Source organism: Amorphoplanes digitatis (assembly GCF_014205335.1).
Taxonomy (GTDB): Bacteria; Actinomycetota; Actinomycetes; order Mycobacteriales; family Micromonosporaceae; genus Actinoplanes; species Actinoplanes digitatus.
This window is the reverse complement of the sequence record NZ_JACHNH010000001.1, coordinates 572,064-629,734: the sequence shown is the minus strand read 5'-3', so window position 1 is coordinate 629,734 and position 57,671 is coordinate 572,064. Positions and strand designations below refer to the sequence as shown.

The 57,671-nt window shown below is 71.9% G+C and carries 46 protein-coding genes, 2 tRNA genes and 1 pseudogene (2 of these 49 cut by a window edge); 24 read left to right on the top strand and 25 right to left on the bottom strand.

Annotation, left to right across the window (positions count from 1 at the left end; all coding sequences use genetic code 11):
• Nucleotides 1-1,975: the 3' portion of a transglycosylase domain-containing protein gene (locus tag BJ971_RS02940; protein ID WP_184989555.1), read on the top strand. Its footprint begins 386 nt before the window's first position; the window shows 1,975 of its 2,361 coding nt (coding positions 387-2,361); its start codon lies off the left edge, out of view; it ends in the stop codon at nucleotides 1,973-1,975.
• Here BJ971_RS02940 and BJ971_RS02935 read toward each other — a convergent pair whose 3' ends face one another.
• Nucleotides 1,976-3,223, bottom strand: coding sequence for a chitosanase (locus tag BJ971_RS02935; protein ID WP_275411383.1), 1,248 nt, complete (start codon nucleotides 3,221-3,223; stop codon nucleotides 1,976-1,978).
• 23 nt (nucleotides 3,224-3,246) lie between these two features.
• On the bottom strand, nucleotides 3,247-3,498 hold the full coding sequence (locus tag BJ971_RS02930) for a hypothetical protein (protein WP_184989553.1): 252 nt from the start codon (nucleotides 3,496-3,498) through the stop codon (nucleotides 3,247-3,249).
• 96 nt (nucleotides 3,499-3,594) lie between these two features.
• Here BJ971_RS02930 and malQ point away from each other — a divergent pair, with 96 nt between their 5' ends.
• A complete protein-coding gene (gene malQ, locus BJ971_RS02925; protein ID WP_184989551.1) occupies nucleotides 3,595-5,541 on the top strand; it encodes a 4-alpha-glucanotransferase in 1,947 nt (648 codons plus the stop codon).
• Between the two features lie 15 nt (nucleotides 5,542-5,556).
• On the opposite strand, the gene BJ971_RS02920 is transcribed toward malQ, so the two are convergent.
• Nucleotides 5,557-5,946: a hypothetical protein gene (locus tag BJ971_RS02920; RefSeq protein ID WP_239087603.1), complete on the bottom strand. Its 390-nt coding sequence runs from the start codon at nucleotides 5,944-5,946 to the stop codon at nucleotides 5,557-5,559.
• A gap of 206 nt (nucleotides 5,947-6,152) precedes the next feature.
• Here BJ971_RS02920 and BJ971_RS41940 point away from each other — a divergent pair, with 206 nt between their 5' ends.
• From BJ971_RS41940 to BJ971_RS02905, 3 genes are all read left to right on the top strand, one after another.
• Nucleotides 6,153-8,576 carry a polyketide synthase dehydratase domain-containing protein gene (locus tag BJ971_RS41940; protein WP_184989549.1) on the top strand — a complete coding sequence of 808 codons (2,424 nt, stop codon included), beginning with the start codon at nucleotides 6,153-6,155 and terminating at the stop codon, nucleotides 8,574-8,576.
• Between the two features lie 61 nt (nucleotides 8,577-8,637).
• Nucleotides 8,638-9,489 (top strand): spermidine synthase, encoded by an 852-nt coding sequence (locus BJ971_RS02910; protein WP_184989547.1) that lies wholly within the window; start codon nucleotides 8,638-8,640, stop codon nucleotides 9,487-9,489.
• Nucleotides 9,490-9,620: 131 nt separating this feature from the next.
• Nucleotides 9,621-10,601: a translation initiation factor 2 gene (locus tag BJ971_RS02905; protein ID WP_184989545.1), complete on the top strand. Its 981-nt coding sequence runs from the start codon at nucleotides 9,621-9,623 to the stop codon at nucleotides 10,599-10,601.
• 232 nt (nucleotides 10,602-10,833) lie between these two features.
• On the opposite strand, the pseudogene BJ971_RS02900 reads toward BJ971_RS02905, so the two are convergent.
• Together BJ971_RS02900 and BJ971_RS02895 are read right to left on the bottom strand one after the other, a co-directional pair.
• Nucleotides 10,834-11,820, bottom strand: a pseudogene (locus BJ971_RS02900) (TerC family protein); the annotation flags it as partial.
• A gap of 85 nt (nucleotides 11,821-11,905) precedes the next feature.
• Nucleotides 11,906-12,670 (bottom strand): pentapeptide repeat-containing protein, encoded by a 765-nt coding sequence (locus BJ971_RS02895; RefSeq protein WP_203709461.1) that lies wholly within the window; start codon nucleotides 12,668-12,670, stop codon nucleotides 11,906-11,908.
• Nucleotides 12,671-12,853: 183 nt separating this feature from the next.
• On the opposite strand from BJ971_RS02895, the gene BJ971_RS40865 reads away from it, so the two are divergent.
• The 4 genes from BJ971_RS40865 (at nucleotide 12,854) to BJ971_RS02875 (ending at nucleotide 17,057) form a co-directional block, all read left to right on the top strand.
• Nucleotides 12,854-14,110, top strand: a complete 1,257-nt coding sequence (locus BJ971_RS40865) for a lamin tail domain-containing protein (RefSeq protein ID WP_239087602.1) — start codon at nucleotides 12,854-12,856, stop codon at nucleotides 14,108-14,110.
• 66 nt (nucleotides 14,111-14,176) lie between these two features.
• Entirely contained in the window at nucleotides 14,177-15,067 is an 891-nt protein-coding gene (locus BJ971_RS02885; RefSeq protein WP_184989541.1) for a DUF2199 domain-containing protein, read from the top strand.
• A gap of 33 nt (nucleotides 15,068-15,100) precedes the next feature.
• Nucleotides 15,101-15,177, top strand: a tRNA-Met gene (locus BJ971_RS02880).
• Nucleotides 15,178-15,299: 122 nt separating this feature from the next.
• Complete coding sequence (locus BJ971_RS02875) at nucleotides 15,300-17,057, top strand: ATP-binding protein (protein ID WP_184989539.1); 1,758 nt, start codon at nucleotides 15,300-15,302, stop codon at nucleotides 17,055-17,057.
• Nucleotides 17,058-17,121: 64 nt separating this feature from the next.
• Here BJ971_RS02875 and BJ971_RS02870 read toward each other — a convergent pair whose 3' ends face one another.
• The 4 genes from BJ971_RS02870 to BJ971_RS02855 all read right to left on the bottom strand — a co-directional run bounded on the left by BJ971_RS02870 (nucleotide 17,122) and on the right by BJ971_RS02855 (nucleotide 23,197).
• Nucleotides 17,122-18,363: a PxKF domain-containing protein gene (locus tag BJ971_RS02870; RefSeq protein WP_184989536.1), complete on the bottom strand. Its 1,242-nt coding sequence runs from the start codon at nucleotides 18,361-18,363 to the stop codon at nucleotides 17,122-17,124.
• Nucleotides 18,364-18,899: 536 nt separating this feature from the next.
• Nucleotides 18,900-18,973: transfer RNA gene (locus BJ971_RS02865), tRNA-Met, on the bottom strand.
• 120 nt (nucleotides 18,974-19,093) lie between these two features.
• Nucleotides 19,094-22,060 carry a UPF0182 family membrane protein gene (locus BJ971_RS02860; RefSeq protein WP_239087601.1) on the bottom strand — a complete coding sequence of 989 codons (2,967 nt, stop codon included), beginning with the start codon at nucleotides 22,058-22,060 and terminating at the stop codon, nucleotides 19,094-19,096.
• Between the two features lie 108 nt (nucleotides 22,061-22,168).
• The gene (locus BJ971_RS02855; protein ID WP_184989532.1) at nucleotides 22,169-23,197 is read right to left on the bottom strand and encodes a YlbL family protein; all 1,029 of its coding nucleotides are present in this window, start codon (nucleotides 23,195-23,197) and stop codon (nucleotides 22,169-22,171) included.
• A 90-nt stretch (nucleotides 23,198-23,287) separates the two neighbouring features.
• Here BJ971_RS02855 and BJ971_RS02850 point away from each other — a divergent pair, with 90 nt between their 5' ends.
• Nucleotides 23,288-24,517: a zinc-dependent metalloprotease gene (locus BJ971_RS02850; protein ID WP_184989530.1), complete on the top strand. Its 1,230-nt coding sequence runs from the start codon at nucleotides 23,288-23,290 to the stop codon at nucleotides 24,515-24,517.
• 248 nt (nucleotides 24,518-24,765) lie between these two features.
• On the opposite strand, the gene BJ971_RS02845 is transcribed toward BJ971_RS02850, so the two are convergent.
• Complete coding sequence (locus BJ971_RS02845; protein WP_184989529.1) at nucleotides 24,766-25,359, bottom strand: hypothetical protein; 594 nt, start codon at nucleotides 25,357-25,359, stop codon at nucleotides 24,766-24,768.
• Nucleotides 25,356-25,907: a M48 metallopeptidase family protein gene (locus BJ971_RS02840; protein WP_184989527.1), complete on the bottom strand. Its 552-nt coding sequence runs from the start codon at nucleotides 25,905-25,907 to the stop codon at nucleotides 25,356-25,358. The genes BJ971_RS02845 and BJ971_RS02840 overlap by 4 nt, the downstream gene beginning before the upstream one ends.
• Nucleotides 25,908-26,371: 464 nt before the next feature.
• Between BJ971_RS02840 and BJ971_RS02835 the strand changes: the two genes are divergently transcribed.
• The 3 genes from BJ971_RS02835 to BJ971_RS02825 all read left to right on the top strand — a co-directional run bounded on the left by BJ971_RS02835 (nucleotide 26,372) and on the right by BJ971_RS02825 (nucleotide 29,245).
• Nucleotides 26,372-26,533 (top strand): DUF5679 domain-containing protein, encoded by a 162-nt coding sequence (locus BJ971_RS02835; RefSeq protein ID WP_015625326.1) that lies wholly within the window; start codon nucleotides 26,372-26,374, stop codon nucleotides 26,531-26,533.
• Nucleotides 26,534-26,767: 234 nt separating this feature from the next.
• Nucleotides 26,768-27,820: a hypothetical protein gene (locus BJ971_RS02830; protein WP_184989525.1), complete on the top strand. Its 1,053-nt coding sequence runs from the start codon at nucleotides 26,768-26,770 to the stop codon at nucleotides 27,818-27,820.
• 78 nt (nucleotides 27,821-27,898) lie between these two features.
• Entirely contained in the window at nucleotides 27,899-29,245 is a 1,347-nt protein-coding gene (locus BJ971_RS02825) for an ABC1 kinase family protein (protein ID WP_184989523.1), read from the top strand.
• Between the two features lie 609 nt (nucleotides 29,246-29,854).
• On the opposite strand, the gene BJ971_RS02820 is transcribed toward BJ971_RS02825, so the two are convergent.
• From BJ971_RS02820 to BJ971_RS02810, 3 genes are all read right to left on the bottom strand, one after another.
• The gene (locus tag BJ971_RS02820) at nucleotides 29,855-30,217 is read right to left on the bottom strand and encodes a WhiB family transcriptional regulator (protein WP_184989521.1); all 363 of its coding nucleotides are present in this window, start codon (nucleotides 30,215-30,217) and stop codon (nucleotides 29,855-29,857) included.
• A gap of 140 nt (nucleotides 30,218-30,357) precedes the next feature.
• The gene (locus BJ971_RS02815) at nucleotides 30,358-30,639 is read right to left on the bottom strand and encodes a hypothetical protein (RefSeq protein WP_184989519.1); all 282 of its coding nucleotides are present in this window, start codon (nucleotides 30,637-30,639) and stop codon (nucleotides 30,358-30,360) included.
• Between the two features lie 131 nt (nucleotides 30,640-30,770).
• Nucleotides 30,771-32,915: an ATP-dependent DNA helicase UvrD2 gene (locus tag BJ971_RS02810; protein WP_184989517.1), complete on the bottom strand. Its 2,145-nt coding sequence runs from the start codon at nucleotides 32,913-32,915 to the stop codon at nucleotides 30,771-30,773.
• An 81-nt stretch (nucleotides 32,916-32,996) separates the two neighbouring features.
• Between BJ971_RS02810 and BJ971_RS02805 the strand changes: the two genes are divergently transcribed.
• Nucleotides 32,997-33,260 carry a mycoredoxin gene (locus BJ971_RS02805; protein WP_184989515.1) on the top strand — a complete coding sequence of 88 codons (264 nt, stop codon included), beginning with the start codon at nucleotides 32,997-32,999 and terminating at the stop codon, nucleotides 33,258-33,260.
• 58 nt (nucleotides 33,261-33,318) lie between these two features.
• Here the strand turns inward: BJ971_RS02805 and BJ971_RS02800 are convergent, their stop codons facing one another.
• From BJ971_RS02800 to BJ971_RS02780, 5 genes are all read right to left on the bottom strand, one after another.
• Entirely contained in the window at nucleotides 33,319-33,672 is a 354-nt protein-coding gene (locus BJ971_RS02800; RefSeq protein WP_184989513.1) for a VOC family protein, read from the bottom strand.
• 71 nt (nucleotides 33,673-33,743) lie between these two features.
• The gene (locus tag BJ971_RS02795; RefSeq protein ID WP_184989511.1) at nucleotides 33,744-34,625 is read right to left on the bottom strand and encodes a phytanoyl-CoA dioxygenase family protein; all 882 of its coding nucleotides are present in this window, start codon (nucleotides 34,623-34,625) and stop codon (nucleotides 33,744-33,746) included.
• 102 nt (nucleotides 34,626-34,727) lie between these two features.
• The gene (gene nudC, locus BJ971_RS02790; RefSeq protein ID WP_184989508.1) at nucleotides 34,728-35,708 is read right to left on the bottom strand and encodes an NAD(+) diphosphatase; all 981 of its coding nucleotides are present in this window, start codon (nucleotides 35,706-35,708) and stop codon (nucleotides 34,728-34,730) included.
• Nucleotides 35,705-37,021, bottom strand: coding sequence for a M16 family metallopeptidase (locus tag BJ971_RS02785; RefSeq protein ID WP_184989506.1), 1,317 nt, complete (start codon nucleotides 37,019-37,021; stop codon nucleotides 35,705-35,707). Before BJ971_RS02785 ends, nudC begins: the two co-directional genes overlap by 4 nt.
• Entirely contained in the window at nucleotides 37,018-38,313 is a 1,296-nt protein-coding gene (locus BJ971_RS02780; protein ID WP_184998595.1) for a M16 family metallopeptidase, read from the bottom strand. The genes BJ971_RS02785 and BJ971_RS02780 overlap by 4 nt, the downstream gene beginning before the upstream one ends.
• Nucleotides 38,314-38,486: 173 nt before the next feature.
• Between BJ971_RS02780 and BJ971_RS02775 the strand changes: the two genes are divergently transcribed.
• The 8 genes from BJ971_RS02775 to BJ971_RS02740 all read left to right on the top strand — a co-directional run bounded on the left by BJ971_RS02775 (nucleotide 38,487) and on the right by BJ971_RS02740 (nucleotide 46,144).
• Complete coding sequence (locus tag BJ971_RS02775) at nucleotides 38,487-38,840, top strand: effector-associated constant component EACC1 (RefSeq protein WP_184989504.1); 354 nt, start codon at nucleotides 38,487-38,489, stop codon at nucleotides 38,838-38,840.
• A 6-nt stretch (nucleotides 38,841-38,846) separates the two neighbouring features.
• Nucleotides 38,847-40,118, top strand: coding sequence for a YqgE/AlgH family protein (locus BJ971_RS02770; RefSeq protein ID WP_184989502.1), 1,272 nt, complete (start codon nucleotides 38,847-38,849; stop codon nucleotides 40,116-40,118).
• Entirely contained in the window at nucleotides 40,115-42,223 is a 2,109-nt protein-coding gene (locus BJ971_RS02765; RefSeq protein WP_184989500.1) for an SIR2 family protein, read from the top strand. Before BJ971_RS02770 ends, BJ971_RS02765 begins: the two co-directional genes overlap by 4 nt.
• Nucleotides 42,224-42,279: 56 nt before the next feature.
• Nucleotides 42,280-42,657 (top strand): hypothetical protein, encoded by a 378-nt coding sequence (locus tag BJ971_RS02760; protein WP_184989498.1) that lies wholly within the window; start codon nucleotides 42,280-42,282, stop codon nucleotides 42,655-42,657.
• 228 nt (nucleotides 42,658-42,885) lie between these two features.
• Complete coding sequence (locus BJ971_RS02755) at nucleotides 42,886-43,314, top strand: RrF2 family transcriptional regulator (protein WP_184989495.1); 429 nt, start codon at nucleotides 42,886-42,888, stop codon at nucleotides 43,312-43,314.
• Between the two features lie 8 nt (nucleotides 43,315-43,322).
• Nucleotides 43,323-44,387 carry an ABC transporter substrate-binding protein gene (locus BJ971_RS02750; RefSeq protein ID WP_184989492.1) on the top strand — a complete coding sequence of 355 codons (1,065 nt, stop codon included), beginning with the start codon at nucleotides 43,323-43,325 and terminating at the stop codon, nucleotides 44,385-44,387.
• Nucleotides 44,388-44,442: 55 nt separating this feature from the next.
• On the top strand, nucleotides 44,443-45,225 hold the full coding sequence (locus tag BJ971_RS02745) for an ABC transporter ATP-binding protein (protein ID WP_184989489.1): 783 nt from the start codon (nucleotides 44,443-44,445) through the stop codon (nucleotides 45,223-45,225).
• Nucleotides 45,215-46,144: an ABC transporter permease gene (locus BJ971_RS02740; protein WP_184989486.1), complete on the top strand. Its 930-nt coding sequence runs from the start codon at nucleotides 45,215-45,217 to the stop codon at nucleotides 46,142-46,144. Before BJ971_RS02745 ends, BJ971_RS02740 begins: the two co-directional genes overlap by 11 nt.
• A gap of 6 nt (nucleotides 46,145-46,150) precedes the next feature.
• Here the strand turns inward: BJ971_RS02740 and BJ971_RS02735 are convergent, their stop codons facing one another.
• Complete coding sequence (locus BJ971_RS02735; RefSeq protein WP_184989483.1) at nucleotides 46,151-47,041, bottom strand: hypothetical protein; 891 nt, start codon at nucleotides 47,039-47,041, stop codon at nucleotides 46,151-46,153.
• Nucleotides 47,042-47,075: 34 nt separating this feature from the next.
• Complete coding sequence (locus BJ971_RS02730; protein WP_184989479.1) at nucleotides 47,076-47,255, bottom strand: hypothetical protein; 180 nt, start codon at nucleotides 47,253-47,255, stop codon at nucleotides 47,076-47,078.
• Between the two features lie 115 nt (nucleotides 47,256-47,370).
• Here BJ971_RS02730 and BJ971_RS02725 point away from each other — a divergent pair, with 115 nt between their 5' ends.
• Nucleotides 47,371-48,102, top strand: coding sequence for a lysophospholipid acyltransferase family protein (locus BJ971_RS02725; protein ID WP_184989477.1), 732 nt, complete (start codon nucleotides 47,371-47,373; stop codon nucleotides 48,100-48,102).
• A gap of 102 nt (nucleotides 48,103-48,204) precedes the next feature.
• Here BJ971_RS02725 and cspE read toward each other — a convergent pair whose 3' ends face one another.
• Nucleotides 48,205-48,408, bottom strand: coding sequence for a transcription antiterminator/RNA stability regulator CspE (cspE, locus tag BJ971_RS02720; protein ID WP_015625344.1), 204 nt, complete (start codon nucleotides 48,406-48,408; stop codon nucleotides 48,205-48,207).
• 238 nt (nucleotides 48,409-48,646) lie between these two features.
• Between cspE and BJ971_RS02715 the strand changes: the two genes are divergently transcribed.
• Complete coding sequence (locus tag BJ971_RS02715; RefSeq protein WP_239087600.1) at nucleotides 48,647-49,039, top strand: pilus assembly protein CpaE; 393 nt, start codon at nucleotides 48,647-48,649, stop codon at nucleotides 49,037-49,039.
• A gap of 184 nt (nucleotides 49,040-49,223) precedes the next feature.
• On the opposite strand, the gene BJ971_RS02710 is transcribed toward BJ971_RS02715, so the two are convergent.
• The 3 genes in view from BJ971_RS02710 to BJ971_RS02700 are tightly spaced (at most 37 nt apart) and all read right to left on the bottom strand, a layout consistent with a single transcriptional unit that may run on beyond the window.
• Complete coding sequence (locus BJ971_RS02710; protein ID WP_184989472.1) at nucleotides 49,224-52,964, bottom strand: ATP-dependent helicase; 3,741 nt, start codon at nucleotides 52,962-52,964, stop codon at nucleotides 49,224-49,226.
• Nucleotides 52,961-56,866 carry an ATP-dependent helicase gene (locus BJ971_RS02705; protein ID WP_184989469.1) on the bottom strand — a complete coding sequence of 1,302 codons (3,906 nt, stop codon included), beginning with the start codon at nucleotides 56,864-56,866 and terminating at the stop codon, nucleotides 52,961-52,963. The genes BJ971_RS02710 and BJ971_RS02705 overlap by 4 nt, the downstream gene beginning before the upstream one ends.
• A 37-nt stretch (nucleotides 56,867-56,903) precedes the next feature.
• Nucleotides 56,904-57,671: the 3' portion of a LacI family DNA-binding transcriptional regulator gene (locus tag BJ971_RS02700; RefSeq protein WP_184989466.1), read on the bottom strand. Its footprint extends 252 nt past the window's final position; 768 of the gene's 1,020 nt are visible here — the last part of the coding sequence; its start codon lies beyond the right edge, outside the window; the stop codon is at nucleotides 56,904-56,906.

Here is a 57,671-nt window from a genome sequence, read left to right as displayed (position 1 = left end):
GAACTCGAAGCAGGGCGCGTCGACGCTGACGATGCAGCTCGTCCGCATGTCCCTGTCGTACACGGCGACCTCACCGCAGGAGGTCGTCGACGCCACCAAGGACACGCCGGCGCGCAAGATCGCCGAGATGAAGTACGCGATGCAGATCGAGAAGAAGCTCACCAAGCAGCAGATCCTGGAGCGCTACCTCAACGCGGCACCCTTCGGAAACGGCGCGTACGGGGTCTACGCCGCCAGCCAGGTCTACTTCCGCAAGCCGCCCAAGGACCTCACCATCGCCGAGGCCGCGCTGCTCGCCGGCATGGTCAAGGCGCCGACGGGCTTCGACCCGACCACGACGATCGGCTATCCCAAGGCGCTGGACCGCCGCAACTGGGTCATCGGCAACATGCGCGACCTCGGCTACGCCACGCCGCAGGAGGCGACCGACGCCATCGCCGTCAAGCTCGGCCACACCACCCAGCGCACCGGAAACGGCTGCGCCGCCGTGAAGAACAACAGCTGGGGCTTCTTCTGCGACTACTTCTACCGCTGGTGGCTCAGCCGCCCGGAGTTCGGCCGGAACCCGTACGACCGCGAGCGGCGGCTGAAGAGCGGCGGCTACACGATCCAGAGCTCGCTCGACATCAAGGCACAGGCGGCGGCGCGGGAGAACATCGCGGACCGGATCGGTGTCAAGGACCGCGACGCGCTGCTGCTGGCCGCGGTCCAGCCGGGCACCGGCCGGGTCCGCGCCCTGGCCGCCAACCGCCGCTTCAAGCTGGACGACGGGCACAACAAGCTGTCCTCGGACCCGGCCAAGGCGGACAAGAACATCCGCGGTAGCTACCCGAACACGACGAACCCGCTGCTCACCGGCGGCGGCGACATCACCGGCTACCAGGCCGGGTCGGTCTTCAAGATGTTCACCATGGTCGCCGCGCTGGAGAACGGCTTCCCGCTGGCGTACCCGATCAACACGACGTACCGCTACAAGTCGAGCTACCGCGACTCACCCGGCTGCGGCGGCGGCTTCTACTGCCCGAGCAACGCCTCGAAGAGCGAGAAGGGCCCGTACAACATGTGGACGGGCTTCGGCAGCTCGGTCAACACCTACTTCGTCCCGCTGGAGGAGAAGGTCGGCGCCGAAAAGGTCGTCGACGTGGCGCAGCGCTTCGGCGTCCAGTTCCGGGCGCCGAACGACGAGGAGATGGCGACGAAGTACGCGGAGGACTGGGGCGCGTTCACCCTCGGCGTCTCGGCGTCGACCCCGTTGGACATGGCGAACGCGTACGCCACGCTGGCCGGTGACGGCAAGTACTGCACGCCGACGCCCGTTCAGCAGATCACCACGCTGACCGGCGAGAAGCTGGACGTCGGCAAGCCGAACTGCCGGCAGGTCACCAAGCCGGACGTGGCCCGGGCTGCCCTGGACGCGGCGCGCTGCCCGGTCGGCGACTCGGCACAGCTGGGCGGCTGCCACGGCTCGACCGCCGGCGGCGCGCGCGGCATCGTCGGCCACCCGATCTTCGGCAAGACCGGCACGACCGACAACGACAAGACGGCCTCGCTGATCGTCGGCACCAGCTCGATGGTCGTCGCCGGGTACCTGGTGAACCCGGACTACCAGAACCATCCGTACCGGCTGAGCCACGACGTGGTGAACCCGGCGGTCGAGTACACCCTGCGCGACATCATGAAGGGCAAGGCGCGGGTCCAGTTCAAGCGGCCGTCGGGCAACAAGATCGCCCAGGGTGAGCAGCGCTCGATTCCGGGCTTCGGCTGCATCAGCGTGGCGGACGCGATCGCCAAGGTGGAGGGCGCCGGCTTCACGGCGACGCCGGGCACCGAGGTCGAGTCGGACTGCCCGAAGGGTCAGGCGGCCGGCACGGAACCCTCCGGCCGGACCATCAAGAACGGCTTCGTCAGCATCCAGATCAGCAAGGGCAAGCCGGGGGCGAAACCGGGGCCGAGCACACCGGCCGCCCCGCGTTAGCTAGCGGATCGTGAAGGTCTCGCCGTAGACCTTCCAGGTCAGCGGGGTGTTCAGGTCGAGGTTGGTGGCGCGCAGGAAGGTGCGCTGCGCGGTCTCGACCCGGGAGACGTCGCGGTGCGCCGGCTCGGTGCGCATCTCGGCGACCCGCGCGTTCAGGAAGGCGTTCAGCCAGACGATCTCGTCGCCGGTCTGGTCCTTCGGGACCTGCGCCTTGCGCAGCGCGGCGGCCCGGATCTCCCGCAGGCCGGACATGCCGTGCATGACGGCCGCGTCGTAGTAGGCGAACTGCCCGAGCGCCCGCAGCCCGTCGGCCGTGGCCAGGGCGACCGAGGGATCGAAGTACATCCGGTCCCGCTCGTCCTCCTGCGTCTTGCGGAAGACCGGGTCCGCGGCGGCCGCCTTCCAGGCGGCCGGGTAGCCCGGGTCGAGGCCGGCGTGCGAGTCCGAGCCGTCGACCGCCCGCAGCGCCGGCAGGTACGGCGCCAGCCGGTTGCCCGGCGAACGCCGCGTGTACTCGGTCACCAGGGCCAGCATGTCCGAGGTGCCGGAGGTGAAGCCGACGATGCCGCCCGTGTAGCCGCGCCCGTCGTGCAGGTCCTCGAGGTAGTCGTACTCGCCGCGCCAGTCCAGCGTGGAGTTCTCCGCGCTGGAGACCAGCGCCAGCGCGGACGCCTTCTTCTTCGGATCATGCAGCCCCGCGGCGAGCTGTGCCGCGGCTGCGGATGCGCCGGCCGTCGTCTTGGTGGCCGGCGCGGCCGGGCCGGGGCCGTAGGTCTGCACCTCGTAGAGCGAGTAGCCCTGCGGGGTGCCCCGCTGGGTGCCGAGCACCCGCAGGTAGCGGCCGGCGCCGGCGAGCTTCTTGAGGTCGTCGGTGCCGCCGTCGCCGTCGGTGGTTGCGTAGAGATCCCGCCAGGCGGAGACGTCGTCGGAGACCTGGATCCGGTACGCCTTCGCGTACCCGCCCGCCCAGTGCAGCCTGACCCGGGTGACGTCCTGCGTCTGGCCCAGGTCGACGATCAGCCACTGGCTCGCGGGTCCGAGGGCGGCCGCCCATGACGTGTTCGCGAAGCCGTCGACGGCCTTCGCGGCGTCGTGCGCGGCATCGGTCACGGTCGACGCGACGACCGGGCGTCCCTTCGAGAGCAACACATCGGGGGCCGCGTCGGCGGTGACCGAGATGACCAGCGGCACCGTGCACACCGCGGCGATCCCGGTGCCCAGCGCGATCGCCTTGGCACGAAAGCTCACCCTACAAACCTATGCGGGTGCGCTCAGCGACGTTTACGGTTCCGTGAAATCAGGACGATGGCCAGGATTATGCCGCCGACGACCAGCAGGCAGCACAGGCCGCCGAGGAAGCCGAAGAAGCCGACGCCGCCGCGCCGCCGGGACCGCGCCGCCTCGACGGCCAGGTCCGAGACGCCGTTGCTCGCCGCCCAGGCGTGCACGGGCACCACCAGGGTCAGGACGACTCCCGTCACCGCCGCGCTGAGCCGGGACCACCACTTCACTGCTGAGGACATGCCGTCCATCTTGGCGGATCCCCGCAAGACCCGCTTGACCTTCAAACCCCCCTACAGGGCAGGGTATGAGCAGCGGAGTCGAGCGAAGGGGCCGATATGGACGCAGATCTCACTGCTCTTGCCGAGGCGCACGGGGTGGCCACCTGGTACGAGGACTGGCACCGCGAACGGCGCGAGGTGGCGGCGGAGTCGGTGATCGGCGTGCTGGGCCTGCTCGGCGTCGACGCGACCTCGCCGGCGGCGATCGCCGAGGAACTGGCCGCGATCCGCACCGCCAAGGAGCGGCACCTGCTGCCCGGCACGGTGATCGTCCGGCAGGGCGGCACCCGGCCGCTGACCGGCACGATCCACCTGGAGGACGGCTCGCTGGTGGAGGCCGCCGGCGCGTTGCCGGCCGACCTGCCGCTCGGCTGGCACCGGCTGGTCACCGGCGACCAGGACGTGGCGCTGGTCGTGGTGCCCACCGAACTGCCCGAGCCGCCGGACACCTGGGGGTGGATGCTCCAGCTCTACGCCCTGCACTCGGCCGCGTCCTGGGGCGTCGGCGACCTCGGCGACCTGCGCGCCTTCGTCGAGGGCGGCCGGGGCGCCGGGCTCGTCCTGCTGAACCCGCTGCACGCCATCACCCCGACGCTGCCGGTGCCACCGTCGCCGTACTCGCCGTCGAGTCGGCGCTTCGCGAACCCGGTCTACCTGCGGGTTGCCGACACGTCCGCGTACCGGCGGGCGGATCCGCCGCTGCGGGAGCAGATCGACGCGCTGCGCCCGGCGCCCGCCGCCGACGGGCTCATCGACTACACCGCCGCCTGGCAGGCCAAGCGCGCCGCCCTGCGGCTGCTCTGGCCGCTCGCCGGCGAGGTGGACCTGGACGCCGATCCCGGCCTCACCGCCTTCGCGACGTTCTGCGCCCTCGCCGAGGTGCACGGGCCGAACTGGCGGGAGTGGCCGGCCGAGCTCCGGCGCCCGGACTCGCCGGCGGTGCTCGCGGCCCGCGGCGGTGACCAGGTCGCCTTCCACGTCTGGTTGCAGCGGCTGCTCGACGAGCAGCTCGACGCCGCCAACCGGGCCGCCCGGGACGCGGGTATGCCGGTCGGCATCGTGCATGACCTCGCCGTCGGCATCGACCCGAACGGCGCGGACGGCTGGCTGCTACAGGACGTGCTCGCCGCCGGGGTGCACACGGGCGCGCCGCCGGACGCGTTCAACCAGCTCGGCCAGGACTGGGGCCTCGCCGCCTGGCGGCCGGACCGGCTGATCGAGACAGGCTACGCCGCGTACCGGGACATGCTCCAGCGGATCTTCCGGCGCGCCGGCGGCCTGCGGGTCGACCACGTCGCCGGGCTCTGGCGCCTGTGGTGGGTGCCGCCGGGCCTCGGCGCCGCCGAGGGCACGTACGTGAGCTACGACCCGGAGGCGATGCTGGGCATCCTGGCGCTCGAGGCGCACCGGGCCGGCGCCGTCGTGATCGGCGAGGACCTGGGCACGGTCCAGCCGCTGGTCACCCGGACGCTGGAGCGGATGAACATGCTCGGCTCGGCCGTACTGTGGTTCACCCGCGACTACCGCAACGACCCGACCGAGCAGTACCTGCCGGCGGCGGAGTATCCCCGCAACGCCCTCGCGACGATCTCCACCCATGATCTGCCGACCGCCGCAGGCTTCCTGGTCGGCGAGCAGATCCGGGTCCGCGCCGGACTGGGCCAGCTGACCGGGACGCTCGAGGAGGAGCACGATCACGCCGACAAGGACCGGGCCAAACTGCTGTTCCGGCTCACCGAGGAGGGCCTGATCACCCCGGAGACCCCGGCCGAGGAGATCATCGTGGCGATGCACCGGTTCCTCGCGCGTACCCCGTGCCGGTTCGTCACGGCGTCGCTGTACGACGTGCTGGGTGAGCTGCGCCAGCCCAACCTGCCGGGCACCTCGGACGAGTATCCGAACTGGCGGATCCCGCTGACGGCCGGGCTTGAGGAGATCCTCGCCGACCCGCGGCTGGACCGGATCGCCGAGGTCCTGAGCGCGCGGAAGGGCGCGGCCGGCTGAGCGCCGCCCGCCGCCTCAGAACGCGAACGGGCCGGGCGGCGGGTCGTCGTCGACGGCGAAGAGCATCGGGTGTACGGCGAGCCGCTGGTCCGGCTCGCGACAGAGCGGCGGCGGCAGCAGGGACGAGCGGTGCTCCGGGTGCTCCTTGCAGTGCCGCTCGGCCCGGCTGATCGCGTCGGCGTGGTGCCGCCCGCCGCCGTACTCGCCGCAGCTGTCGCAGTCCCAGCGCCAGTACGGTGGCCCGGCGTCCGGCGACCGGTGCCGGCGGATCTTCAGCAGCGGCCCGGCACTGTGCTGCGCCGCGGCGAGGATCGCCACCATGTCGCCGGCCGGCGGCGGCTCGGTGGTCCACACCGGCCCGGAGTCGACGATCTCGGGCAGCGCGCTGGTACCCGTACCCGACACCGCTCACCTCCACGTTGATCTGTTGGGCTCAGTGTGGACCGGACACGCGGGCCCGGACGGGTGGTTTCACGTATGAGGGCGGCCCCGTTCACCCGTACCGGTAGATGATTGTCGATCTGCCCGTATGCGCCGTCCGCTTTGTCCAGATTGGGGTTGCCGGGCGGGCGCCTCCCGCCCGGCGCTCGCGCCGATCGAGGAGAGAATCCGTGCCGTCCAGCCCGCACCTCCCCCTGTCCGACAGCCCGCCCCCGGCGGCCGACGCGCCGGGCTGGGAGGTGCTCGAGCTGGCGCGGCGCAGCGCCGAGGCGCACGCGACCTTCCAACGGCTGATGACCGAGGCGCACCTGGAGTACCTGCGCGTCACCGAGACGATCCTGACCGGACGCCTCGCGACGACTCCCACCCTCCCGGCGCCGCACACGACCGCGCCGCACACGACCGCGCCGCACACGATCGCGCCGCACACGACAGCGCCGCACACGACAGCGCCGCACGCGACCGCGCCGCACATCGCCGCGCCGGCCGTTCCGGCGCAGCCGGACCGGCAGGGATCGCCCGCCGCCGGGCCGCCGGCCGGGCCGCCGGCCGGGCCGGTCCCCAAGCCGCAGGACGGTGACACGGCGGCAGCTCCCGAGGAGGTGCCCGGAGCCGGCGTGCTGGTGCGACCGGCACCGTCCTGGGTGGAGACCGCACAGTGCGGGCGCCCGCTCCCCGGCCTGGACGCCGGCCGGGTACACGTCGTCGACGGCGGCAGCGGCCTCGGCGCCGCGGTCGCCGCCGAACTCTCCGAGCGCGGCGTCGCCGCCACGGTGGCCGACGGCCGGGGACCGGGCGGCGTCGTCCTGCTGGCCGGCATGGCCGGCCCGGCCACCCCCGAGGACGCGATCGACACCCAGCTCGCCGGCCTCCGGCTGGCCCGCGAGGGCGGCCGGCGCGGGGTCTTCGTGGTCGTCGCGGACACCGTCGCCCGGCCCGCCGGCGCCTGGCTCGGCGGGCTGAGCGGCCTGGCCACGGCCGACGACGGGGAACGGACGCCGGTGTACGTCGAGTGCGAGCGCGGCGACCGGGGACCCGCCGCCCTCGCCGGGGTGATCGCCGACGAGCTCACCCGCGGCGGCGGGGCGCAGCGCGTCCGCCTGGCCGCGGACGGCACCCGCAGCGTCGGCCGGCCGGCCGAGCCCGAGCCCTCGGCCTGGCCCGGGATCCTGCTCGGGTCGGAGCCCCGGATCGGCGCGGACTCCGTACTCCTGGCCCGCGACTGCGGCATGGCCCTTGTCGAGCTGGCCCGCGAGACCCCGTGCCGGTTGATCCTGATCGGGGACACGCCCCTCGCCGACGAACCGCCCGGCCTGGCCGACGCCCACGACGAGCGCACCATCCTGCGCCGGTTCGCCGCCGGCACCGGCGGGCCGGACGGCCTCGCCGGCATGCGGGCCCGGGCCCGCGCGCTGCTGGCCGTGCGCGAGATCCGCGCCACCATCGAGGCCTGCGAGGCGGCCGGCGCCCAGGTCCGCTACCTGTGCGCCGACGGCGCGGGTGCGCTCTCCGCCGAGCTGGACCGCGCCCGGGCCGACTGGGGACCGATCACCGGCCTGCTGTACGGGCCGGCGCCCACCCCGGCGGCGAAGTCCGACGACGCCGCGTCCGGCGCGCAGCTCACCGGGCTGGCGGCGGCGCTCGCCGCGACCGCGCGGGATCCGCTCGACACGATCGTCCTCTTCTCCGGCACGACGGATCACGCCGTGGTCGGCGCCGCGCTCGACCGCGTCGCCGAGGCCGAGCAACAGCGCCGCCCCGGATGCCTCGTACGCTCGCTTGCCTGGACCTCCCGGCGTACCGGTGAGGCCGGGCCGGGGCACCCACGGCCCGGAACCGTCGCGGTGAGCGCGGCGAGATATCCCTGGATCGGCGATCACCGGCCGCAGGACATCCCGATCCTGCCGCCCGCCGCCGGCCTGGGCTGGATGGCCGCGGCCGTCCGGGAGCGGGAGCCCGGCGCCGTGCTCACCGGTTTCCGGGTGCTGCGCCCGGTGGCGACCGCGGAGCCGCAGACGATCTCGATCACCCTCTCCGGCCGGGAGGTGTCGCTGATCAACGGCGCCGGCGAGCCGTGCTTCCGGGCCCGGTCCGGCGCGCCCGGCCGGGACCGCGAGTGGCGGCCGACCGGCGACCCGGCGCGGTTCCCGGGCAGCTCGGTCTACGCCGGCCGGCCGCTGTTCCACGGCCCCCTGCTGCGGACGGTCCGCTCGCTGGGCGAGATCGGCCCGACCGGGGTCGTCGGAACCGTTCTCGGCGCCGGGGCGATGGGCTGGGCGGACGACGACCTGCCGGTGGATCTCGCGGCGCTGGACGGCGCCGTGCAGCTCGGCGGGGTCTGGGCGATGGACGAACACCGCCCGGTGCTGCCGATGGGCGTCGCCGAGTGCCGGATCCACCGGTGGGGGCGGCTGCCCGGCCCCGCCCTGTGCGTGGTCGCCGACGGGCGGCGCGACAAGTTCGGCGCACACTGCGACGCCGCCCTGGTCGGCCCGGACGGCGAGCTGTGGATGGAACTGCTCGGCATCGAGTTCATCGCCCTCGCCGCGGACGCACCCGCGCTCACCGCGCCGAACCCGGTGAGCTGGACGTAGGAGGTGACCCGGCCGGGTTCCCGCCACCCCGCCGCCGCACGGCAGGCGACATACTGCTGCCGTGGCACAGCGCAGGCGGGGTGAGCGGCGGGTCGAGAGCGTCGGCTCGGGGGTGGCCGAGCTGGTCGGGGACCCGGACCGGCCGTCGGGCTGGACGCTGCTGCTGGACGGCGCGCCGCAGTCGCACGTCGACCTGGCCGATCCGACCTACCTCGAGTTCGAGTACATCCGGCGGATGGCCGCCGCGATCGACCTGATCGCGCCGCCCGGTACGCCGCTGCGGGCGCTGCACCTGGGTGGGGGCGCGTTGACCCTGCCGCGCTACATCGCCGCGACCCGGCCCGGCTCGCCGCAGCGGGTGGTGGAGATCGACGGGCCGCTCGTCGACCTCGTACGCCAGGCGCTGCCCTGGGACCCGAAGGCCAAGCTGCGGGTCCGGGTGGGCGACGCCCGCGAGGCGGTCACCGGAATGCGCGACGCCGGGTACGACCTGGTCGTCGTCGACGTCTTCGCGGGCTCGCGCACGCCGGCGCACCTGGCGTCGGTGGAGTTCGTCCGGGAGGCGGCCCGGGTGCTGGCGCCGGGCGGATGGCTGATCGCCAACGTCGCCGACGGGCCGCCGCTGCGGTACGCGCGCACCCAGGTCGCGACGATCCGGGCCGTGCTGCCGCAGGCCTGCCTGATCGCGGACGCCGCCGTGCTGCGCGGCCGGCGGTTCGGCAACCTGGTCGTGCTCGCCGGGCGGACGACGCCGCCGGTGCCGGAGCTGAGCCGGCGGGTCGCCGGCGACTGGTTCCCCGGACGGGTCGAAACCGATCTCGATCGATTCACCTCGGGGCAGGCGGCGGCGACAGACATCGACGCAGTTCCCTCTCCGGCCCCTCCCGACGGGCTGTTCAGCTCCCGGCCCTAGGCCGAAGGTTCAGGTTCGTCCGGCGCACAAAACATTCAGTGCCTGACGACTTGTCTCTGTGGACACCATCCCGTTCTAATCGATGAATGTTGGACCGGCACTTCCTGTCCGTCTCAGGATCACCGTTGCCCATGACCGACGTGTTCGGGCCCTTGCAGGGCGGCGAGCGCGAGCTGTGGCGCGGCCGCTGCGCCGTCGCCGAGTACGCGTTCGACAAGGCCGCCTCGCTGCCGCGCTGGGCGCTGCCCGAGACGACCGAGATCCTCGTCACCGACCACCGCGTGGCGTACGCGTACACGGCCTCCGAGTCACCCGACGACGTCGAGGTCACCTCGGGCGAGCTGCGCTGGCTCTGGCCGCAGTACCTGCGGATGCAGCCCGGCGACCGGGTGGCGGGCCGGGCCGCCTCGGCCGCGCAGATCCAGCTCGTGTGCGCCGCGTCCGACGGCACCTTCCCCGCGCTGGTCTTCGCGGGCGGCGACCTGACGACGGCCGGCGACGCCGACCGGGTGGCGAACCTGATCCGGCACGCGATCGCCCGCTTCCGGGTGGACAACGCGGAGAAGCTCGGCCTGTCGACGCCGCAGGCCCGGATGCTGTCGCGCCTGCTCATCGGCCCGGAGTTCAACAACCGCCAGGGCGGCGAGGGCCAGACGGTCACGCTGCTCGGCTCGCTGACGCTGACCCGCCCCGCCCCCGCCGCCGGCCCGGCCGCCGAGCCCGACCCGGCGCCCCGGCCTCCCGCCGAGCGGGGCCGGCCCGCGGGCGACGGCACCGTGCGGTCGCGCGGACGTCGCCCCGGCCTGGCCGGCGACGACGCCCGGGCGTTGCGGGCCGCCGCGGCGGACGCGGCCGCCGAGCTCGCCGAGCCCGGCCTCGCGACCCGCGCGGCGGACCTGGCGGCCCGGGTGGCCAGCCTGGTCTCGGGGGCGCCGACCCTGCGGACGCCGCGTGCCGATGACGACGAGCCGACCACCGACCTCGCCGCCCGCGCCGCGCACGTGCGCCGCGCGGAGGCCCGCTTCGTGGCGAACTCGGCGAAGGGCAAGGCCGGCACACGCCGACCCGGGCGCGAGATCGGCCTGGGCTCGCGGGGCAACCGCATCACCTGAGTCAGACGAGCGGCCGGGATGCGACGCTGAAGCACGTCCCGGCGTCGACCCGCCGCTCGTGCAGCGCGTGCGCCCGGCGCAGCAGGTCCATCAGCTCGGACTCCTGGCGGATCCGGGCCCGGTACCGCTCCGGCAGGCTCCTGAGGTGCTCCTCCTCGATGACGAGCCGGTGGTAGATCTCGTCGCAGTACTTCGGGTCGGTCTCGATGTCGAGGAACTCTTTGGCGTGCCGGCGCGCCGCGGCGACGTACGTCTGCGCCCGGCCCTTCGGGCTGAGCAGCGAGGCGACCACCGTGATAACCAGTACGCCGACGATGAAGATCAGCGACGCGCCGGTGCTGATCTCCACCACGTCGATGGGATCGCCGCCGTTGATGAACGGGACGTTGTTCTCGTGCATGGCGTGCAGGATCAGCTTCACCCCGATGAAGGCCAGGATCGCGGCGAGCCCGTAGGACAGGTAGATGAGCCGGTCCAGCAGGCCGTCGAGCAGGAAGTAGAGCTGACGCAGGCCGAGCAGCGAGAACACGGTCGCGGTGAAGACCAGGTAGACGCTCTGGGTGAGGCCGAAGACGGCCGGGATCGAGTCCAGCGCGAACAGGATGTCGGTGCCGCCGATGGCGATCATGACCAGCAGCATCGGGGTCAGGACCCGCTTGCCGTCCCGGACCGTGAAGAGCTTGTCGCCGTCGTACTCCTCGGAGGTGCGCACGAACCGCCGGGCCATCCGGATGATCACGTTGTCCGCGGAACGGTCGTCGCTGTCGTCGCCCTTGAGCAGGCTGCCGGCCGTGACCAGCAGGATCAGGCCGAACAGATAGAAGATCCAGGCGAAGGAGTTGATCAGAGCGGCGCCGAGGAAGATGAAGCCGGTCCTGGCGATCAGCGAGAACACGATGCCGAAGAGCAGCACCTTCTGCTGTTCGGCGCGCGGCACCTTGAAGCTGCCGAGCAGCACCAGGAAGACGAAGAGGTTGTCGACCGACAGCGCCTTCTCGGTCAGCCAGGCGGCGAAGAACTCGGCGCCGACGTCCGGGCCGCCGAAGACGAACACGGCGAGGCCGAAGAGGACGGCGACGCCGACGTAGCCGGCGGACCAGGCGGCCGCCTCCCGCAGCGAGGGTATGTGCGCGCGCCGGACGTGGAAGTAGAAGTCGAAGGCGATCAGTCCGATGACGCCGACGACCGTCAGCGACCAGACCAGGCCGGACACCTGCATGTCAACACGCTCCCGTGGAGGCCTCGGTCCTCGCCGAGATCCATCCTAGGTCCTGTTCGGACCGGGTGCGCGGTGAGCGCCGGTCTCACCGCCTGGTCGTCTCGTCGGTCACCGCGGCCTTGACCTGCGACTCGGTGAGGAACAGCGCGCCGGTCAGGTCGGCGCCCCGCAGGTCGGCACCCCGCAGATCCGCTCCGGTGAAGTCGGCCGTGCGCAGGTCGGCACCGCGCAGGTCGGCACCGATCAGTACGGCGCCGCGCAGGCTCGCACCGCGCAGGTCGGCGCCCCTCATCCGGCGCCCCATCAGGTTCGCGCCGCGGTGATCGGCGCGCCGGGTACCGGCCCGGGCCAGCTCGCTCGCCTTCACCAGCAACGGGTTGACCTTGCCCCGGAACTCGGCGACGTCGAGGGCCAGCAGCTCGTCGGGTGTCCCGCCGGCAAGCGCGGTGGCCTCCTCCAACGCCGCCTCCAGGCGCGGCCGCAGCCGGCGCGCCGCCGGCAGCTCCAGCGCCTGGCTCACGTACCAGAGAAGCTCGTGGATCTGCCGCATGACCGGCAGCACCGCGAACATCTGCCCGGCGGCGCCGGGCGCGCCCCGCCAGTCCCGGCCGCCGAACGTCACCTGGGTGACCTGCTGGCCGGCCCCGAAGCAATCGAAGACGACGCAGCCGCGGAAGCCCTTCTCGGGCAGCCGCTCGTGGATGCCGCACCGGAAGTCCTCGGCGAGGTTGGGACAGGGCCGCCCGGCGGGCTTGTCAATGGCGAAGTCGGCGGACCTGGCGAAGGCGGGCGCGACGCAGCACAGCCCGGCGCACCGGCCGCAGTCCGCGCGCAGCTCGAGGGTGACCACGTGACGACGGTATACCGGCCGCTTTTCGGGCACGGAGTCCGAGATGCCGATTACCTCCCGTCACCATCCGTCATGACTGTATGTGACTTTACGTGTGAAATTCCCCGCCCTTCCAGAGGGGTGACTACTTTCCGTTACTCCGACTACGCTGCGCTGGCCCTAAACCACGAGGAGAACCTGCTGATGCGTGCACGTAAGACGGCGATATTCGCGACGATCGGCTGCGCGGCCGCTCTCGGCCTGGCCGCCCCCGCGGCCGCCGCCGACGCGGCGCCGACCATCTCGGCGCCGGCGAGCCGCACCGGCTTCGGTGAGATCACCATCACCGGTACGGCGCCCGTGGGCGCGACCGTCGAGCTGTACGAGTCGGCGTACATCTGGAACGACTTCTACCCCTCGCCCGACTACGTCACCGGCGGATACGTCACCACGAAGGCGAACGGCTCTGGCGACTACACGCTGAACCGGCTTGTCGACTCCGGCTTCCGCTTCTACGTGAAGGCGAACGGCGTCGAGTCGAGGCGCATCATCGTCGCGGTGGGGATCATCCCGACCATGACGATGACCGCCTTGGACGGCACCGTCGAGGTGAAGGTCGCGGCCGACCCGGGCCAGCCGGGCCTCCAGGTGCACGTCCAGCGCAAGGAGGGCGCCGCCTGGACCGACGTCGCGGGCGGCTACACCTCCAACCCGGCGGCCGTCTTCACGACGACCCTGAACGGGCAGGGCTCGGGCACGAAGACCTACCGCGCCGTGATCGACCCCGACGCGGAGAACAACCTGCTGGCCGGGCAGACCACGTCGGTCTCGCTCAACGTCGGCGGCGGAAGCGGCGGCGGCACGGGCGGCGGGACCGACCCGGAGCCGACACCCACCCCCACCCCCACTCCCACCCCGACGCCGACGCCGACGCCGACGGCCACCCCGACGGCCACGGCAACGCCCACGGCCACGGCGACGTCCACGGCGACGCCCACGGCGACCGTGGCGCCCACAGCGACCGTTGCGCCGCCCACTGCGACCGTGGCGCCCAAGCCGGTGCCGACCACGCCGGCGCCGAAGGCCGGCGACGTGCTGCTCTCGAAGATCGTCTACAACTCGCCGGGCAAGGACACCGGCAGCAACACCAGCCTGAACGCCGAGTACGTCCGCCTGCTCAACACGACCAAGGCGACGATCAACCTCAAGGGGTGGACGGTCCGCGACGCGGCCGGGCACGTCTACACGGTCACCACCGACCAGCGCGTCGCCGCCGGCGCCTACGTCTACCTGCACACCGGCAAGGGCACCAACGGCAGGCCCGACGCGCGGCACCGCTACTGGAACCGCACCGGCTACGTGTGGAACAACGGCGGCGACACCGCGTACCTGCGTACCCCGGCCGGCAAGTCGATCGACACCTGCAAGTGGACGAGCGACAAGGGCAAGACCTACTGCTGAGCGGCTGGTCAGGAACGGCCCTCCGGCGCCTGCCGGAGGGCCGCATCGGGTGGGTAGGGTGCCCGGGTGCCTGATCACCTGCCTGACTGCCCGTGCTGCCACGGCGCCCTGTCCCCGGTCGAGTTCGCGATCCGCTCAGCCTGGCCGGACCCGATGCTCGCCCTCTCCGAGGCGGAGCGGGAGGCGACCTGGGGCAACCACCACCTGCGCCAGGCGGACGGCATCGGCGCGTTCGTCCGCTGCCTGATGCCGGTGCGCCTGACCGGCGGCGGCAGCATCGAGTTCTCCGTCTGGCTTCAAGTCGACCCGGACTCGCTGCGGCACGCGCACGAGATCTGGGAGACCCCCGCGTACGCGGACCTGCGGCTGGAGGGCACCGTCTCGAACGACGTCAAGCCCTGGGACGACCTGCTCGGCGCCCCGGGCCGGGCCGAGGTCCGCGAACTCGAGTCGATCCCGTACCTGGTGGCGGACGAGGGCACCCTGCTGTACCGCATCCTGCACGAGGAGTGGGACCACGACGAGGTGCTGAGCCGCCTCACCCCCGCCCTGCCCACCCCGGTGCGGCAGCGCATCACCGAGCGCTGGTCACTGGAGCGCTCGGCCGGCCTGGAACTCAAGTGGCACGAGAACCGCCTCTACTTCGCCGGCCCCGGCCGCACGGTGCACCTGGACTCGCTGGGCCCGCCGCCCGGCCTCTCCCCCGCCGACGTGATCACCGCGCTGACCGAGGACGCCCCCCGGGACCGCGACGGCGAACTCACGGAGGAGGACGGCGACCTCCGCCGCCACGCCTTCTGGCGCCCGGCCCTCGGCGACGGCCGCATCGTGCACAACCTGCACGGCTTCGTCGCCGTACCCGGCTCGGTCCTGCACCTGGTCTGCGTCTACGACGACCCGGATTCCCTGGACTGGGCGCAACGCGTCTGGCGCTCCGTCCGCCCCGAAAAGGGCTGACGGCCGGCGGCGTGCTAGCGTTGCACTTGCCGACGCGGGGTGGAGCAGCTCGGTAGCTCGCTGGGCTCATAACCCAGAGGTCGCAGGTTCAAATCCTGTCCCCGCTACCACGTGCAAGGCCCCCGGAGAGATTCTCTGGGGGCCTTCGCTTTGCCCGGCCGCCGTATCCACCTGAAACCCATCATGCTAGCTATCATGCTAGTTGGCATGACGGGATGACCGGGGAGCTGTGGTGCTTGACGCCGAGCTGGGCGAGATCGTTGCGAACCTGCGCGTCCTCGGCGCGGACATCGCCGACGTCGAGGTGAAGAGCAGCGGCGGAGGACTGCCGAAGTCTCTCCGGGAGACACTCTCCGCGTTCTCCAACACGCGCGGTGGTGTCGTCATTCTGGGCCTCGACGAAGGCCGGGGCTTCGCCGCCGTCGGCCTGACGAACCCGGCGAAGCTCGCGGCTGACTTCGCGTCGATGTGCTCGTCAGAGATGGATCCCCCGATAAAGCCACTCATACGGATCCACCAATTTGAGGGCGAGCGGGTAGTAGTCGCGGAGATTCCCGAACTTGATCCGGCCCAACGGCCGTGCTTTTACATCGGGGCGGGAATGCACAAGGGCAGCTTCATCCGGGTCAGCGACGGCGACAGGCGCCTGTCGGCCTACGAAGTCCAGATAGTGCTGTCCTCAAGAGGCCAGCCACGAGATGACGAGCAGGCGGTACCCGGCGCGGAGATCGGCGATCTGGCGCCGGCAGGTGTTGACGCCCTGATCGCGCGGCTGCGCACCAGCAGGCCGTACGCGTTCCAGGACCTCGACCGCCTCGCCGTCCTGCGCCGGGCCAAGGTCCTCGTATCCGCGCCGGACGGCAAAGACGAGGTCTCGCTCGCCGGCCTGCTGGCCCTCGGCTCCTACCCTCAGGAGCGATTCCCACAGCTCATGCTCACCTTTGTCCACTACCCGACCGCCGCCGGCGCGCAGTCCGCCACCGGGCAGCGCTTCCTGGACAACGTTGCCCTCGAAGGCCCGATACCGGTAATGGCCCGCGATGCTCTGGCCGCCATCCGCCGAAACATGTCGCGCCGGGCGGTGGTGACCGGCGCGGGCCGTCAGGACAGCTGGGAGTATCCCGAAACCGCATTGCGCGAGGCGGTCGTCAACGCGCTGGTGCACCGGGATCTGTCAGGCAGTGCAAGAGGCACCCAGATCCAGGTCGAGATGTACCCCGACCGCCTGGTAATCAAGAGCCCCGGTGGCCTGTTCGGCCCGGTCACAGTCGACAATCTCGGCGAGGAAGGTATCTCCTCGGCGCGCAACGCCACCCTGATGAAACTGCTCGAAGACGTTCCGCTGCCCGGCGAGACACGCACCGTCTGCGAGAACCGCGGCTCCGGCATCCGCTCGATGCTCGACGCGCTCCTGAGCGCCGGCATGAGCCCGCCTCAGTTCGAGGACCGCGTCTCGTCCTTCATCGTCACCTTCCCGAATCACACCCTGTTGTCCGAAGAGACCCTCGGCTGGATCAGCGGCCTCGGCGAGCAAGGCCTCTCCGACAGCCAGTGCGTCGCTCTGGCGATCCTCCGTGAGGAAGAGATGTTGGACAACCGCTCCTACCGGGCCGCGACCGGCGTCGATTCACGCGTGGCGACCACCGAACTCCAAGATCTCGTCGCCCGCGAACTCGTCGCCCAGAGCGGAACCCGACGCTGGGCGCATTATCGGCTGGCACCGCGCCCGGCCTCCCGCATCAGCGGCACCACACCCCGGGCAGACCGCCGCCCGGCCCTGCTCGCCGCCCTCGGCGACGAAACGCTCTCACGAACCGAACTAGCCATCCGGACCGGACTCAGCGACCAGACGGTCCGCCGCTGGCTGACCATCATGCGAGAGGAGGGAACAGTAGACCTGGTCGGAAACGTCCCCCGCAGCAAAAGCACCCGATACCGACGCGCCCGCCAAGAAGCACTGTTCCCCACGAACACGACCGACGAAAAATAAGATCCCGCACAGCCACCGCGCCCGCCGGGGGACCGACCAGTTTCGCGGGCAATAGTTCTCCCCGCTACGTCAGGCCGAAGTAGGCGTGGAAGACCTGGCCAGTGTCCAGGGTGAGGAACAGTGTGTAGCAGCCCGCCGTCGCTGGTGTCTTCCACGGGAAGCGGTAGGTCTTGGTCGTGGTGTTGTAGGTCAGTCCCGTGCCGGTCGAGGCAGCCGGCGTCGACCCTGTGGGGTCGGTGGTGAACGCTGTGCATTTGGTCGGCTTGTACGTGAGTGACGTGACCGCCGAGAGTGTGGAGACGACGGCGCCTGCCTTGTCGCGTAGTCGCCACTGGAGCGTGTACTGGCCACCCTTCAGAAAGAGGTTGACTGCCGGCGGGTTGAGCGTCGGGAGAATGAACCCGCCGAAGCTGTACTTCGGCACCTGGTAGGAGATTACGACCGAGGCTGGATCGCCGGTCACGCCGGTCGTGCCGCCCGCGGGCACGAACGACGACCCACCGCCGCCACCGGCGTCGGCGCCGCCACCGCCACCGCCGTACAGGCCGCCGCCACCACCGCCACCGCCACGGTTCGCGGGAATGAACGTGATGTCCGGTGGTGGGCCGCCGACGCCGCCCTGCCCCAGCGTTCCGCCTGTCCCTGGCGGCGTCCCGGCGCCGCCTGCTGTCTGCGTGCCCGCGCCGCCGCCCCCGCCGCCGCCCCCGGGTTGACCGGCGTCGCCGCCGCCGGCAATGCGCCCCTGGCCGCCGCCACCGGCGGCGACGATCAGGCGGGAGCTCAGCCCGGTGCCTGCCGGATTGGCGCCGCCGCTGGCGGTCCGCACATCACTGGCGCCACCACCACCGGGAAACCCGTCGCTCCCAGGATCACCGCTGTCGCCCTGCCCACCACCGTTGAATCCACCGGCCCCACCGGGAGCACCAACCGCAGTGAGATCCTCGCCCACTCCGCCGACCTCGACGTACAACGTCGAACCCTGCGTCACGGAAAGCGTGGCCGAGGCGACACCACCCCGCCCGGGTGACCCGGTCCCGAACCCGCCGCCGCCCGCGGCGCCGACTGCGGTGACCGACAGCGCCGTCACGCCGGTCGGCACGACGAACGTCTGCTCGGCTCCCGTGAACGCGAATGGGCACGTCACGGTACTGCCGCTCTGGGTGCAGCCGGGCGGCAAGGCCGCATGGGCCGCCGCCGGGGCGGCGCCGGTCGCCGCGACGGCCAGACCGGCAACGACCGCCACTCTGCCGATCAGATGCCGCCGGACCACATCGCGTTTCTCGACTGGCAGATGGTTCTTTGTCATAGCGCTCCCCGCCGTTCGTTGATGCGGCTCCGCGGAAAGCCCAGGTCTGCTCGACGAAAGTCCCACCTGGACGGTCTGAGTTTATCGGCTGATGTCGGCGTTTATAGCGTGGCATACGGTGTATCACCCTAACTGGGCCCAACCCGGGCTTCGGCACCTCAAGCATCGAAGCCGCGCCCGCCCTGTCATGATCCACTCAGGACCATCACAAAGTCTCCAGATCCACACGCTCCGACTTGAACGACTCGCCTACCACCCTGGCGGCGCGAACGGATTGGCCAACAGGGTCGGGGTCGGCTACCCACCGCTGGTCACCGCCGCGGTCGGCTCCGGCATCACGGCCGTCGATCTGTTACCGAACGACGTCGGCCTGCGACTGATACAGGCACCCCGGCCGGCAACACGAGGATCAACCCATCGAAAACCCACCGTGCCGGGTCGTGCCCTTCGGTGTGCCCGGACGATGCCCGGATGAAGATCAAAAAACGCGGCCCCCCGAAAGTGGGGAACCGCGTCCTGACCTGCGATAATGCTAGTAGCGGGGACAGGATTTGAACCTGCGACCTCTGGGTTATGAGCCCAGCGAGCTACCGAGCTGCTCCACCCCGCGTCGGTATGTACACAGCCTAGCCTGCGGTCGGACCCGCATGCAAAACGGGGCGCCGTAACCTGCCACACATGCGAACGCGGCCCGCCGGTAACCCGGCGGGCCGCGCTGCGTGTGGTCAGGTCAGCCGCTTGCTGTCGGTGTCGGTGCCGACGAGCTCACGGACGGGTTGACCGATGGCTGGGTCGACGGGCCCGTCGTCGGCGTGGTTGCCGCGCCCGCCGCCTTCTGCGCGTTCTGGAAGTTGGTCATCGCCACGTCCAGCGCCTGGAGCGCCGCGCCGTACTTCGCGAAGTCGCCCGACTGCTGGGCCAGCTTCACGTCCGCGATGGCCTTGTCCAGGTCCGCCGCCGCCTGGGCCAGCTGGCCCGTGAGCACCGGCTGGCCGTTGCCCGGCGGTGGCTGCTCGTTGCCCGGTGGAGTGCTCGTCGTGGGCTGGTTGCTCTTGCCCTGCGCGACGAGCTTGTCCAGGCCCTCCTTCAGGTTGTTCGCCAGCACGACGTAGGTGCCGCCGTCGCCGTACGACATCAGGACCTTCTGGAGCAGCGGTACGGCGTCCTGTTGCCCGCTCTTGACGTACACGGGCTCGACGTAGAGCATGCCGTCGCCGACCGGCAGCGAGATGAGGTTGCCGAACAGGACCTGCGACTGGTTGCTGTTGGACAGCAGGGTCAGCTCCGACCGTACGATCGAATTGTTCGTCATCCGCTGATGGACCTGCACCGGGCCTTGGATGGCGGTCTGGTCCGGCAGCTCCAGGATCTCCAGGCGGGGCTTGTTGTCGACGTACGACCCGGAGATCAGCGCCGCCAGGTTGTCCCGGTTGTTCGGGGTCACCGCCGAGGTGAGCTGGAACCGGGTGCCGTCCTGCCCCGGCAGCTGCACGTTCAGGTAGAACGGCGGCTGCTTGACCTCGCTGTCGGGGTCGTCGGGCACGTTCGGCACCTGCCAGAAGTCCTGGCCGGTGAAGTACTCGCTCGCCTCCGTGACGTGGAACCGGGCCAGCAGGTTGCGCTGCACCTTGAACATGTCGGCCGGGTAGCGGAAGTGCGCGGCCAGGGCCGGCGGCGTCTCCGCCTTCGGCGTGATCAGCTTGCCGCCGAACGCCTGGTTCCAGGCCTTGAGCAGCGGGTCCTGGTCGTCGAACTCGTAGAGGGTCACCGTGCCGTCGTACGCGTCGACGGTCGCCTTCACCGAGTTGCGCATGTAGTTGATGTTGTCCCTGGCGAGCGCGACCGTGCCCCGGTTGGTGAGCTCGTCGGTCGTCTCCTCCTGGAGGTTGATCCGCTGCGCGTACGGGTACGTCGCCGCGGTCGTGTAGCCGTCGAGGATCCACTTGATCCGCCCGTCGACCACCGCCGGGTACGGGTCGCCGTCGATGGTGAGGAACGGCGCGACCTTCTCCACGCGGGAGCGGGGGTCACGCACGTACATCAGGCGGGAGTTGTCGTTCACCGCGTCCGAGAGCAGGAAGTTGCTCTCGGTGTTCTTGATCGCGAAGACCAGCCGGCGGAACGAGGAGCCGATCGGCACGCCGCCGGCGCCCTCGTAGGTGTAGCGCTCCTCGGCGTTGTTGTTGTTCGGCTGCGGCCGGTCGAACTCGGTCTTCTTGGTCTCGTCCTTCTGGCCGACGATCGCGTACTCGGTGGACTGCTCGCCGAAGTAGATCCGGGGCTGGTCGACCTTGATCTCCTCATTCGCCGAGGCGCAGCCGGGCTGCTGGTCGTCGCCGAGGAAGCCGGAGACGAAGTACGGCAGGCCGCCGCAGACGACCTGGTTGGCGGGGGCCGCCACCATGCCGTAGCCGTGCGTGAAGACGGTGTGCCGGTTCAGCCAGTTCTGCTGCTGGGTGGTCAGCGCGTTGTCGTTGATCTCTCGGACGCCGACCACGTAGTCCTGCGGCTTGTTGTCCGCTAGCGTGTAGCGGTCCACGTCCAGCTTCGGGCCGAAGTCGTAGAAGCCGCGGACCTGCTGCTGCTGGGTGTACGCCTCGGAGACCAGCTGCGGGTCTATCAACCGGACGTTCTGGGCGCTGGTGTCCGAGGCGAGCGTCGCCGGCGGTCTCGTCGACGACGCGGCGTACGGCCGGACCTCGGTCTCCGACAGCCCGAACGCGGCTCTCGTCGCGTCGATCGAGCGCTTGATGTAGGGCGCTTCCTTGTCCGCGAGGCTCGGCTGCACCTGGAAGTTCTGCACCGCCAGCGGGTAGATGCCGCCGATCGCGACCGCGGAGATGGCGAGCAGGGCCAGCGCGACGCCGGGCCAGACCAGGTTCCGCATCACCGCGTTGGAGAACACGATGATCGCGATCGCCACCACGATCGAGATGTAGGCCAGGATCTCCTTGGCCGGCATCAGCGCGTTGACGTCGGTGTAGCCGGCGCCGTACAGGCCCGGTGAGACGTGCTGCTCGAGCAGCAGCGCGCGCCGGTCGAGGATGTAGGCGACGGCCTTGAGCAGCACGAACAGCGCCACAAGCGTGGTCAGGTGCGCCCGTGCCGCCGAGGTCATCCGGTCGCCGACGCCCTGCAGGCGTACGCCGCCGAAGATGTAGTGCACGGCGAGCGCGCCGATCACCGACAGCACGATCGCGGTGAAGCCGACGCCGAGGAGGTAGCGGTAGAGCGGGTACTCGAAGATGTAGAAGCCGATGTCGACGCCGAACTGGGGGTCCTTGGCGCCGAACGACTGCGAGTTCTGGAAGAGCACCCAGTCCTTCCAGCGGCTCTGCGCGGACAGGCCGGCGAAGAAGCCGATGACCGCCGAGACGACCGTGATCCAGGTGCCGAGCCGCGGCTGGATGACCATCCGGTACCGCTCGAGCGTCGCCTGCTCGGCCGAGTGCGGCCGCAGCAGCGGTCGGAGCCGGTAGGCGAGGTAGAGGTTGGCTGCGATCACCAGTGCCATCGCGAGCCCGATGACGAGGAAGAGCAGCAGGCGGGTCACCAGTACGCCGGTGTAGACACCTGTGAAGTTGACCTCGTCGAACCACAGGTAGTCGGTGTACGCGTCGATGCCCCAGCCGAGCAACGTGAAAAGGAGGAAGACCCCCACGAGGACGCCGACGGTCACGCGACCGCGCCGGCTCATCCTCGGTAGAGGACTGTTACGCATGACCAACGTGAACCCCACAAAGTCGGACCGGTTTTTCACACTACGGGTGTTGCGCTGTTCCGTCTGGGGCGCCTGTGCCGATTGTTACGCAGCGGGGCAGGGTTTGGGGGTGCCGCCGCTGGTGAAGGTCTGTAGCGCGGTCAGGGCGTCATCCACGGTGGCCACCTCGGCCATGGGCAGGCCGGGCACGGCATTTCGCACCGCTTCGGCGCAATTATCGGCCGGTACCAGGAAGAGTTGAGCGCCCGCTTCCTTGGCGCCGACCAGCTTCTGCGGGATGCCGCCGATCGGGCCGACGTTGCCCTCGTCGTCGATGGTGCCCGTACCCGCGATGATCTTTCCGCCGGTGAGGTCCGCCGGCCGCAGCTTGTCGATGATGCCCAGGGTGAACATCAGGCCGGCGCTGGGGCCGCCGATCTCGTCCAGGTCGATGTTGACGTCGAACGGGTGCGGCTGCTTCTTGTCGATGCCGACGCCGATGCGCGGGGTGCCGCCGCTCTCGGCGGCCTTCGTGGTCACGGTCGCGGTGCCGGCCTTGCCCGCCCGGGTGTAACCGATCTTCAGCGGTGTACCCGCCGGCTTGGCCTGCACGAGCTGGGTGAGCTTGTCGGGGCTCGTCACCTCGGTGCCGTCGACGGAGGTGATGACGTCGTCCTTCTGCAACACGCCGGCCGACGGCCCGTCCTTGCTCACCTCGGTCACGAACGTCTGCACCGGGTAGCCCAGCTCGCGCAGCGCGACGGTCACGGCGCTGTGCTGGGAGGACTTGAACTCCTCGGCGTTCTGCTCCTCGACCTGCTGCTCGCTCTGGTCGGGCGGGTAGATCAGCTCGCGCGGGACGACGGCCTGCTCGTCGCTGAACCAGCCCCGGATCGCCCAGACCAGCTCGACGCTCGGCTGCACCCCGACGGTGGTCAGCCGGAGCTGGCCCTTGGAGGTCGAGGTGTCCGCCTTCGTCACCTGGATGACCTCTTTGCCGTTGTCCGAGCCGAGCGTGTTGACGGTCGGACCGGGCTTCAGCACCACGTACGGCAAGGGGATGGCCATGACACCACCTGCCAGCAGTGCGGTGATCAGGGCGCCGAGAATGACCGTGACACCGCGACGTCTCATGCGCGTGACCGTACCAACCGAAACTGAGTTCTCTCTGAGCTGACACCGGCATCGGTCACTAAGGCCGCCAACGCGCGTACGGTTGGGTACGTGCCTGATATCCCGTTCGGCTTCAGCCTGCCGGGCGCCCAGCCGCCCGACCCCTCCGACCCGCAGCAGATGCAGCAGTTCATGAATCAGCTGCAGCAGATGTTCGCCGCGCCGGGTAGCGGCCCGGTCAACTGGGATCTGGCCCGCCAGGTGGCGGCCAGCCAGCTCAGCGCGTCCGGCGACCCCGCGGTGAACATGTACGAGCACAACGCGGTCTCCGAGGCCCTGCGCCTCGCCGACCTCTGGCTCGACCCGGCGTCCGCGCTGCCGTCCGGCGTCCGCGACGCGACGGCCTGGAACCGGAACGAGTGGGTCTACAACACGCTCGACGTGTGGAAGAAGCTGTGCGACCCGATCGCGGGCCAGATGGTCGGCGCCATGGGTGACCTGGTGCCCGAGGAGGCCCGGGCCCAGCTCGGCCCGATGCAGTCGATGGTGGCGACGCTCGGCGGCGCGCTCTTCGGCGGCCAGCTCGGCCAGGCGCTCGGCCAGCTCGCCGCGGAGGTCCTCTCGGCCGGCGACATCGGCCTGCCGCTCGGCCCGGCCGGCACGGCCGCCCTGGTCCCGGCCAACATCAAGGCGTACGGCGACGGCCTGGAGCTCCCCGAGGATCAGGTTCGCCTCTACGTCGCGCTGCGCGAGGCGGCGCACCAGCGGCTGTTCCAGCACGTGCCGTGGCTGCGCGCGCACGTGCTGAGCGCGGTGGAGACCTACGCCAACGGCATCACGGTCAACCGCGAGGCGATCGAGGAGGCGATGAGCCGCGTCGACCCGTCCGATCCGGAGTCGATGCAGCAGATGGCGCTCGAGGGCATCTTCACGCCCGAGGACACGCCGCAGCAGAAGGCCTCGCTGGCCCGGCTCGAGACGGCGCTCGCACTGATCGAGGGCTGGGTCGGCCACGTGGTGGACAGCGCCGCGGGCGAGCGGCTCCCGTCGGTGGCCGCGCTGGGCGAGGCGTTCCGGCGCCGGCGCGCGGCGGGCGGCCCGGCCGAGCAGACGTTCGCGGCCCTGGTCGGCCTCGAGCTGCGGCCGCGCCGGCTGCGTGAGGCCGGCGCCCTGTGGGCGGCGGTGACCGAGCACCGCGGCGTCGCGGGCCGCGACGCGCTGTGGGACCACCCGGACCTGCTGCCGACCGACGAGGACTTCGCGGACCCGCAGAAGTTCGCCCAGTCGCGGCTGGACTGGGACATCTCAGAACTCGACAACCTCGGCAAAGACGACGAGTAGATCAAGGTCAGGACCGTGTCGTGCCTGGTTGCATGGTTACCGTCACTCCCGCCGAGACCGGAGCAGGTGAAGGTCAACGGCAGGACCATGTCGTGCCTGGTTGCATGGTGCTGACCGTCGCTCCCGCCGAGACCGGGCGCGGGGATCCAGTCGCTGGCGCTCCTGAACGGATCCCCGCACCCTGCCAGGTCCGTGCTCCCCAACCCCAACCCCAACCCCGACCGCTCGCGGCGGGGTGGGCTCGGGGGTCAGCCGCCGAGGATGGTCCGGGTGTTTTCCCAGCCCTCCAGGGCCGGGTCGAGGGTTGCCAGGTCCGCGGGGCCGCGTAGGCGGCGCCAATCGGCCGTCGATTGGATGTCGCCGGGGTTCGGGGCCGACCTTCTCAGGCTCACCGGGGTGGCCGTGTCCAGGTCGTGGTCGGGCAGCCAGTCCGGCGCGGGTAGCCGCGCCGCGACGCCGAGCAGGCCCTGGCCGCAGGCCGGCGCGACCGCAACGGGCCTGGTCGTCAGCGGGCGCAGGAGCTTGCCGAGGATCATGCCGGGCACGTCGGCCGCGTCCGCCGCGATGACCGCCGCCTGATCGAAGCCGTCGGCGGCGGCCGCCTTCAGCACGGGCAGCACGGTCGCCGTCGGCACGTCGTAGATGCGCATGCCGGGCCAGCCGATCTCCTCGGCCAGCGCCCGGTCCTCGGGCCGCGCGGCGATGGCCGGCTCGGCCTGCGCGAGCATGGCGAGCAGGTCGACCACGTCCTCGGCCAGCGCGGTTCGCCATTTCAGCAGGTCAACCCCGGGCGGGCTCCAGCCGACCGGGGTCAGCAGGGCAACTACGACACGTCTCGTCACCCCTGAAGGGTAGGTGTGTCGTCGGCCATGACCAGCCCGGTCGCCGCCGAGACGCCTTCCAGGAAGCCGCGGGCCCGTTCCGCACGCGGGTAGCGGTTGACCAGCTCCCAGAACTCCGCGTTGTGGCTCGGCACGACCAGGTGCGCCAGCTCGTGCAGCAGCACGTAGTCGACCACCCACTCCGGCATCTCCTGGATGCGGTGCGAGATCCGGATCGTGCCGTCCTCCGGCGTGCAGGAGCCCCAGCGGCCGTTCTGGTTCGTCACCCAGCGGACGCTGGCCGGCACTATGTCATCGGCGTGGTCGGGTAAGTAGCGGGAGACCAGGCGCCGGGCTCGGATCAGCAGCTCGCTGTCCGTATGCCTGACGCGCTCCTCCCGGGCCGCGAGGCGGGCAAGCATCCGCTCCACCCACTCGGTCTCCTCGGCGCGCGAGAACCGGTCGGGGATGAGGACGACGACCCGTTCGCCCTCTCGGTACGCGGACACCGTACGACGACGGCGCTGGCTGCGCCGCACTTCGACGACAGGCTTGCGCGTCCTGGCCATTACCGGCCCGCGCAGCCCACACTAGGGTTCACATTGCGACGTTAATCCGTCAGGGCCAGGTCACCGCAAGGGTACGAGAAACGACACGCACCCAAAGTGTGAGCTACGTCCCTAAAAATCCGAAAATATTTTGCAGCGCCGCAACACGCCCCCTGGCCTAACCTGCGTAAGGTCGGGAACGAGGCGGCCTGAACGTCCCTTTTCTGCGCTTCTGCAGCACTTCGTCGGCGTGTCTGTCCGTATCTGCCGAAAAAGGGGCATCTCGACCGGCACACTCAGGCCGTCGACGACACGCGCCGACGCCGCGCTGACATGGAAATGGCCGGACCTGGGTAGTGACCGCCCGAGCGGGGTGGCCACGTTCACTTGGTTGCGGAGCGGTCCAGCGCCGAACACAGATCGCGGCCTGTCGCCGCGAGCAAGGCACCGGGCCGACCCGGCCGACAACATGACGAGGAGGAATCGTGGCCGACAACACGTACAACGGCTACTGCGTTAAGTGCAAGGAGAAGCGCGACTTCCAGGGCACCGTCGAGGTCTCGAAGACCGGCATGAACATGGCCAAGGGCAAGTGCCCGGTCTGCGGCACGACGGTCAACCGGATCCTGGGCAAGGCCAAGGCCTGACCGCATCGAACGACCGCGACGGGGGCGGCCACCGGGCCGTCCCCGTCGACTCGAACCGCCGCGGTCACCCGGCCGGGTCATAACCCGTGTGCATCCAGACACGTTGAGTTATTAGCCCAACCCCCAGGCATCTGTGGATAACTCCGCAATTCCTGTGGATAACCCTGCTGTCGGGCGGGCAGGCCTGTGGACAACAATCCCCAGCGCGCCCGAGCCATGACACCGTGTCACCTCATGAGCCGTACGCCGCTGCCCCGCCCCACCCTGCTGCCGGGCCTTCCGCGCATCTGGCACACGCCGCGGACGCTGCAACTCGGCCTCGACCCGCCGCGCGCCGTCCTGATCGACCTGCCCGAGCCGAGCGCCGCCGGGCTGCTCGATCTGCTGGACGGCTCCCGCTCCGAGCGGCTCGCCCTCGCCCGGGCCGGCTCCTTCGGCATGCGCCCCGACGAGGCACGCACCCTGCTCGACACCCTGCACGCCGCCGGCCTGGTGGTCCCGGCGCAGCGCCTCTTCCCGCCGGCTATGCCGGAGCGCCTGACCGGCGAGGCGGGCGCGCTGGCGTTCTCGGCCGGCGCCGCCTACCCGGCCCGGACGCTGCGCCGCAGGGCGGCAGCCCGGGTCGTCGTCACCGGCCGGGCCCGCCTCGCGCCCGGTGTCGCCGTTGCCCTCGCCGCGGCGGGCGTCGGCCACGTCCATCCCGACCTGACCGGCCCGGTCGACCGCCACGAGACCCCCGGCGGCCCGCTGACCGCCGCCGACATCGGCAGGCCCCGGTCCGAGGCCGCGGCGGAGGCCATCCAGCGTGCGGCGCCGGGCACCGACACCCGGACGGTACGGCGGGGAGCCGCGTCCCTGGTGATCCGGCTCGGCGGCTACCCGCACCCGGCCCTGTCCTCGATCGGCCGCGCCCAGCGCCGCCGGCCCTGCCTCGCCGCGTCGATCCGCGAGGGCCGGGTGCTGGTCGGCCCGCTGGTGCCGCCCGCGACGTCGCCCTGCCTGGGCTGCGTCGACCTGCACCGCCGCGAGCGGGGACCCACCTGGCCCGACGCGGCGGCACCGCCGGCATCCGCGACCGTGCCGGCCGAGCCGTGCGCCGCGGCGACGCTGCTCGCCGCGACGGCCTACCTGGCCGCCGAGGCGCTGGCCTTCCTCGACGGCGACACCCCGGAGACCCTTGGCGCCGAGGTGGAGATCAGCAGACCGGGGCGCTTCCGCCGCCGCACCTGGGCGCCGCACCCCTCGTGCCCGTGCCGCCGCCGACCGACGCGCGACCACGGTCCGTAATCGGACTTTCGGCGCACCAGGTGACGGACGACCACATCCAGGGCGGTCGAACTCGTTGACGTCGGTAACAATGATCTGGTGACCGACATCCCGCGGCGTGCGGCGTCCCGCACCGCTAAACTCGCCGCCCTGCCCCTCGGCTTCGCCGGACGTACGGTGCTAGGGCTCGGCAAGCGGGTGACCGGCATCGCCACGGATGTCATCTCCGCCGAGATCCAGCAGCGCACCGCCGATCAGCTCTTCAGCGTCCTGGGCCAGCTCAAGGGCGGCGCGATGAAGTTCGGGCAGGCCCTGTCGGTCTTCGAGGCCGCGATGCCCGAGTCGATGGCGGCGCCGTACCGGCAGGCGCTGACCAAGCTTCAGGAGGCCGCGCCGCCGATGCCGGTGGCGAGCGTGCACAAGGCGCTGGCCGAGCAGCTCGGTGCGGACTGGCGGGAGCTGTTCGCCGAGTTCGACGACAGCCCGGCCGCCGCCGCGAGCATCGGCCAGGTGCACCGCGCGGTGTGGAAGCGGCCGCCGGCCCACGACGGCGACCTGCCGGCGACGGTCGACGTCGCCGTCAAGGTGCAATATCCCGGCGCCGGCGAGGCCCTGCTCGCCGATCTCAAGCAGCTCGGCCGGCTGGCCGGCATGTTCAAGGTCATTCAGCCGGGCATGGACATGAAGCCGCTGCTCGACGAGTTGCGCGCGCGGGTCACCGAGGAGCTCGACTACGCGATGGAGGCGGAGGCGCAGACCGCGTTCGCCACCGCGTACGCGGACGACCCCGAGATCTACGTGCCCCGGGTCGTGGCCTCCGCGCCCCGGGTGCTGGTCACCGAGTGGGTCGAGGGCACCCCGCTTGCCAAGGTCATCAGCGACGGCACCCCCGCCGAACGCGACGAGGCCGGCCGCCTGATGGCCACCCTGCACTTCTCCGCGCCGGCCCGGGCCGGCCTGCTGCACGCCGACCCGCACCCCGGCAACTTCCGCATCCTCCCCGACGGCCGCCTCGGCGTGATCGACTTCGGCGCGGTGGCCCGGCTGCCCGGCGGCCACCCGGAGCCGATCGGCCGGCTGGTCCGCCTGGCGCTGGGGGGCGATGCCGAGGCGGTGGCGGACGGCCTGCGCGCGGAGGGCTTCATCAAGCAGACCGACGACCTCGACGCCGTGGCGGTGCTGAGCTTCCTGCGCCCGATGATCGAGCCGGTCGCGGTGGACGAGTTCCGCTTCACCCGCTCCTGGATCCGCGGCGAGGCGACCCGCCTGTCGAGCCCGAAGTCCCCGGCCTTCCAGCTCAGCCGCAAGCTGAACCTCCCACCGTCATACCTGCTGATCCACCGGGTGACGCTGGGCTCGATCGGGGTGCTGTGCCAGTTGGAGGCCCAGGCCCCGTACCGCTCGATCCTGCTGAAGTGGCTACCCGGCTTCGCACCCGTCGCATAAGCCGGGCACCGACCGATTCACGGTGCGGGTGAGCGGCAGTCCCCGCCACCGCTCGCCCACCGCGCGTCGGCGCGGGCCGCCGATCGTCTGGCTGCAGCGCCCCGGACCGGGACGAGATCGCCGGGTCGCTCGCCGGAGTGAATCGGATCAACCGATCCGCGACCGCCTCGCGGCCACGGGCTGTGACGCCCGCCCGGCAAGAAAAAACCCACAACCGCCTCGCGGCCACCGGCCGCGATGCCCGCCCAGCAAGAAAAAACCCACAACCGCCTCGCGGCCACCGGCCGCGACGCCCGCCCAGCAAGGAAAACCCACAACCGCCTCGCGGCCACCGGCCGCGACGCCCGCCCAGCAAGAAAAAGGGCCCGCCCGCGGTGACGCGGACGGGCCCTGCGGATTCATCTACTCAGAGGTATACCCGCTCACGTGCAGCCCGCTGGCGGGCCTCCATCGCGATCTGGCGGGCGGGTCGGTGTGCCTCAGGGTGTTGGTCGGCCTGAGGCCGACGCATTCGTGCTCGTGAGAGCGCTTCGTGGATGAGTTTCACCTTCGGACTTCCGTTCGTGTTCACAGCGATGTTTTCCGTCTCTTGATCAGGGTGTGTGTGGCTCAGGCCGCGAGGCGGACCGAGTTGCGGGACTCGAGGCCGTTAGCGGCGAGCCGCTCGTCGACCTCGACCTGGAGCTCGGCGTCGCGAGCGACGTCGACCTTGCGGGGACGGCCACGGGGCCGCTTGCGCGGCACGACGGCGCCACGCTCAAAGATCTCGCCGCCCCAGACACCCCAGGGCTCGTTCCGCTCGACCGCACCGGCGAGGCACTCGACGCGCAGCGGGCAGTCCCCGCAGAGCGACTTGGCCAGCTCCAGCTGGGCCGGGGAGTCCGAGAACCAAAGGTCCGGGTCGAACTTCCGACAGGGCAGGTTTGCCTCAAGCTCGACGCTCAGGTCGAGTGGGGCCAGCGCCAGACTCATAAAGCCCGGTCACCTCTCTCTTCTTCTCGATCTTCTGGATCGCGATACAGGTCGTGCACCGGCCGGTGAGCCGGCAAAAAAATTAAGGCCGCGGATCCCGGTTACGGGTTCCGCGGCCTCGAGGTGAGCCGGTTGGTCTGTTAGACCGGCCTTCCTCGAGGCGGGACACCGCTGGCACCATCCGTCATGCGCTTGGAGGTGCCGTTGCTGCCCACGAACCCAGTGGTCCCGTAGCTTCCATCGACGACTGCCAGAGTCCGGACCAGCTCGGCCTGGATCTGGATCTGGTGCGCCTGCGGAGCCGGGGCCCGCTCAACGGCCACGAGCGCCACGGGGGCGGACTCGGGCAGCCACGAAGCGGACGGAGCGCAGACAGCAGCAAGCAGCGTCGACGGTCGCTCGATCGTGTAGTTGAGCTTCATCGGTGCCACCTCCTCCATCGCCTTGCGCTCGGATGTTTCTCGGTACTGATGAACACGGTTTTAACCCGCGCTCATCAGGTGTGCACTGAGGCTAAGCCCGCCCGCCCGGGGAGGGCAAACGAATTAACGCACTAGTTTTCAAAGTTTTCTGGGCCATCGCCCGGCGGGGTGTCGCCGCTCACCAGAGCGAACACCGCGGCACCGTACTGGCCGAGTTTGCGGGGGCCGATCCCGGCGATCGCCAGCAGCTCCGGCGGGGCGCCCGGCCGGCGCTCCGCGATCGCCACGATCGTGGCGTCGGTGAACACGACGTATGCAGGGACTTTCTGCTCCGCCGCGGTGGCGGCGCGCCACGCCAGCAGGCGCTCGTAAAGCTCTTCGTCGATATCGGACGGGCAGGTCGGGCAGCGGCCCAGCTTGCGGTCCGCCCCCGCCAGCAGGGTCCCGCCGCAGATCCGGCAGGAGACCACCAGGTTCCGGCGATTGACGGGTTTCCGACTCACGCCGCGCTCGCCCGCCTTCTCCAGCCCGTTGCCGCGCTGGCCGAGCTGCGGCAGGAACCGGCACGGCCGCCGGGCACGGCCGCCGGGCGAGCGGGACTGGCCGTAGGAGAGCCAAAGCCACTGCCGGGCCCGGGTCACCCCGACGTAGAGCAGGCGGCGCTCCTCCTCGATCTGCTCGGGGGTCTTCGCATAGGTCGTCGGCAGGGTGCCCTCGGCCAGCCCGACGAGGAAGACCGCGTCCCACTCGAGGCCCTTCGCGGAGTGCAGTGAGGCGAGCGTCACACCCTCGACCGTCGGGGCGTGCTGCTGCTCGGCGCGGCGGGACAGCTCCTCGCAGAACCCCGACAGCGACAGGTCGACCTGGACCGCGCCGGCCTGGCCGAGCGGCAGCAGGTCGGGCGAGCGGGCGTAGTCTTCGGCGAGCGCGACAAGCGCGGCCAGCGCCTCCCACTGCTCGCGCTGCGCACCGCCCGGCGGCGGCCGGTCCCGGGCCCAGCCGGTCGCGCTGAGCGCCTCGACGACGGCCTGCACCAGCGGGGTCTCCCCCGGCGTCGAGCGCACGGCCGAGCGCAACGCGATCATCGCCTGCCGGATCTCGGTGCGTTCGAAGAAGCGCTCGGCGCCGCGGATCACATAGGGGACCTCGAGCTCGGCGAGCGCCTTCTCGTAGGCCTCGGACTGGGCGTTCGTCCGGAACAGCACGGCGATCTCGCTCGCCGGGGTGCCCGCGGAGATCAGGTCGCGGCAGCGACGGGCGACGGCGACGGCCTCGGCGGGCTCGTCCGGGAAGATCTTGAGATCGGGCTCGGCGCCGGGCGGGCGCTGCCCGATCAGCTCGAGCCGCAGCTTGGCCTCGGTGCCGCGGGCCTGTTTGATCACCGCGTTGGCCAGGCCGACGACCTGCGGGGTCGAGCGGTAGTCACGGACCAGCCGGACCACCACCGCCTCGCGGCGCTGCCGCGGGAAGTCGACCAGATATGACGAGGTGGCACCGGTGAACGAGTAGATGGTCTGGCTGGCGTCGCCGACGACGGTGATGTCGTCGCGGCCGCCGAGCCAGGCCTCCAGCAGCCGCTGCTGGAGCGGATTAACGTCCTGGTACTCGTCGACCACGAAGTGCCGGTACTGCGAGCGGACCTGCTCGGCCACGTCCGGGTGCTCCTCGATGCCCCAGACGGCGGCGCGGAGCATGTCCTCGAAGTCGATGACGCCCTGGCGGCGCTTCAGGGACTCGTAGGCACCGAATATCTCGGCGACCTTTGCGGCCTCATATGGCGGCTCGCGCAGCGCCTTGGCCGCGGCGACGACGTACTCACCGGGCTCGACCAGGGAGGATTTCGCCCACTCGATCTCGCCGGCCAGGTCGCGGGCGGCCGTGCGGTCGGCGCGGACGCCCACCCGGTTGGCCGCGAGGGCGACCAGCCGGGCCTTGCTCTCCACCAGCTCCGGCATCGCCCGGCCCTCGAGCAGCCGGGGCGCGAAGTAGCGGACCTGGCGCAGCGCCGCCGCGTGGAACGTGCGGGCCTGCACCCGGGAGACGCCGAGCCCGGTGAGCCGGGCCCGCATCTCGGCGGCGGCCCGCGCGGTGAAGGTGACGGCGAGCACATGCCGGGCGCTGATCTCCCCCCTCAGGGTTCGATAGGCGATGCGGTGGGTGATGGCACGCGTCTTGCCCGTGCCGGCCCCGGCGAGGATGCAGACCGGCCCCGCGGGGGCGGTCACCGCCCTACGCTGATCGGGGTCGAGACCGGCGAGCACACGTTCGGCTGTCACAACCGGGAATCATGGCACCCCCGTCCGACGTTTCCAGGGATGGCGTACCGCCGTGTGATGTCTGCGAAGGGAATCCGACCGATGTTGACCATGTACTCGACGCCCTGGTGTGGCTACTGCCACCGGCTCAAGTCCCAGTTCGACCGGGAGGGGATCGGATACGAGGTCGTCGACATCGAGCAGGACCCGGCCGCGGCCGAGTTCGTGATGAGCGTCAACGGCGGCAACCAGACCGTGCCGACGATCCGCATCGTTCCCGCCGACGGCGGCGCCGAGATCGTGATGACGAACCCGTCGATCGTCCAGGTCAAGGCCGCACTGGCCGGCGCAGGCGTGGCCGGCTAGCGGTACGGCAACGAAGCAGGGCCCCGGCGATGAGCCGGGGCCTTCGCGTGTGTGTTCGTTACTCCTGTAGCCGGCCGAGGACGCAGAACTCGTTGCCCTCGGGGTCCGCCAGGACGACCCACGATTGATCACCCTGGCCGATGTCGACCCGCTGTGCGCCGTGCGCCACCAGGCGAGCCACCTCGGCGTCCTGGTCGTCGGGCCGGAAGTCGAGGTGCAAGCGGCTCTTGGCCTTCTTGACCTCATCGATCCGGACGAAATCCAGACCCGGCGTGCGATCCGCCGCCGGCCTGATCTCGAACTCGTCGTCGGAGGAGTGGACGACCACCCAACCGAGCGCCGTTGCCCACCACTGTCCCAGCGCCACCGGGTCCACCGAGTGGACGATTACCTGCTCCCATTGCAAGGTCATCCACAGAGGTTAGACATAGTGCCGCGGCGATGTGGCTGGGGCCGGTCGCGGTGTCGGCCGGCCCCTCCGGGTCAGGGAATGAGCGCGGGAACGCTCGAGTCGAGGAGCCCCTGGCGCTTGAGCTCGCCGTAGAGCGGGGTGGTCTCCGGGTAGTGGCCCCACGCGTGGTCGCCGCTGCCGTCGCCGGCGCCGCCGAGCAACTGCTTCTGCACCGGCGTGAACGACGCCCACTCCGCGGAATTGGGCAGATCCGCAACCTCGTCGCGGCCGGCCACCCAGCGGTAGGTGTAGCCGAAGAAGGCGCCGACCCGGGTGATGGACGAGTAGTTGTCCGACCGGGCGTGCCACAGGCGGCGGTCGAAGACGACCAGGTCGCCCGGGTTCGCAGTGATCTGGAGGGCGCCCTCGGGCTGCGGCCACGGCACGCCGCGCGACGGCGGGCCCGGCAGCCAGTTGGTCAGGTGGCTGCCCGGCAGCACGGTGAAGTTGCCCCGGCCGGTCTCGCTGACGTCCGACAGCCAGTACGCGAGTTTCACCGACATCCGCGGGCGGGGATCGGTCTCCAGCTCGCGGTTCTGCCGGCCGCCGTCCTGGTGCCAGTGCCACCAGTCCTTCTGCCGCTCGTGAATCTGCGGGTGCACATCCACGTGCGAGTGGTAGACGTGCACGTTCCAGCCGAGCATCGACCAGATGTACTTGAACGCCTTCGGGTGGTCCAGGAGGAACGCCAGCTCCGGGTTGTTGGTGACCGCGGAAAGCTGGTGCAGGGCGCCGGTCGGCCCGAGGCCGCCCTCGCGCTCCGCCTTCTCCTTCGACCTCAGGATCGCGGTGCGCGCGGTCGCCACCTCGTCCTGGTTCAGTACCGCTGGAATCACGAGGAAGCCGTCGCGGTCGAACTGCGCGCGCTCCTCGGCCGTCATCGGGGTCCAGGTCTGCTCCGCAAGCAGGGACATCTAAAACCTCATCTCCGTGTCTGCCCTTCCAGACGCTGGAGTGTCCTCCCATCGTTGCTAAGTAGGTGTGAAAAAATCTTTGATTAGAGAAATGTGAATCTCTTAACGGCGGAAATCGCCCAACCATCGCTCAACGAGATAAAACGCGATGGAGGATCGCATAGGGAGATTCATGCGTACGCCGCTCGTCGGCTCCACGTAATCGCCGACGATCATCCGGGCGACGTCGTCCCGGCTGAACCACCGGGCCTCGTCGATCTCCTCGGGGTCCACAGTGATCACCTGGTCCCGATCGGCCACCGCGGTGAACCCGAGCATCAGCGAGCCGGGGTACGGCCAGGACTGGCTGCCCTCGTACTGAAGGGAGCTCAGCCGGACGCCGACCTCCTCGCGCACCTCGCGCACCACAGCGGCCTCGGCCGACTCACCCGGCTCGACGTATCCGGCCAGGCAGGAGAAGCGGCGCACGCCGCCGACCGCGGGCCAGGCGGCGTTGTGCCCCAGCAGGCAGCAGCCCTGCGCGCCCGGCCGGCCGTCGTGGACTAGCACGATCATCGCCGGGTCCGTCCGGGGCCACATCTGCCCCCCGCCGGCGTCCACCCGCGACCAGCCTGCCTCGATGACGGTGGTGGGCTCGCCGTTGCGCGGCGAGAACCGGTGACTGGCGTGCCAGTTGCCCAGCGCCGCCGCGGTGGTGAGGATTCCGGCGTCGCGAGGGTCGAGCCGGTCACCGATCTCCCGCAGGGTCAACGCCTCGGCGTCGGCGGTCTCCGGCAGCGGGCCGTCGATCGCGAAGATCGGCACCCCGGCCGGGTCGACGCCGAGGAACAGCCGCTCGCCCTCGGGCGCCGCGTCGGCGCCGACCAGCACCAGCCGCGGCGAGCCCTGGGCCCGGCCGGTGACCAGCGCGCGGCCGCCCTTGGCGACGTCGATGATCACCACCAGGCCGGACTTCCACGCGCTCGCGAGCCAGTCCTCGTCGAGCCGGTGGTGCGCGGCCCGGTCCAGGCTCGTCCGGGCCAGGGGCGGCCCGTCCAGGCCGGGCTGCTCACCGACGTCCGGCTGTTCCCCGGGCTGACTCACTCGGCCAGTTCCACCGCGGTCAGGGCCGACAGGGGTGCCTCGATCTTCTCGGCGTCGCCGAGCACGACCGTGACCGCGGCCGACGGCGCCAGGTAGCGGGCCGCCGCCTCGGCGACCTGCTCCCGGGTCGCCGACGCCAGCGCCGCCGAGTGCTCCACCAGGTGCTCCAGCCGCAGGCCGAAGCTCGCGAAGACGCTGGCGAGACCGGCGAGACCGGCCTGGGTCGACATGCCGAGGCGCAGGGTGCCCAGGGAGTAGCGGCGGGCCTGCTCCAGCTCCTCCTCGCCGGGCGGAAGGCTGGCGATGCGGCCCAGCTCGTACAGGGTCTCGAGCATCGCGGGGCCGGTGACCTCGGTGGCCACCTCGGCCGCCACCACCAGCGCCGAGCCGGCGACGAAGTGCTCGATGGCCGAGTGCGGGCCGTAGGTGTAGCCCTTGTCCTCGCGGATGTTCTCCACCCAGCGCGAGGAGAAGTAGCCGCCGAAGACCATGTTGGCGAGTTGCAGCGCCGCGTAGTCCGGGTCGGTCCGGGTGACCGCCGGCAGCGCCATGCGCAGCGACGACTGCACCGCGCCCGGCCGGTCGACGAGCCGCAGCGGGCCGGGCTCCAGCTCCGGGGTTGGCGGCACGTTGCCGTCGCGGCTCGGGCCGATCCAGCCGCCGAGCGCCTTCTCGGCCGAGTCGATCGCCTTCTCCGGGTTGAGGTCGCCGACGAGCACCAGCACCGCGCCGTCGGGGCGGACCCGGTCGGCGTGCAGTGCGCGCAGCTGTCCCGGGCGTACGCCCCTGACCTGCTCCGCCTCGGGGGTCTGCACCGCGTACGGGTGCCGGCCGTACATCCGGTGCAGCAGGGCCGTCCGGGCCAGGTGCGCGGGCTGGGTCTGCGCGACCTGGATGTGGTCGACGAGCCGGTCCCGCTCGGTGGCGACCTCCTCGGCCGGGTACGTCGGGTCGGAGAGCACGTCCGCGAGGATCTCCAGCATCCGGTCGAGACCGGCGGCGAGCGAGTTGCCGGTGACCAGCAGCCGGTCCGGGTCAAGCCCGGCCGACAGCCCGCCGCCGACGGTCTGCAACTCGGCGGCGATGTCGATGCTGGACATCCTCGCGGTGCCGGTGAACAGCGCCTGCGACAGCAGGGTGGCGCGGGCCAGCGGCGCGCGGCCGAACGGCACGCGCAGCCGCACCTCGACCAGGGGCACGGCCGGCCGCCGGATGGCGATGACGGTCAGCCCGCTGCTGAGCGTGCGCTCGGCCTGCTTGGGCAGCTTGAGCTTGCTGTCCGGAATCAGATTCGGTAGGGGCCTCACGCTCACTGGTTCGCTCCCGGGACGACCTCGATGGTGGAACGGCGCTCCGGCCGCAGGGTGGCGGCGGCGGCGAGGATCTGCGCCTCGGTGACCTCGCCGACGAGCCGCGGCAGATCGTTGAGCATCTCCGGACGTCCGCGCTGCGCCTCCAGCACGGCCATCGGCAGCGCCCGGCCCAGCACGGCGTCGGTGTCGCGTAGCAGGTGGGTGGCCATTCGGGCCTGGGTGCGGGTGAGCTCACCCGGCGCAAGCCCGCCGGTCACGAGCCGGTCGAGCTCCTCGTCGACCGCGCGCAGCACCTTGTCCGCGTCGCCGCCGGGCGGCATGTGCGCCTGGAGGAGCATCGCGGTCGGGTTGCGGACCTGGTACTCGTCGCCCATGAATCCGATGTAGCCGCCGACGCTGGTGACCGTGCGGTCGCGCTGCACCAGCCGCTCGACCAGCCGGGACGCGTCGCCGTCGGTGAGCACCTCGGCCAGCACCACGTACGGGAGGTACGTCTCGAAGTCGCCGATCGGGTCCGGTACCCGCCAGCCGCTGGCCACCGCCGGCAGCGGAGCGAGCCGGTCGACGTAGCTCTCCCGGCGCTCGCCCTTGATGTCGGGCTCGGCGAAGTCGGGCAGCTTCGGCTTGGACCGGGCCTGCACGTCGCCGAAGTGGCGCTGGATGAGGACGGTCGCCTCGGCCACGTCGAAGTCGCCGGCGACGGCCAGCACCGCGTTGCCGCTGGCGTAGTACTTGTCGAAGAACTCCTCGGCGTCCGCGACGGTCGCGTGGTCGAGGTCGCCGAACGAGCCGTAGCCGTCGTGCGCGTTGGCGAACGTCTCGAACATCACCGGCGGCAGGCGGAGCCAGGGGAAGCCGCCGTACGGCCGGTTGAGTACGTTGACCCGGATCTCCTCCTTGACCACGTCCACCTGGTTGCGCAGGTTCTCCTCCGTCAGGCGCGGACCGCGCATGCGGTCGGCCTCGAGGAAGAGCGCGCGCTCGAGGGCGCCGGACGGCAGCACCTCGAAGTAGTCGGTGTAGTCCAGGTGGGTCGAGCCGTTGAAGCTGCCGCCGGCGCCCTGCACGTGCCGGAAGTGCGCGAGCTTCTCCAGGTTCTCCGAGCCCTGGAACATCAGGTGCTCGAAGAGGTGTGCGAAGCCTGTGCGGCCCTCCGGTTCGGAGCGGATGCCGACGTCGTACACGACCGCCACCCCGACGACCGGTGCGGTGCGGTCGGGCGTGAGGACCACCCGCAGACCGTTGTCGAGGGTGAATCGTTCGACCGGATACTTCGTCGCGGGAATCTTCATTTTGCGCGCCACACCAGAGAATCTAACCCGCCGAGGTGGCCGTTGACGCGTGCGGCTGTACAACGTCCTCGAACGCGGACACCGGGTTTGGCGTAGTGAGTCCGTGACGTCAGGTAAATGCTTCGATATCCTGTCGCGTCCGATCACACCATCGTCGACGGGGAGCGAAGACTGTGCCGGTACGGTTGCGCGTGGAGTGCGAGTCGACCGAGGACGCCGAGTCGCTGTACCGCTGGCTACGCCGGGAGCAGGCGGTACGCGTCGACGGCGAACTGACCCGCGCGCCGTTGGCCGACCCCGAGTCGATGGGCACCGTGCTCGACGTCCTGACGCTGATCATCGGCACCGGCCTCTCCGCCGGCCAGCTCGCGCTCGCCGTGGCCAGCTGGCGCGACTCCCGCCGGCCCGTGCCCGCCGTGACGATCACGCACACCGCCGCGGACGGCGCCGTCACCCGGATAGAGGCGGGCGGACACACCGACCTTGCCGCCGCGCTGACCGAGCTCCAGCAGCGCGAACGGCAGTAATCACCCATGAGTGACGTCGCGGACCCGGCCGCATCCCAGGTCGTCCTGATCGGTGTTTCGGAGTACCGCCGGCTGTTCACGCTGCCGGCCGCCCGGCGCAATGTGACCGATCTGCGTGATCTGCTGCAACACGAAGATTTATGGGGTGTCCCGGCGGAGAACTGCCACGTGCTGCTCGACCCGGAGTCGCCGGCCGAGGTGAGCCGGGCGATCCGCAAGGCCGCCGCCGCGACCGGGAGCGCCGGGCTGTTGCTCGTCTACTTCGCCGGGCATGGCCTGGTCGACGCCGACGACGACAACCTGATCCTCGGCCTGCCCGGCTGCGACCCGGAAGTGCCGTACGAGCGCGGCGTGCCGTACGACTGGATCCGCCGCGCGGTCGCCGACACCCGGGCCCGCCGCCGGCTGGTCATCCTCGACTGCTGCTACTCGGGCCGGGCCGGCGCCGAGTTCGGCGGCGACGGAACCGGCACCGACTTCGTCGCCGACAAGGCCGAGGCCGAGGGCACCTGCCTGCTGGTGTCCGCGCCCGCGAACCGCCCGGCGATGGCGCCCCGCGGCGAGGCGTACACCGCCTTCACCGGCGAGCTGATCCGGCTCCTGCGCGACGGCCTGCGCCCCGCTCCCCCGGAGGCGACCCCGGCGACCCTCACCGTCCACACGATCTGGCGCACGGTGCGCCGGGCGATGCTGCGCCGCGGCTTCGAGCGGCCGGAGTTGCGCGCCCGCGACGCCGGCGGCGAGATACCGCTGGTGCACAACCCGGCGGCGCCGCGGCACAACCTGGCCGGCAGCGTGCTCTACGCGGCGCCCTGGTTCGTCGACGAGGACCTCGGCCAGAGCGCGATCCTGGTGCTGCGGCACAACCAGACCGGCGCGGCCGGCGTCTGCGTCACCCGGCCCGCCGGCGAGATCCCGGACGAGTTCCCCGGCGCCTGGCGGCCGCTGCTGCACCACCCGGTGGCGCTCTTCGACGGCGGGCCGGTGGCCCGCGACGGCTACATCGTGGTCACGCTGCTGCGGGCCGGCGCGAGCCAGCCGATGCGCTTCACTCCGGTACGCGACCGGCTCGGCACGATGGCCCTTTCGGCGGCGCCCGCGGACCTGACCGACGCGGTGGACGCGATGCGGGTGTTCGTCGGCTACCTGGGCTGGCGCGCCGGCGAGCTGGAGGAGTTCCTGGACCACGGCGCCCTGATCGCCAGCCGCCACACACCGAGACAGGTCTTCACCGAGCGGCCCGGCGAGCTGTGGCAGTCCCTTCAGGCGGTCCGATGAGCGAGCCCGGGTTCACCACCAGGGATGAGCTCAGTGACCCGGCCGAGGGGCTGAGTGCCGGCGAGACGTTGTTGCTGGACCGGCTCACGGCGAGTCTGCGCGGCGTCGATCAGATCACCCTGCTGCTCGGCTCCGGCGTCACCGCGGGCGTCATACCGCGGGTGCACGGCGTCCTGGAGATCGCGGACAGCTTCGCGGCGGGGCGCAACGACGACGGCGCACTCGAGCGGGCGCTGGAGCAGGCGCGCGCCGAACTGGTCGGCGGGCAGCCGATCGACGTCTACCGCGCGTACCGGCGGGTCTTCACCGACTGGGTGTCGGCCGGTGCGTTCGACGTGATCGCGCAGCAGGCCGTGCTGAAGGCGTACGCGGCGCCGGACCCGATGGAGTCGCCGCTGGCGACGCACGGCCTCGGCCAGCGCGTGGAGCGCGGTGTCGGCGAGGGCGTCGAGAACGACCGCTTCTCCTGGCAGTTGCCGCGCGGCGTGCAGGCGCTGGGCCACCTTCTGGCCCAGGTGCCGGAGGCCTTCGACCACCGCGTGCTGACCACGAACTTCGACCCGCTGCTGGAGATCGCGATCCGGTCGGCCCGCGGCCGGGCGGTGAGCCTGCCGCTGGACTCGCGCGGCAGCTACGGCGGCACCGGCGGCGCCGACGGCGCGGTGCGGGTCTTCCACCTGCACGGCTTCTGGCGCCCGACGCTGCACGTGCGCGGCCCGCGGCTGCTGCACGACCCGGCGAACATCTCGGACAACGAGCCGCTGATCGCCGCGACGGCCGAGCTGATCCGCGGCGACACGATCTGCGTCCTCGCCAGCAGCGACTGGTCGGGCATGGTGACGGCCGCCATCGCGGTGGTCGCCCGGTACCGGCCCGTGCGCGTGCTCTGGGCCCTGAACGAGCCCGACGCGGCCACCGCGCTGAGCACCGCCGAGCGGCTGCGCGAGGTGATCGGCGTACCCGTCGAGTGCTTCCCGGGTGTCGACTCCGAGCGACTCTTCCCCGCGCTGGCCGAGCGGGCCGAGGTGCCCGTGCCGCCGCGCGCGACCGGCCTGCGGCACCGGGTCCGGCACCACAGCTGGGAGCGGCAGCTCGTCTCGCAGGCCGGCACCCAGCCGCCGCGCGACGTGCCCGGCCTGCTTTTGCAGCTCGAGCGCCGGTTCGGCTGGATCAACCAGCAGCGCGTCCTTTCCGGCCCGATCCGGCTGCTCTGGCCGGTCCGGCTGCGCTCGCGGGCCTCGGTGATCCACATGGTGCAGGCGTTCGTCGCCGGTGCGCTGGCGCGGCTCGGCGTCGAGGTGCGGGTCTGCATCGACGACGTGGGCTCCCGCGACTTCGACGCGGCGGCCGAGTTCCGCGCCGACCTGGACCGCTGGATCTCGCACACCGGCCACGGCGCGGTCCGCGAGTTCGTCAGCCTCTCGGAGTTCCTCGACCAGGTGCAGCGCCAGCCGGCGGACATGTCGCCGGAGTCGCTGCTGCGCCCGACCGACCCGTGGTCGGTGGCGCGCACCTTCTACGGCGAGCACAACCCGTCGCTGTACAGCCTGCTGGCGGCGGTGAAGGCGGTGCCGAACCTGACGTCGTGGGACGAGCTCGAGAAGAACGCCTGGCCGATCGTCCAGTCGGTGCTGCGCACGGACGCGAACCGGCTGCTGACCCCGCTGACGCTGTGGCCGTACCTGAACAGCATGCTGCTGGAGAGCGCGACCGACGACGTCATGACGCTGGGCGGACGCGACGAGGCGATCCTGTGGGCGCAGTGGCGGCAGACCTTCGGGCTGGGGCCGGGCCATCTCTACAACCCGTACATCAAGAGCCTGAAGCACGACGCGCACATGCTGCGCTGGTCGTCGGAGGAGGAGCTGCGCCGGCATCTGCACCGGACCCGCGACCTGCCGGGCTGGGACGTCGAGGGCAGCTACGTGCCCTGGCTGTTCCAGAACGCGCTGCTGCTGCCCGCGTACCTCAACGACGAGCCGGTGCTGGAGACCGCGGACTTCATGCTCGACTCCTGGGCGGCGTTCGTGGCGGCGATCGAGGACGGGCGCCCGGTGCTCGATCTTCTGGCCGCCCGCGTGTCGGCTCTCTTTTTGCGCTCCTAGCGCCTACCGCCCGCGCGCGTCGCCGCGATGGCCGGGAGGCGGTAGCGTCTCTAGGTATGACCGCAGCGATTCTGGATCGTCCTGTATTCACGAATCCCGTCAACGACGATGCGGATCTCTGCGTAACCACGCTGGGCCCGGAGCTCACGGCGTACGTGGCCGGAGCCGGCTCGGTGCACGAGTTCGAGTCCTGGTTCGCGGCCGCGCGCCTGCCGGACCGGCTGGTCCGGCGCCGGCTCGCCGCCGCGGCGGCCCTGGTCAGCGTCTTCGAGGCGGCCAACCAGACCGCCATGGCCGCCGCCTGGCTCCGCGAGCTGGACCCCGCGGGTTACGTGCCGGCGCGGGTGCTGCGGATGTCCGAGGGGGACGAGACCAGCGCGAAGGCCCTGCTCGAGGCCGCGATGGCCTGGACGCTCGCGGCCGCCGGCCTGTAGACCTTCGTCAGCTCCGGCCCACCGGCGCCGCCTCGCGCGTGTCTCCCCGCGCCCTCTTCACATAGATCTGCACCGATCGCTGCCCTCTTCCGGATTCCCCAGGGCGGGTGACGCGGCCTTCTCACCATGCGGTTGGGGGTTGACGACGCTCACCAACCTCGTCCACTATTCCCATCTATCAGATAGAGATGGCAGGGTAGCGGAACACCGGACCGAGAGGACATCCCCATGTACGTCTCGGCGCGCACGGACTACGCCGTCCGGGCAATGCTGGCGGTCGCTGCCGACCATCCCCGTCTGGTCAAGGCCGCCACCCTGGCGGCGGCACAGGACATCCCGCTCAGCTTTCTCCAGGGCATCCTGCTCGACCTGCGCCGCGCCGGCCTGCTGCACAGCCACCGGGGCGTCGACGGCGGGTACGCCCTGGCCCGCCCGGCCGAGGAGATCACCGTCGGCGATGTGGTCCGCGCCGTCGGCGGCGCACTCACCACGGTCCGGGGCCTGCCCACCACGACCACGACCTACCACGGTGTCGCCACCGGGCTCAAGGACGTCTGGCTCGCGGTGGAGGAGGCCATCAAGGGTGTCGTGAACCACCGCACGCTGGCCGAACTCACCGTTTCCGCGATTCCCTCCACCACCTTGACGACGAAATAGGAGTGAGCATGAGCTCCCGCAGTCTCCGTGTGCTTGCCCTAGCCGCCAGTGCCCTGCTCTCCGCCACCGCCCTCGCCGCCTGCGGCAAGAGCGACGACGCCGCCTCCGCGTCGAGCGAGGCGTCGGCGATCCGGCTCGGCTACTTCCCCAACATCACCCACGCGCCGGCCCTGATCGGGGTCAAGAACGGCCTGTTCCAGCAGGCCCTGGGCAACACCAAGCTGGAGCCGAAGACCTTCAACGCCGGCCCGGCCGCGATCGAGGCGCTCTTCTCCGGCGCCATCGACGCCACCTACATCGGCCCGAACCCGGCCATCAACGGCTGGGCCACCTCAAAGGGCACCGCGCTGAAGATCATCGCGGGCAGCACCTCCGGCGGCGCCGGCCTGGTCGTCAAGCAGGGCATCAACACCCCGGCCGACCTCAAGGGCAAGAAGATCGCCACCCCGCAGCTCGGCAACACCCAGGACGTCGCGCTGCGCGCCTGGCTGAAGTCGAACGGCCTCAACGCCGACCAGCAGGGCGGCGGCGACGTCTCCATCCTGCCGCAGGACAACGCGACGGCGCTCCAGGCGTTCGCGCAGGGCGCGATCGACGGCGCCTGGGTCCCGGAGCCCAACCTGAGCCGGATGATCATCGAGTCCAAGGGCAAGCTGCTCGTCGACGAGAAGACCCTGTGGCCGAACGGTCAGTTCGTCACCACCCACCTGATCGTCAAGCAGGAGTTCCTGAAGAAGTACCCGGAGACGGTGAAGAAGCTGCTGGCCGGCCACCTCGCCGCGGTCAAGTACATCAAGACCGACAACGCCGGCGCGCAGAAGGCCGCCAACGAGCAGCTCGCCGCCCTGTCCGGCAAGCCGCTCAAGGACGAGATCCTGGCCGCCTCGTTCAAGAACCTGACGTTCACCATCGACCCGATCGCCTCCTCGCTGTACACCAGCGCCCAGCACGCACAGGACGTCGGCCTGCTCAAGCCGGTCGACCTCAAGGGCATCTACGACCTCGGCCCGCTCAACGACCTGCTCAAGGCCGACGGGCAGCCCGCGATCAGCGACGCCGCCGCCTCCTCCTGATCAACCCCGGCCGGGCCCGCCACGCGGGCCCGGCCGGCCCCACCTGGGAGTTGCCATGAGCATTCTGGAAGCCACAGGCACCCGTACCGACCGGGACGCGGTGGTCCGCATCGACGACGTCTCCAAGCGGTACGGCACCGGAAGCAACGCCCTGCTCGCCCTGGACCGGGTCTCCCTGACCGTGGCCAAGGGCGAGTTCGTGTGTCTGCTGGGCGCCTCCGGCTGCGGCAAGAGCACGCTGCTATCGCTGGTCGCGGGGCTCGACAAGATCAGCGGCGGCACCCTCGACATCGGCGGCCGGCACGTCTCGCTGATGTTCCAGGAGGCGGCCCTCTTCCCCTGGCTTTCGGTCCTGGGCAACGTCGAGCTGCCGATGCGGCTGCGCGGCGTCGGCCGGGCCGAGCGGCGCCGGCGCGCCGAGGAGCTGCTCGAGGTCGTCCGCCTGAAGGGCTTCGGCCACAAGCGGCCGCACGAGCTCTCCGGCGGCATGCGCCAGCGGGTGGCGCTCGCCCGCGCGCTGGCCCAGAACGCCGACATCCTGCTGATGGACGAGCCGTTCGGTGCCCTGGACGCGATGACCCGCGACATCCTGCACGACGAGCTCGAGCGGATCTGGCGCGAGCAGGAGCTCACCGTCCTGTTCGTCACGCACAACGTGCGCGAGGCCGTCCGGCTCGGCGACCGGGTCATCCTGCTCAGCAGCCGGCCCGGCCGGGTCATCGAGGACTTCCCCATCGAGCACGAGCGCCCCCGGCGCATCGACTCCCCCGAGGTCTCCGCCCAGGCCGCCGAGATCACCGACCGGCTCCGCGCGGAGGTCGCCCGCCATGCCAATTAAGTACCCGTCGGCCCGCGCCGGCCTCGAGGGCGTCACCCAGGACGCCCCGCCGCCGGCCGCGCCGGTCAGCGACGCCGCGGCGGACCGCGTCACCGGCCTCGACGCCCTCGAGCTCGGCGGCCGTGATGAGAAGGGCGCGCTCGGCCGCCGGATCTGGCGCAGCGCGTGGCCCAAGCTGCTGGCGATCGCGATCGTCGTGCTGGCCTGGCAGATCGTCGTCTGGGCGCAGTGGAAGCCCGAGTACGTGCTGCCCGGCCCGGCCGTGGTCTTCGACGAGCTGCGCTCGGTGATCACCACCGCCGAATTCTGGGAGGGCGTCCGCATCACCATGATCCGGGCCGTGACCGGCTTCGGGCTCGCCGTGCTGATCGGCACGGTCATCGGCGCCGCGGTCTCCCGCTTCGCGCCGCTGCGGGCCGCGATCGGCTCGCTGATCACCGGCCTGCAGACCATGCCGTCGATCATGTGGTTCCCGCTCGCGATCCTGCTCTTCCAGATCAGCGAGAGCGCCATCATGTTCGTTGTCGTCATCGGCGCCGCACCCTCGGTGGCCAACGGCCTGATCAGCGGCATCGACTACGTGCCGCGTACCTGGCTGCGGGTCGGGCAGGTGCTGGGCATGAACGGCCTCTCGAGGTACCGCTACCTGATCCTGCCGGCGTCGCTGCCGTCGTTCATCTCCGGCCTCAAGCAGGGCTGGGCCTTCTCCTGGCGCAGCCTGATGGCCGGCGAGCTGCTGGTCATCGTGCCGGGTGCGCTCTCCATCGGCGTACGCATGCAGCAGGCCCGCGACCTCAACGAGGCCGCACTGGTCATCTCGTTCATCATCGTGGTGCTGGTGATCGGCATCCTGATTGACGTGCTCTTCAACGCCGCCGACAACGCGCTGCGCAAGCGCTGGGGCCTGACCGGCAGCTAGCCGCGCCTACAGCGGCCGGACCGACTTCAGCACGTCGTCGATCACGTAGTCGAACTGCTTGTGTGTGCCGGGGATCGACACGTACAGCACCGCCGCGGTCGGCTTGCCGACGTCGATGACCGCCACCGCCGAACGCTCGTCGGTGGCGGTCAGGCCGGCGGCCTGGAAGTGCAGCCGGAACTCGCTCACCCAGGCGGGCCGCCCGCCGAGCCGGGTCATCTCGTCGCGCAGCGGCTCCATCGTGTTGGGCTGCGGGTAGTACTCCGCCCGCACGTCCGCGGCCACCTGCCGGCCGACGCACTCCAGGTCGAGCGTCACCGCGTCGTTGTCCGCGGCCGGCACCGCTGCCGACAGGATCGACGCGTGGTAGGAACCGCCGCTGTACTGCTCGGTCACGAAGTGCTGGCCGACCCGGTAGGGCACCTCGAGCGTGCCGGCCCGCCACGTGGTGTCCCAGGTGAGCCAGGGGCTGGGATACCTCTTGTAGGAGATGCCCGACTCCTTGTCGGTCGTCCGCTCGCCGGTGGCCGGCGGCACGGCGCTCGGCGGGACGACCGGAGCGGCGCTGGGCGGCACGGTCGGCGCCGGGCACATCTGGGCCAGCGGCGGCCGCAGGTCGGTCACGGCGGCGGGCCTGCCGCCGAACGGGTCGCCGCCCGAGGTCAGCGCGACGATGAGGATGACGGTCAGGCCGATCGCGAGGATGCCGCCGGCGATGCCACCGAAGATCAAAATCTGGCGCCGGCGCCGCCGTGGTCCATCTCCGCCGGGCGACTCCGGCGGGGCGGCCGGTGGCGGCGGGACCAGCGGGGGTACGCCAGGAGCGGTCACGGTGCCCGAACCCCAGGCGCCACCCGGCCGCGACCAGGCGACGGGTGTCTGGGTGCTCTCGGACATCACACCAGTGAACACCACCGATGCGCGTCACGGGTCACCGCCCGAGCGCGGCCCCGGGCTGCGGTTCATAGGTCTGCACCACCGTCGCGCCGGCGTCGCGGGCGCCGGCGGGGGCATACCAGGGCGCGAAGGCGACGATCAATACCAGGCCCAACCCGAGGACGGCCAGCGCGACCACGATTCCCAACTCCCGCCGGGCGGACACGGTCTGCATGCGTAGCCTCCCAGGGAGTGCCGATTTTCGGCGCAGTCACCTCTAAGACGCCGCGGACACCGAATCGGTTGCACGCACACAGCCACGCTTCACCCAACCCCGGTACCGTGACCCGATGGAAATCGTTTATCCCCCGGTCATTGGAGCTGCCAAGGCGATGTTCCGCGTGCTCGATCTGAGGATTCAGGTCGAGGGAGCGGAGCACATCCCCGCCACCGGCGGGGCTGTGCTGGCGAGCAACCACGTCAGCTATCTCGATTTCATCTTCTGCGGCCTCGGCGCCCAGCCGGCCAAGCGGCTGGTCCGCTTCATGGCCAAGCAGTCGGTTTTCACCCACAAGATCAGCGGCCCGCTGATGCGCGGGATGCACCACATCCCGGTGGACCGCAAGGCGGGCAACGCCGCGTTCCACGAGGCCGAGACCGCGCTGCGCGGCGGCGAGGTGGTCGGCGTCTTCCCCGAGGCGACGATCAGCGAGTCGTTCACCGTCAAGGGCCTGAAGTCGGGAGCCGCGCGGCTGGCCGCGGCCGCCTCGGTGCCCCTGATCCCGATGGCGGTGTGGGGGCCGCACCGGCTCTGGACCAAGGGCCGCAAGAAGGACCTGACGAAACGCCACGTACCGGTCATCATCGCGATCGGCGCGCCGATCGAGCCGGCACCGGACGGCTCGGCCGACTCCACGACGGTCGTGCTGCGCAAGCGGCTCAGCGAGCTGCTGGACTCGGCGCAGCGGGCCTACCCGGAGAAGCCGTCGGGGCCGGACGACACCTGGTGGCTGCCGGCACACCTCGGCGGCACGGCCCCGCGGCCGGAGGAGGTCGGCGACGCCGCCCCGGCAGGCGCCTGACCTGGTCTTTCATCCCCACCGGACCGGACATTCGGGCCGAAAAAGCCACCGGCGCCGGTCCCCCGAGGGGAACCGGCGCCGGTGGTCAGCGCGAGGCTGAGATCAGAGCGGCCGGATGTTGGCGGCCTGCGGGCCCTTCTGGCCCTGGGTCACCTCGAACTCGACACGCTGGTTCTCGTCCAGGCTGCGGTAGCCGGAAGTCTGGATGGCGGAGAAGTGGGCGAAGACGTCGGCACCGCCGTCGTCCGGGGTGATGAACCCGAAGCCCTTGTCCGCGTTAAACCACTTCACTACGCCGGTAACCATGCTCGTCTCCTCGACGGTCGATCGTCCCCGACCATTATGGACGGGAACGAGGTAGTAAGACCCGCACTTCGCGGGACTCGTGTCGCCGTACTGATCGCCCGTACCGGAGAAACCCGGGTTACGACAAAGAGCGCCTGGGGCAGAATCCCCACAGGCGCTCCTAGGTACTTGGGAACCAAACTGACAACGCGATGGAGCCTAGCACGACGCAGGGGGTCCGCCGGTGATAGGCGTACAAGTGGCACAGCAGCTCAGGGCGGCCGGGCTGATCTGGAAACCGGGCCCGGGTGACCGCTTCGCGATCCCGGACCGCGACCTGGACGATCAGGTCTTCGTGCTGAGCGACATGACGATCGAGGTCTATCACGGCCAGGAGGGCCGCCTGATCGGCTTCAACGGCACCACGGAGTGGGCGCTCGACGACGTGGAGCTGGACGAGGCGCTCTGGCTGCCGCACGAGGGCCAGCTGCGCGAGCTGCTGGGCGGCACGCTGCGGGCCCTGCGCCGCGAGGAGAAGGGCTGGGAAGTCGACATCACCCTGCTGGGCGAGGACCGCACCTTCGCCGCCCGGACCCCGGAGGAGGCCTACGCGCGCGCCCTCCTGCACCTCCTGGCAGCCGCCGCAGCCTGATCCGAGCCCCGCGCCGCGGACCTACCCGGTCCCGACCGGCCCCCCGTGCCGCTCAGACCGGCCTCCACCGCGGACCGGCCCTGCCCTGACCGGCCCGGCACCGCTCAGACCGGCCCCGCTCTGCGGACCCGCCCTGCCTTGACCAGCCCTCGGCACCGCTCAGCTCGACCCCCGCGCCGCGGGCCTATTCGGGCTCGGCCGGTTCCGGCGCGGCTTCGGGGCCTGTGGCCTGCGGGACTTCTTCGATCAGGGACGTCAGGCCTTCCTCGTCCGGGAGGTCGGCCGGGCGCACGGTGACGCCGTCGCGGACGTAGTGGAAGCCCGCCCGGACCCGCGTCACCGGGACGCCGGCGAGGGCCGCCCAGGCGATCCGGTAGGCCGCTAGCTGCACCGCCGCCGCGGCCGCGTCCGCGCCGGTGGGGCGGCGGCCCGTCTTCCAGTCGATGACGTCGAAACGGCCGCCCGGCTCGCCGAAGACGGCGTCGATGCGCCCCCGCACCACCACGCCCGCCACCGTGGTCGCGAACGGCACCTCGACCTCGACCGGGGTCCGGTCGGCCCACTCGCCGGCCAGGAACGCCTCCTGAAGCGCCGCCAGCTCCTCGTCCGCGGCCGCGTCGTCGTCGGCCGCGCCGGGCAGCTCGTCGAGGTCCAGCAGCCGCACGGAGCCGTAGCGCTGCTCCAGCCAGGCGTGGAAGGCGGTGCCGCGGCGGGCGTGCGGCGCCGGGCGCTGCGGCAGCGGGCGGCGCAACGATCGCGCCAGGGCCTGCGGGTCACGCCGCAGCACGACGAGCTGGGAGACCGAGAGGTGCGGCGGCAGGGCCACCTCGAGCGGGCCGTCGCGCCGGGCCCGCTCGTCGCGCTCCGCGAGCAGGATCGTCGCCTCCCGGCGCCACCGCTCCAGGTCCGGGTCCCCGGATCCCGCTGGACCGGAACCTGCCGGACCGGAACCAGCCGGACCGGAACCAGCCGGACCGGAACCAGCCGGACCGGAACCAGCCGGACCGGAACCAGCCGGACCGGAACCAGCCGGACCGGAACCAGCCGGACCGGAACCAGCCGGACCGGAACCAGCCGGACCGGAACCAGCCGGACCGGAACCAGCCGGACCGGAACCAGCCGGACCGGAACCAGCCGGACCGGAACCGTCGTCCGCCGCCGGGCCGGACCGGTCCGGTGCCCGCGCCGGAACGCCCGCGCCGGGCCGGGGCCGCCCGGGCCGGCCGGGCACCGGCGGATCACCCTCGGCCGGCAGCCCGACCAGGTCGGCGGCCAGGCCGGCGCGGCCGGCGACCTCGGCGTCCTCCTCCGCCAGCGCCACGAAGGCGGCGGCCGCCTCGGCCTCCGGGGCGGCGATCATGCGCCGGATCAGGTCCGCCGCGGCCGCCATCGCGGGCCGCCGGGCGCCGAGCGGGTCCGACGGCCACTCCGCCGTCGCCACCAGCTCCGCGCTCGGGTTGGCCGCGTCCCCGGCCGGCTCCGGTGCCCAGTGCTCGACCACCCCGGCACCCGCCAGGCAGGTGCCCCGGATCTCCTCCAGGAAGACCGACGGGCCGCGGGCCTTCTTCACCCCGTCGCCCCACCAGTAGCCCGAGCAGAGCAGCAGCCGCCGCGGCCGGGTCACCGCCACGTACGCCAGGCGGCGCTCCTCGCGCTCGTCGTGCTCACGCCAGGCCCGGCCGAAGGCGGTCAGCGCACCCGCAACGTCCTTCTGGTCCGCGGCCTGCGAGAGATCCAGCACGGGCAGCCCGTCGGCGTCGCCCCGCAGCGGGAACGGCAGCACCCCGATGCCCATCAGGAAGTGGTCCGACCCCCGGGCCATGCCCGGCCACACGCCCTTGGTCAGGCCCGCGACCGACACCACGTCCCACTCCAGGCCCTTCGCGGCGTGCGCGGTCAGCACCTGCACCGCGCCCTCGACCACGTCGACCTGGCCCGGGGTCAGCCCGCGTTCCTCCTCCTCCGCCGCCGCCAGGAAGGCGAGGAAGCCCGCGAGCGTGCCGCCGCCGGTGTCGCCCGCGTACCGGGCCGCGACATCGCCCAGCATGTCCAGGTGGCCACGGGCCAGGCCCGCGTCGCCGGCGCCCCAGCCGCGCACCGCCACCTCGACGTCGAGGCCGACCGTGCGCTCGATGTCCGCGACCAGGTCGGGCAGCGGCTGGTCCAGCCGCCGCCGCAGCTCGGCCAGCTCCCGGCTGTACGCCCGCAGCCGCGCGTAGCCCTCCTGCGAGTACTGCTGCGGCACGCCCAGGTCGGCCATGGCCTCGACCAGGGTGGCGTCGTCGAGCCGGTCCGCGACGATGTCCTCGGGCTGTTCCCCTGTGGTGCCGGCGACCCGGGCCGCGGCGATGGACCGGGCGCGCCGGTGCAGGGCGACCAGGTCGCGCGGCCCGATCCGCCAGCGGGCGCCGGTCAGCAGCCGCAGCAGCGCCGCACCGTCCGTCGGGTCGGCGAGCACCCGCAGCGTGCAGACGACGTCGCGTACCTCCGGGGTGTCCAGCAGGCCGCCCAGGCCGACCACCTCGACCGGCAGGCCGCGCGAGCGCAGCGCCTCCTCGATCGCCGGGATCTGGCTGCGGACCCGGACCAGGACCGCGCTGGTCGGCCGCTTCTCCAGCGGGATGTCGCCGGGCAGGGCGTCGGGCAGCCCGGCGGCCGCGCGCCAGGAGCCGAGCATGGCGTCGGCGATCCAGGCGGCCTCATCCGCGTACGTGTGCAGCAGCGCGCAGGCGACCGTCCGCCCGCCGACCCGGTCGGCCACCCGCCGCGCCGGGATCAGCTCGGCCACCCGGGCGCCGGCGGCCCGCAGCGGCCGGGAGAGCGCGTTGGCGACCTGGAGGATCTCCGGCCGGTTGCGCCAGCTCCGGGTCAGGTTGAGCACCCAGGCCTCGCGGCCGCCGGGCCCGGTGAACTCCGCCGGGAACCGGTCGAGGGTGCCGGCCGAGGCGCCACGCCAGCCGTAGATGGACTGGCACGGGTCGCCGACCGCGGTGACCGGGTGCCCGCCGCCGAAGAGCGCGTTGAGCAGCACGACCTGTGCGTGGCTGGTGTCCTGGTACTCGTCGAGCAGCACGATCTTGAAGCGACCCCGCTCGATCGCGCCGACCTCCGGATGATCGCGGGCCACCCGGGCCGCGCGGGCCATCTGGTCGCCGAAGTCCATCGCCTCGATCGCGAGCTTGCGCTCGTCGTAGAGGCGGACCAGGGGCAGCAGGGTGAGCCGGTGCCGCTGGCGCAGCAGCATGTCGCCGACGTCCTTGTAGACCCGGCCCGGCAGCGCCTGCACCTCGGCGTAGAAGCGGCCGGTCCAGGCGGCGAGGTCGTCGGGGGTGACCAGGTGCTCGGCGAGCTCGCCGGAGAGGGCGAGGACGTCGTCGGTGACCGTGCCGGGCGCGCGGTTCAGCCCGGTCATCTCGCCCGTGTATGACCGCACCAGCGAGTCGACGATCTGCCAGCGGGCGGCCTCGGTGAGCAGCCGCGCGGACGGCTCGTAGCCCGCGCGCAGCCCGTGCTCGGTGACCACCCGGGCCGCGTACGAGTGGTAGGTGGCGACCGTCGGCTCGCCCGCGAGGGCATCCTGGCGGCCGAGGCGGCGGACGAGCTGACCGAGCCGGGTGCGTACCCGGTGTGCCAGCTCGCCGGCGGCCTTGCGGGTGAAGGTGAGGCCGAGGATCTCGTCCGGGTGAGCGTACCCGTTGGCGACCAGCCAGACCACCCGCGACGCCATGGTCTCGGTCTTCCCGGAGCCGGCGCCGGCGACCACCAGGACCGGCTCGACCGGGGCGGCGATGATCGCGGCCTGCTCCGGGGTCGGCGGGTGCAGGCGCAGCAGCCGGGCCAGCTCGATCGGGGTGTAGCGGGGGCCGGCGTCGGCGCGGCGCCGGGGCCGGGCGGTGCGGTCGGTGAAGAGGCTGGGCTGGGTCACGGCTCGACGACCTGCCGGCCCTGCCCGGAGATCGGGCAACTGGTCCGGACCGGGCAGACCCGGCACTTGGAGTTGGCGACGGCCGAGAAGGTCGCCGCGGCCATCGTGTCGGCGGTGCGGCGGACCATCGCGTACGCCCAGTTCGGGTCGGTGGCCTCGGCGAGCGGGAGCTGCATCTGCTCGCGGGCCTCCTTGGTCGGGCCGAGCTGGACCAGGGCGGCGCCGCCACTCTCGTCGCCGAACTCCTGGAACGCACCGGCGTCGACGGCGGCCTGATAGCCGGCCAGCTGGGCGTGCTCCTCGACGTCGCTCGCGGAGACGGTGGTGGTCTTACCGGTCTTGAGGTCGATGACGACGAGGCGGCCCTGATCGTCGACCTCGAGCCGGTCGACGCGGCCGGTGAGCTGGATCGGCCGGGCCGGATCGTCGAGCCGCACGGTGAACTCGTGCTCGATGGCGAGCAGCCGGCGCGGGTTCTTGGCGAGCCAGCGCAGCAGCTTGTCGACCATGCCCTGCGCCCGGTCCTGCTCGGGGCCGGCCAACCAGCGGGCGGCGAGCTCGATGGCGTCGAAGCGCGCGGCGACGTACTCGACCAGCCGCTCGCGGTCGGCGTTCGCGTCCTCGGCGAGCATCGCCGCGGCGTGCACCAGGTTGCCGACGCCCTGCGCCGGGCCGGCCGGCGCGGCCCCGCCGTGGCGTTCGAGCAGCCAGCGCAGGCTGCAACGCAGGGCGCTCTCCATCGAGGAGGGGGTGACCTTGACGGGCTCGCCCTCCTCGGCCAGCGGCCGGTCGTCGGAGAGCTGCCGCAGGCCCCACCACTCGTCGGGATGCGCGCCCGGTACGCCCGCGGCGGCGAGCCGGGCCAGCTCGGTAGCGGCGGCGTGCCGCCGCTCGGGCGTCGCCTCCGGCGCGACGACGGCGGTGCGGAGCTCGGCGACGAGCGCGGCGAGGGTGAGCGCCCGCGGTGGCCGCCCCACCGGCAGCGCTAGCTCGTCGATGACCGCCTGCTCCTCGCCGGGCTCGGCGGCCGCGCCGTCGCCGCCGCCGCGCCGGTCGTGCTCGCGGTGCGCGGGGACGTCACCACCGGGCCGATCAATGGCAGCCCCGGATCCGGGCGTGTCGGGGAGGTCGGGCCCGTCGGCGGGACCGGGCTCGTCGGCGAAGCCGTGCGTGTCCCCAGGACCGAGCCTGTCGACAGGGCCGGGCTCGTTGCCGGAGTCGGAGCTGTCGGTGGGGCCGGGCGCGTCGGCGGGGGTGAGTTCGGCGGAGGGGGTGGGCTGGTCCCAGGGGTCGGGGTCGGGCTCGGTTGGGCCCGGGTCGTCCGGGTCGTCCGGTCCCGAGTCCGGGTCCGGGTCCGGCGGGTCCTCGCGGCCTGGGCCGCCGCGTCCGTCCGGCAGGCCGAGTTCGGTCAGGAAGCGGCTGGGCTGCTCCTCGCCGTCGGAGCCGCCGACGCTGGCCGACGCCACCGCCGTCACCACCAGGCGACGCCGGGCCCGGGTCGCGGCCACGTAGAAGAGCCGGCGCTCCTCGTCCAGCAGCGCCGAGGTCTGCCCGACCACCGCCGCCGCGCCGGACGCGGCCCGGCCGGCCAGGTAGTCGACCAGGCGCTCCGAGCCGAGCAGGCTCCCCCGCAGCCGCAGGTCAGGCCAGATGCCCTCCTGGACGCCGGCCAGCACGACCACGTCCCACTCGAGGCCCTTGGCGGCGTGCGCGGTCAGCAGGCGGACGGCCTCGCCGCGGTCGGCGCTCGGCGCGATCGAGTCGGCCGGCAGGTCCTGGCCGAGGACGTGGTCGAGGAAGACCTCGGTCCGCGCGCCGGGGAGCCGGTCGACGAAGCGGGCGGCCGCGTCGAAGAGCACCACGATCGCGTCCAGGTCGCGGTCGGCCGCCTCCGCACGCCACTGCCGGGCCCGGCCGCCCTCGCCGCCGGGTTCGACAGGTGCGCCGCGGGTGCTCAGTCCGTACCAGCGTTCGGCTAGGCCGCTGGCCCGCCAGACCGACCAGAGCACCTGCTCGGCGGTCGCGCCGGGCGCGGCCGCGGCCTCGCGCGCGGTGGCGATGAGCCGGGCGATGGTCTGCGCCGGCACCGCCCAGCGGCGTTCCACGACGGCGAGCCCGGCCGGATCGCGCAGCGCGTCCAGGAGCAGCTCGCCGGAGGGGCGGCGGTCGCCGGCGGCCAGGGCCAGCGCCCGCAGCCCCTGCCGCAGCCGCCGCTCGGCCAGCGGATCGGCCCCGCCCAGCGGCGAGTGCAGCAGCGCGACGGAGGCCTCCTCGTCGAGGACTTCGGGCTCGAGCGCGCAGCGCAGCAGGAGCAGCAGCGGCGCGACGGCGGGCTGCAAGTGCAGCGGAAGATCCTCCGAATGGGTGACGGTCGGCACGCCGGAGGCGGCGAGCGCCCGCTGTATGGAGGGCAACTGCAGCGTCGTCGACCGCAGCACGACCGCCATCCGCGACCACGGCACGCCGTGCAGCAGATGCGCCTCCCGCAGCGCGTGGGCGACGTAGGCGGTCTCGCTGGTGGGCGACCGAAATGTCCGCACGACGGCCCCGGCCACCACCTGCTCCGCGCCGGCCGCTGCATGCGGAGGGACCGTCCCGGCGGACGCCGCCTGAGGCAAGGCCGTCTCGACCGGTGCCCCTTGAGGAGAGGCCATCTCGACAGGTGCCGCCTGCGGAGAGGCCGTCTCGACAGGCGCCGCCTGCGGAGAGACCGTGCCGGCCGCTGCCGCCTGCGGAGAGACCGTCTCGGCGGGTGCCGCCTGCGGAGGGACGGGTGCTGCCTGCGGAGGGATCGGTGTGGTGGCGTCGGGGCCGGTGGGTGGTGGGTGGAGGTGGCGGTGGCGGGTGGCGCCGCGCATTCGTCGGGAGAGTCGCCCGGTCGCGTCGAGCAGGGCCGGCTCGGCTCGGTAGCTCGTGTGCAGCGTGATGACCTCGGCCGTCGCCCCCGACGCGGTCCGGAAGCGGTGCGGGAAGCCGCTCACCGCCTGCGGGTCGGCGCCGCGGAAGCCGTAGACCGACGAGTCCGGGTCGCCGAACGCCACAAGCGGCGTGCCGCCGCCGGCCACCAGGGACAACAGCTCGATCTGGGCCGGGTCGGTGTCGGCCAGCTCGTCGACGTAGACGTATGCCAGGCGGCGGCGCTCGGCCGCGAGCAGCCCCGGATCGTCGGCCAGCAGGCCGGAGGCCGCCCGCACCAGCTCCGCCGGGTCGTAGGCCGTCGACCCGCGGGTGGTCGCGTCGCGCAGCGCGAGCACGGCGACGTACTCCCGCAGGAAGCGGGCCGCCGCCGGCCAGTCGTCGCGGCCCAGCCGCTCGCCGAGCCGGGCCAGCTCGACCGGCCCGATCCCGCGCTCCGCCGCCCGCTGCATGAGGTCGCGCAGCTGCTGGGCGAACGCCCGGGTGGGCAGCGCCGGACGCAGCGCCTCGGGCCACCGCACGGCGTCCTCGATATCCGGGTCGCCGACCGCCTCGAGGAGCTCGCGGATGATGAGGTCCTGCTCCGGGCCGGTCAGCAGGCGCGGCGAGGGCTCACCGCGCTCGGCGGCGGCCCGCCGCAGCAGCCCGAAGGCGTACGCGTGGAACGTGCGCACCAGGGGCTCGTGGAAGCTCGACCCGGCGATGCGGGCCTCGATCCGGTCCCGCAGCGCCGTCGCGCCGCGGCGGCCGAACGTGAGCACCAGGACGCGTTCCGGGTCGACGCCGGAGGCGATCCGCTCCGCGACGGACTCGACGAGCACCGTTGTCTTGCCCGTGCCGGGCCCGCCCACCACGAGCAGCGGTCCGTCGGTGTGCTCGACCACGTAGCGCTGGAGCGGGTCGTCGCGCAGCCGCGCCACGGGCGCGGCGGCGCGCCGGACGAGCCGGTACGCCGGCCGGCGAACCGCACCGGGAGTCGAGGTCACGGCACCAATGAGACCACGCGGGTATGACGGATACCGATCAGGGCGTTCCGATGGAGGCGCGGTCCCGGACCGGCATCGGCAGCCGCCATATCTCCGGCCGCGCGTGGCCGGCCGGGTCGAGCAGCAGCTCGACCGCCCGCCAGCCGAGCTGGTAGTGCGGCAGCGAGATGCTGGTCAGCTGCGGGCGCAGCCAGGCGGCCAGTTCGGAGTCGTCGAAGGACAGCACCGAGACGTCGCCCGGGATGTCCAGGCCCGCCTCGCGCAGCGCCTGGTAGGCGCCGAGGGCCACCCGGTCGTTGAGGCAGATCAGTGCCTTCGGCGCCGGGCCGGCGGCCAGGGCCCCGGTGACCGCCTCGTACGCCGAGTCGGGCCACCAGTCGCAGTCGATCGTCCCGGACAGCCGGGTGCCGGCCGCCGCGAGGCCCTCGCGGATCCCGGCCAGGCGCTCGCGGCCGGCGAAGACGTGCCGTGCCGTGGTGCCGACCAGGTGGATGCCGTCGCGGTGGCCATGCCCGACGATCGTCTCGGCGGCGCTGCGGCCGGCCGCGGCCTCGTCGGGGATGACCGAGTGGTACGCCGGCGTCGCGCCCCGGGTCAGGCAGTTGAGCAGCACGACCGGATGGCCCTTGAGCAGCTTCGGCACGCGCACGTGGCGGGTGAACATGCTCGCGTACACGAAGGCGTCGACCTGCCGGTCCAGGAAGTCGGAGATCAGCTTCTCCTCGACGACCGCGTCGCCCTCGGTCTCGCCGATGAAGAGCAGGTGGCCGTGCGCGATCGCCGCGGCGAGGGCGCCGTGGATGGC

Coding starts and splice junctions, on each gene's coding strand:
- BJ971_RS02815 (WP_184989519.1), bottom strand. CDS start 30,639: ATGAAGCTCAACTACACGATCGAGCGACCGTCGACGCTGCTTGCTGCT.
- cspE (WP_015625344.1), bottom strand. CDS start 48,408: ATGGTTACCGGCGTAGTGAAGTGGTTTAACGCGGACAAGGGCTTCGGG.
- BJ971_RS02730 (WP_184989479.1), bottom strand. CDS start 47,255: ATGCAGACCGTGTCCGCCCGGCGGGAGTTGGGAATCGTGGTCGCGCTG.
- BJ971_RS02905 (WP_184989545.1), top strand. CDS start 9,621: ATGACCGACGTGTTCGGGCCCTTGCAGGGCGGCGAGCGCGAGCTGTGG.
- BJ971_RS02795 (WP_184989511.1), bottom strand. CDS start 34,625: ATGTCCCTGCTTGCGGAGCAGACCTGGACCCCGATGACGGCCGAGGAG.
- BJ971_RS02860 (WP_239087601.1), bottom strand. CDS start 22,060: ATGAGCCGGCGCGGTCGCGTGACCGTCGGCGTCCTCGTGGGGGTCTTC.
- BJ971_RS02750 (WP_184989492.1), top strand. CDS start 43,323: ATGAGCTCCCGCAGTCTCCGTGTGCTTGCCCTAGCCGCCAGTGCCCTG.
- BJ971_RS02870 (WP_184989536.1), bottom strand. CDS start 18,363: ATGACAAAGAACCATCTGCCAGTCGAGAAACGCGATGTGGTCCGGCGG.
- BJ971_RS02855 (WP_184989532.1), bottom strand. CDS start 23,197: ATGAGACGTCGCGGTGTCACGGTCATTCTCGGCGCCCTGATCACCGCA.
- BJ971_RS02745 (WP_184989489.1), top strand. CDS start 44,443: ATGAGCATTCTGGAAGCCACAGGCACCCGTACCGACCGGGACGCGGTG.
- BJ971_RS02725 (WP_184989477.1), top strand. CDS start 47,371: ATGGAAATCGTTTATCCCCCGGTCATTGGAGCTGCCAAGGCGATGTTC.
- BJ971_RS02805 (WP_184989515.1), top strand. CDS start 32,997: ATGTTGACCATGTACTCGACGCCCTGGTGTGGCTACTGCCACCGGCTC.
- BJ971_RS02930 (WP_184989553.1), bottom strand. CDS start 3,498: ATGTCCTCAGCAGTGAAGTGGTGGTCCCGGCTCAGCGCGGCGGTGACG.
- BJ971_RS02820 (WP_184989521.1), bottom strand. CDS start 30,217: ATGAGTCTGGCGCTGGCCCCACTCGACCTGAGCGTCGAGCTTGAGGCA.
- BJ971_RS02800 (WP_184989513.1), bottom strand. CDS start 33,672: ATGACCTTGCAATGGGAGCAGGTAATCGTCCACTCGGTGGACCCGGTG.
- BJ971_RS02740 (WP_184989486.1), top strand. CDS start 45,215: ATGCCAATTAAGTACCCGTCGGCCCGCGCCGGCCTCGAGGGCGTCACC.
- BJ971_RS02830 (WP_184989525.1), top strand. CDS start 26,768: ATGAGCCGTACGCCGCTGCCCCGCCCCACCCTGCTGCCGGGCCTTCCG.
- BJ971_RS02760 (WP_184989498.1), top strand. CDS start 42,280: ATGACCGCAGCGATTCTGGATCGTCCTGTATTCACGAATCCCGTCAAC.
- BJ971_RS02780 (WP_184998595.1), bottom strand. CDS start 38,313: ATGAAGATTCCCGCGACGAAGTATCCGGTCGAACGATTCACCCTCGAC.
- malQ (WP_184989551.1), top strand. CDS start 3,595: ATGGACGCAGATCTCACTGCTCTTGCCGAGGCGCACGGGGTGGCCACC.
- BJ971_RS02770 (WP_184989502.1), top strand. CDS start 38,847: ATGAGTGACGTCGCGGACCCGGCCGCATCCCAGGTCGTCCTGATCGGT.
- BJ971_RS02840 (WP_184989527.1), bottom strand. CDS start 25,907: ATGGCCAGGACGCGCAAGCCTGTCGTCGAAGTGCGGCGCAGCCAGCGC.
- BJ971_RS02765 (WP_184989500.1), top strand. CDS start 40,115: ATGAGCGAGCCCGGGTTCACCACCAGGGATGAGCTCAGTGACCCGGCC.
- BJ971_RS02735 (WP_184989483.1), bottom strand. CDS start 47,041: ATGTCCGAGAGCACCCAGACACCCGTCGCCTGGTCGCGGCCGGGTGGC.
- BJ971_RS02755 (WP_184989495.1), top strand. CDS start 42,886: ATGTACGTCTCGGCGCGCACGGACTACGCCGTCCGGGCAATGCTGGCG.
- BJ971_RS40865 (WP_239087602.1), top strand. CDS start 12,854: ATGCGTGCACGTAAGACGGCGATATTCGCGACGATCGGCTGCGCGGCC.